42 protein-coding genes (1 of these 42 cut by a window edge) are annotated in these 45,222 nt (G+C 54.2%); 29 read left to right on the top strand and 13 right to left on the bottom strand.

Annotated elements, in window-relative coordinates:
• On the top strand, nt 1–3,353 hold the 3' portion of the coding sequence (locus IXC47_RS11545; protein WP_195875708.1) for a pilus assembly protein. 1,333 nt of this gene lie to the left of the window's left edge; 3,353 of the gene's 4,686 nt are visible here — the last part of the coding sequence; the start codon falls outside the window, past its left edge; it ends in the stop codon at nt 3,351–3,353.
• Nucleotides 3,354–3,400: 47 nt separating this feature from the next.
• Nucleotides 3,401–4,105, top strand: a complete 705-nt coding sequence (locus IXC47_RS11550; protein WP_195875709.1) for a hypothetical protein — start codon at nt 3,401–3,403, stop codon at nt 4,103–4,105.
• An 88-nt stretch (nt 4,106–4,193) separates the two neighbouring features.
• Here the strand turns inward: IXC47_RS11550 and hpf are convergent, their stop codons facing one another.
• The 7 genes from hpf to IXC47_RS11585 form a co-directional block, all read right to left on the bottom strand.
• Nucleotides 4,194–4,547, bottom strand: coding sequence for a ribosome hibernation-promoting factor, HPF/YfiA family (gene hpf / locus IXC47_RS11555; protein ID WP_012081196.1), 354 nt, complete (start codon nt 4,545–4,547; stop codon nt 4,194–4,196).
• Nucleotides 4,548–4,651: 104 nt separating this feature from the next.
• Nucleotides 4,652–6,121 carry an RNA polymerase factor sigma-54 gene (locus IXC47_RS11560; RefSeq protein WP_195875710.1) on the bottom strand — a complete coding sequence of 490 codons (1,470 nt, stop codon included), beginning with the start codon at nt 6,119–6,121 and terminating at the stop codon, nt 4,652–4,654.
• Between the two features lie 18 nt (nt 6,122–6,139).
• Nucleotides 6,140–6,880 carry an LPS export ABC transporter ATP-binding protein gene (gene lptB, locus IXC47_RS11565; protein WP_175624686.1) on the bottom strand — a complete coding sequence of 247 codons (741 nt, stop codon included), beginning with the start codon at nt 6,878–6,880 and terminating at the stop codon, nt 6,140–6,142.
• 1 nt (nt 6,881) lies between these two features.
• A complete protein-coding gene (gene lptA, locus IXC47_RS11570; protein ID WP_175624687.1) occupies nt 6,882–7,436 on the bottom strand; it encodes a lipopolysaccharide transport periplasmic protein LptA in 555 nt (184 codons plus the stop codon).
• 45 nt (nt 7,437–7,481) lie between these two features.
• On the bottom strand, nt 7,482–8,078 hold the full coding sequence (lptC, locus tag IXC47_RS11575; protein WP_195875711.1) for an LPS export ABC transporter periplasmic protein LptC: 597 nt from the start codon (nt 8,076–8,078) through the stop codon (nt 7,482–7,484).
• Nucleotides 8,075–8,614 (bottom strand): KdsC family phosphatase, encoded by a 540-nt coding sequence (locus tag IXC47_RS11580; protein WP_195875712.1) that lies wholly within the window; start codon nt 8,612–8,614, stop codon nt 8,075–8,077. Before IXC47_RS11580 ends, lptC begins: the two co-directional genes overlap by 4 nt.
• Nucleotides 8,614–9,642 carry a KpsF/GutQ family sugar-phosphate isomerase gene (locus tag IXC47_RS11585; protein ID WP_195875713.1) on the bottom strand — a complete coding sequence of 343 codons (1,029 nt, stop codon included), beginning with the start codon at nt 9,640–9,642 and terminating at the stop codon, nt 8,614–8,616. The genes IXC47_RS11580 and IXC47_RS11585 overlap by 1 nt, the downstream gene beginning before the upstream one ends.
• 121 nt (nt 9,643–9,763) lie before the next feature.
• Here IXC47_RS11585 and IXC47_RS11590 point away from each other — a divergent pair, with 121 nt between their 5' ends.
• The 6 genes from IXC47_RS11590 to IXC47_RS11615 all read left to right on the top strand — a co-directional run bounded on the left by IXC47_RS11590 (nt 9,764) and on the right by IXC47_RS11615 (nt 17,300).
• Nucleotides 9,764–11,752, top strand: coding sequence for a monovalent cation:proton antiporter family protein (locus IXC47_RS11590; protein WP_195875714.1), 1,989 nt, complete (start codon nt 9,764–9,766; stop codon nt 11,750–11,752).
• A gap of 154 nt (nt 11,753–11,906) precedes the next feature.
• Nucleotides 11,907–13,418, top strand: coding sequence for a UbiA family prenyltransferase (locus tag IXC47_RS11595; RefSeq protein ID WP_230089517.1), 1,512 nt, complete (start codon nt 11,907–11,909; stop codon nt 13,416–13,418).
• Nucleotides 13,415–13,792 carry a DMT family transporter gene (locus IXC47_RS11600; protein WP_230089518.1) on the top strand — a complete coding sequence of 126 codons (378 nt, stop codon included), beginning with the start codon at nt 13,415–13,417 and terminating at the stop codon, nt 13,790–13,792. The genes IXC47_RS11595 and IXC47_RS11600 overlap by 4 nt, the downstream gene beginning before the upstream one ends.
• 16 nt (nt 13,793–13,808) lie before the next feature.
• The gene (locus IXC47_RS11605) at nt 13,809–15,338 is read left to right on the top strand and encodes an ArnT family glycosyltransferase (protein WP_195875716.1); all 1,530 of its coding nucleotides are present in this window, start codon (nt 13,809–13,811) and stop codon (nt 15,336–15,338) included.
• A gap of 64 nt (nt 15,339–15,402) precedes the next feature.
• Nucleotides 15,403–16,293 carry an alpha/beta hydrolase gene (locus tag IXC47_RS11610; protein WP_195875717.1) on the top strand — a complete coding sequence of 297 codons (891 nt, stop codon included), beginning with the start codon at nt 15,403–15,405 and terminating at the stop codon, nt 16,291–16,293.
• Between the two features lie 86 nt (nt 16,294–16,379).
• Nucleotides 16,380–17,300 carry an AEC family transporter gene (locus IXC47_RS11615; protein ID WP_175624695.1) on the top strand — a complete coding sequence of 307 codons (921 nt, stop codon included), beginning with the start codon at nt 16,380–16,382 and terminating at the stop codon, nt 17,298–17,300.
• Between the two features lie 60 nt (nt 17,301–17,360).
• Here the strand turns inward: IXC47_RS11615 and uvrA are convergent, their stop codons facing one another.
• On the bottom strand, nt 17,361–20,225 hold the full coding sequence (gene uvrA / locus IXC47_RS11620; RefSeq protein ID WP_195875718.1) for an excinuclease ABC subunit UvrA: 2,865 nt from the start codon (nt 20,223–20,225) through the stop codon (nt 17,361–17,363).
• 173 nt (nt 20,226–20,398) lie between these two features.
• On the opposite strand from uvrA, the gene IXC47_RS11625 reads away from it, so the two are divergent.
• The 3 genes from IXC47_RS11625 to IXC47_RS11635 all read left to right on the top strand — a co-directional run bounded on the left by IXC47_RS11625 (nt 20,399) and on the right by IXC47_RS11635 (nt 22,726).
• On the top strand, nt 20,399–21,592 hold the full coding sequence (locus tag IXC47_RS11625; RefSeq protein WP_195875719.1) for an MFS transporter: 1,194 nt from the start codon (nt 20,399–20,401) through the stop codon (nt 21,590–21,592).
• Between the two features lie 14 nt (nt 21,593–21,606).
• Nucleotides 21,607–22,101 (top strand): single-stranded DNA-binding protein, encoded by a 495-nt coding sequence (gene ssb / locus IXC47_RS11630; protein WP_175624698.1) that lies wholly within the window; start codon nt 21,607–21,609, stop codon nt 22,099–22,101.
• 193 nt (nt 22,102–22,294) lie between these two features.
• The gene (locus IXC47_RS11635) at nt 22,295–22,726 is read left to right on the top strand and encodes a carboxymuconolactone decarboxylase family protein (RefSeq protein WP_124574274.1); all 432 of its coding nucleotides are present in this window, start codon (nt 22,295–22,297) and stop codon (nt 22,724–22,726) included.
• A 67-nt stretch (nt 22,727–22,793) separates the two neighbouring features.
• On the opposite strand, the gene IXC47_RS11640 is transcribed toward IXC47_RS11635, so the two are convergent.
• From IXC47_RS11640 to IXC47_RS11660, 5 genes are all read right to left on the bottom strand, one after another.
• Nucleotides 22,794–23,213 (bottom strand): organic hydroperoxide resistance protein, encoded by a 420-nt coding sequence (locus IXC47_RS11640; protein WP_195875720.1) that lies wholly within the window; start codon nt 23,211–23,213, stop codon nt 22,794–22,796.
• A gap of 68 nt (nt 23,214–23,281) precedes the next feature.
• Nucleotides 23,282–24,307, bottom strand: coding sequence for an alpha/beta fold hydrolase (locus IXC47_RS11645; protein ID WP_195875721.1), 1,026 nt, complete (start codon nt 24,305–24,307; stop codon nt 23,282–23,284).
• Between the two features lie 207 nt (nt 24,308–24,514).
• Nucleotides 24,515–25,333 carry an alpha/beta fold hydrolase gene (locus tag IXC47_RS11650; RefSeq protein WP_175624701.1) on the bottom strand — a complete coding sequence of 273 codons (819 nt, stop codon included), beginning with the start codon at nt 25,331–25,333 and terminating at the stop codon, nt 24,515–24,517.
• A gap of 38 nt (nt 25,334–25,371) precedes the next feature.
• Nucleotides 25,372–25,890 carry a thioredoxin family protein gene (locus IXC47_RS11655; protein ID WP_195875722.1) on the bottom strand — a complete coding sequence of 173 codons (519 nt, stop codon included), beginning with the start codon at nt 25,888–25,890 and terminating at the stop codon, nt 25,372–25,374.
• 2 nt (nt 25,891–25,892) lie between these two features.
• Nucleotides 25,893–26,600: a cytochrome c biogenesis CcdA family protein gene (locus IXC47_RS11660; protein WP_195875723.1), complete on the bottom strand. Its 708-nt coding sequence runs from the start codon at nt 26,598–26,600 to the stop codon at nt 25,893–25,895.
• Nucleotides 26,601–26,775: 175 nt separating this feature from the next.
• Between IXC47_RS11660 and IXC47_RS11665 the strand changes: the two genes are divergently transcribed.
• From IXC47_RS11665 to IXC47_RS11750, 18 genes are all read left to right on the top strand, one after another.
• Nucleotides 26,776–27,147, top strand: coding sequence for a GFA family protein (locus IXC47_RS11665; RefSeq protein WP_195875724.1), 372 nt, complete (start codon nt 26,776–26,778; stop codon nt 27,145–27,147).
• A complete protein-coding gene (locus tag IXC47_RS11670) occupies nt 27,144–27,296 on the top strand; it encodes a hypothetical protein (protein WP_195875725.1) in 153 nt (50 codons plus the stop codon). The genes IXC47_RS11665 and IXC47_RS11670 overlap by 4 nt, the downstream gene beginning before the upstream one ends.
• A complete protein-coding gene (locus tag IXC47_RS11675) occupies nt 27,286–28,026 on the top strand; it encodes a response regulator (RefSeq protein ID WP_195875726.1) in 741 nt (246 codons plus the stop codon). Before IXC47_RS11670 ends, IXC47_RS11675 begins: the two co-directional genes overlap by 11 nt.
• Nucleotides 28,023–29,327 (top strand): sensor histidine kinase, encoded by a 1,305-nt coding sequence (locus IXC47_RS11680; RefSeq protein WP_195875727.1) that lies wholly within the window; start codon nt 28,023–28,025, stop codon nt 29,325–29,327. Before IXC47_RS11675 ends, IXC47_RS11680 begins: the two co-directional genes overlap by 4 nt.
• Nucleotides 29,328–29,568: 241 nt before the next feature.
• Nucleotides 29,569–30,768 carry a multidrug effflux MFS transporter gene (locus tag IXC47_RS11685; protein WP_175624707.1) on the top strand — a complete coding sequence of 400 codons (1,200 nt, stop codon included), beginning with the start codon at nt 29,569–29,571 and terminating at the stop codon, nt 30,766–30,768.
• 67 nt (nt 30,769–30,835) lie between these two features.
• Nucleotides 30,836–32,245, top strand: a complete 1,410-nt coding sequence (locus IXC47_RS11690; protein ID WP_195875728.1) for a MipA/OmpV family protein — start codon at nt 30,836–30,838, stop codon at nt 32,243–32,245.
• A 506-nt stretch (nt 32,246–32,751) separates the two neighbouring features.
• The gene (locus tag IXC47_RS11695) at nt 32,752–34,350 is read left to right on the top strand and encodes a collagen-like triple helix repeat-containing protein (protein ID WP_195875729.1); all 1,599 of its coding nucleotides are present in this window, start codon (nt 32,752–32,754) and stop codon (nt 34,348–34,350) included.
• Between the two features lie 573 nt (nt 34,351–34,923).
• Nucleotides 34,924–36,612, top strand: coding sequence for a ShlB/FhaC/HecB family hemolysin secretion/activation protein (locus tag IXC47_RS11700; protein WP_195875730.1), 1,689 nt, complete (start codon nt 34,924–34,926; stop codon nt 36,610–36,612).
• A gap of 208 nt (nt 36,613–36,820) precedes the next feature.
• Nucleotides 36,821–37,000: a Flp family type IVb pilin gene (locus tag IXC47_RS11705; RefSeq protein WP_195875731.1), complete on the top strand. Its 180-nt coding sequence runs from the start codon at nt 36,821–36,823 to the stop codon at nt 36,998–37,000.
• A 69-nt stretch (nt 37,001–37,069) separates the two neighbouring features.
• A complete protein-coding gene (locus IXC47_RS11710) occupies nt 37,070–37,585 on the top strand; it encodes an A24 family peptidase (protein ID WP_195875732.1) in 516 nt (171 codons plus the stop codon).
• Nucleotides 37,573–38,088 (top strand): TadE/TadG family type IV pilus assembly protein, encoded by a 516-nt coding sequence (locus IXC47_RS11715; RefSeq protein ID WP_230089519.1) that lies wholly within the window; start codon nt 37,573–37,575, stop codon nt 38,086–38,088. Before IXC47_RS11710 ends, IXC47_RS11715 begins: the two co-directional genes overlap by 13 nt.
• 27 nt (nt 38,089–38,115) lie before the next feature.
• Nucleotides 38,116–39,069 carry a Flp pilus assembly protein CpaB gene (gene cpaB, locus IXC47_RS11720; protein ID WP_195875733.1) on the top strand — a complete coding sequence of 318 codons (954 nt, stop codon included), beginning with the start codon at nt 38,116–38,118 and terminating at the stop codon, nt 39,067–39,069.
• A 42-nt stretch (nt 39,070–39,111) separates the two neighbouring features.
• On the top strand, nt 39,112–40,401 hold the full coding sequence (locus tag IXC47_RS11725; protein WP_195875734.1) for a type II and III secretion system protein family protein: 1,290 nt from the start codon (nt 39,112–39,114) through the stop codon (nt 40,399–40,401).
• A gap of 30 nt (nt 40,402–40,431) precedes the next feature.
• Nucleotides 40,432–41,679 carry a pilus assembly protein CpaE gene (locus IXC47_RS11730; protein ID WP_195875735.1) on the top strand — a complete coding sequence of 416 codons (1,248 nt, stop codon included), beginning with the start codon at nt 40,432–40,434 and terminating at the stop codon, nt 41,677–41,679.
• A 45-nt stretch (nt 41,680–41,724) separates the two neighbouring features.
• The gene (locus IXC47_RS11735) at nt 41,725–43,041 is read left to right on the top strand and encodes a CpaF family protein (protein WP_195875736.1); all 1,317 of its coding nucleotides are present in this window, start codon (nt 41,725–41,727) and stop codon (nt 43,039–43,041) included.
• 2 nt (nt 43,042–43,043) lie between these two features.
• The gene (locus IXC47_RS11740; RefSeq protein WP_195875737.1) at nt 43,044–43,979 is read left to right on the top strand and encodes a type II secretion system F family protein; all 936 of its coding nucleotides are present in this window, start codon (nt 43,044–43,046) and stop codon (nt 43,977–43,979) included.
• Nucleotides 43,942–44,940, top strand: a complete 999-nt coding sequence (locus IXC47_RS11745; RefSeq protein ID WP_326838398.1) for a type II secretion system F family protein — start codon at nt 43,942–43,944, stop codon at nt 44,938–44,940. The genes IXC47_RS11740 and IXC47_RS11745 overlap by 38 nt, the downstream gene beginning before the upstream one ends.
• A complete protein-coding gene (locus IXC47_RS11750; protein ID WP_195875738.1) occupies nt 44,937–45,113 on the top strand; it encodes a hypothetical protein in 177 nt (58 codons plus the stop codon). The genes IXC47_RS11745 and IXC47_RS11750 overlap by 4 nt, the downstream gene beginning before the upstream one ends.
• The last annotated feature ends 109 nt before the right edge of the window (nt 45,114–45,222 follow it).

Below are 45,222 nucleotides of genomic sequence, written 5' to 3' on the forward strand. Positions count from 1 at the left end.
ATTATCTGAACCTGGGTGAGTTTGCAGGTACGCAGAAATATAACTGGTATAACAAATTGATCAGCGCAAATCCAAACAGTGGTACTGCCTTGCGTTCGACGCTGGCGACTGCCGGTCGCTTGTACGCGGGTAAGTTAAACGACACTAGTTATCGTGGAAGCACGGTAACGGATCCGATGCAATATTCCTGTCAGCAAAACTATACGATCTTATCGACGGATGGTTTCTGGAACGGAGGAGCTGGATATAAACTGGATGGCTCTACGGCAGTGGGGAATCAGGACGTAGGATTGGGTGCGCCATATAGTGATGGCGGTACACCGCAGCTCCAGGCACAAACCAGTACCTTGCAACAACGCACAGGCGCTTTGCAACTCAAGTCGGGCAAAGGAAATTGGACCAATGCCACCACATGTCAAGCCAATAGTAATACACAATGTCGTTACAACTGGTCTGCCTGGACCAATGCATCAAGCTGTACTGTTAGTTACAGTACTGGGAGTGGAAGTTGGAGCATCAGTAACGGAACTGATTGTCAGTATGTAGATGGTTCATGGGCAACCGCGACCACGTGTACTCCGATTACCAAGTCAGTTGCGCCTACATATACGGTGGGGACGGCAAGAGCCTGCCGCACGGTATCCAGTAGTGGGGGAACGTCGGATACCCTGGCCGACGTCGCCGCGTATTACTACAACACGGATTTGCGTAACTCCGATGCTACCGGTGCCGACGCAACGGGCACTTGCACCGGCCCGATCATTGCTCCAAGTACCACGGCAAACAATCTGTGTGATAACAATGTCCCTGCGAATGGTCGGGATGTTGCGACCGCGCAGCACATGACTACTTTCACACTGGGCCTGGGTGCACAAGGACAGATGGTGTACGCGCCGAATGATGGCAAGGATTACTGGAACGATACCAGTGGCGATTTCTACGACGTTAAAAACGGTACCACTGCGAATCCTACTAACGGCGTCTGTTCATGGCAAAGCAGCGGTGCATGTACCTGGCCTATCCCGGCATCGAATTCGAACGCGAATATTGATGATTTGTGGCATGCAGCGATTAACGGGCATGGTGCATACTTCAGTGCTTCCGACCCGGCTTCCTTGTCGAGTAGCCTGATCAGTGCGCTGACTACGATCGTCAACACGCCTCGCCCTGGTACCGCGGCAGCTGCCGCGAGCAGTAACCCTAACGTCAGTGCTGCTGACAACTATGTTTTCAGTTCTTCATACAAATCAGTGGAGTGGTACGGCGAACTGATACGTCAGCAAATTACGCCTGAAGGTTCGTTGACGGCGCAGAACTGGTCGGCCATGCGCTTGCTCGACTGTGCGACCACTGTGTGGACAGCATCTACCAGCTATGTATTGGGTAGTGCTTTCCGCCAGGGCAATCGATGCTATACGGTGAATACTGCCTATGTCTCAGGCGCTACCTTCAATGCGTCGGGAATAGACGATGCCCATACCTCAGTCGTCAATGCTGATGAAACTGCTGCAACGAGACAACCAGTAGTTCCTTTGACCAGCAGAACCATCTACACCAAAGGTTCCAGCGGGTTGATTTCATTTGAATGGGCTAATTTGTCCAACGCGCAGAAAGCATTTTTTACCGCACCAGCGATCACCTATTCATCCGCGACTTCCGGCTTGTCGCAATTCTGTTCGCCAGCCGGTGGTGCTTGCTTAAGCACTACATTGCAAACGAATAATACGATAGCGACCGGTGGTGCGGCAGGTGAAGCATTGGTTAATTTCTTGCGTGGCGACCGAAGCTATGAAGGCAGTTATTTCCGTCAACGTACGCACATACTGGGCGATATCGTCTCTTCCGAGGCGCGCTATGTGCAAACACCTTTGTATAACTATCTGGATGCGAACTACACTGCGTTTAAAACAGATAAATCCACCCGCGCCGGTGCGGTTTACGTAGGTGCCAATGACGGTATGTTGCATGCGTTTGATGCGACGACAGGTCAGGAACTGTGGTCATATATCCCGAGCATGGTATTGCCGAACCTGTACAAACTGGCCGATAAGAATTATCCGACGGATTCGACTAAGCACCAGTTCTATGTCGATAACTCACCAGAAACGGGCGACATCTGCCCGACTGCTCCTACCACTGCATGTACGTCGGGGCAGTGGAAGACGATACTGGTAGGGGGCTTGAATCGTGGTGGCAAAGGGTACTTCGCACTCGATATCACCAATCCTAGTTCTCCATCATTGTTGTGGGAATTTACAGATCAAAACCTGGGTTACACCTATGGCAATCCAAGCATAGCCAAATTGAAGGATGGTACCTGGGTTGTTTTGCTCCCTTCCGGCTATAACAATACCGACGGAACTGTCAGTGCGGATGTCGGCAAAGGTCGTTTGTATGTATTGAATGCAGGTACGGGTGAGCTCATCAGAAGTATTGCGACGAGTGCTGGTAGTGCAACGACACCGAGTGGATTGTCACGTGTTACCGCGCATGTACTGCAATCATCAACCGACAGTACTGCTATCGCCGCATACGGTGGTGATGTGTTGGGTAATGTGTGGCGCTTCGATATAAATAATGACATCGGTGCGGTGGGGTATGACGCGCAGTTATTGGTCAGCCTGACAGATTCGACTGGTAGGGCGCAACCGCTGACGGCGAAGCCAGCAATAGCGACCTTGAGTGGTAAGCCAGTAGTCTATGTTGGTACGGGACGTTATTTGGGTACCACTGATGTCACTGATAGCAGCACACAATCTTTTTACGCAATCAAAGATAATCTTGATACGGTGACGCTCGGCAATCCTCGCACAGGCAGCAGCAATTTTGTGGCACAGACATTGACTAGTGGCGTTTGTCCTGAGGGTACGTCGTCCACGGTTTGTATTGCCCAGCAGGAGGTGCGTACCAGCACCAATAACGCGGTCGACTGGACGACTAAAAACGGCTGGTACCTGGACTTCCTGAGTGGCGGCGAGCGCTCAAGTACTGATCCTTCGCTGGCTTTGGGTACGCTATTGTTCACGACGATTACACCTCAAGCCTCGACGGTCAGTGCTTGCGGACCTACTACCGGTACTGCGGCCAGCTTTGTTTATGCGTTGAGTTATCTGACAGGTGGCCCTATTAGCACTGCAAATGGTGTGAGCGGGATCAGTCTGGGGTCCGGCCTGGTGACGCGTCCGGTCATGATCATGCAGGCAGATGGTACGGTCCGCGCCTTAATACGGACGTCGAGTGGTGCTTCGAGCGGTACTGATCTTGGGGGAACCAAAGTTACGGCGCCACCGATAGATCCATCCCCGACAAGCGGTACGCGTCGTGTTTCCTGGCGTGTCCTGAACGCACAGTGAGATGTGCGGGATGATGGCACTAACCATCATCCCGTCAAGATTCTTGTATGAAAATGCCCGTCTTTATCCGACAAAAAACCGCTACCGAGCGATTAGCGATGTTGTTGTCGCTCTTCGTCCATGGTGGTCTGGCAGTGGGTTTCGTTTACGCAGTACATGGTAGTGTAGGCGGAGCGACCTATGCGTCAGAATCGTCAGCGATGATAGTAGACTTGCTTAGCGTACAGAAGGAAACAAGGTCAGCAGGCAAATCCATGCAGACAGATGTCAATGTCGATAAAACTGACATTGCTAACCATCGTATTAGCACAGCCGATGTCGTGGAGAAATCCGTGGCCTCAAAGGATCAGGCCGATCTTTTGCCGCAAGCACGCGGGTCAGCGGATGCGGCTGCTTCCTCTCTTTTTAATCTCATCGCATTACCCAAGCCATATTATTTTCAGCCCACTGAGCTGACTGAGCAGCCTGCAGTGGTGGTCGATATCTCTCCCGACTTGGACGCACTCTTTGCAAGTGGATTGGCGCAGATGGCAGTGTTGGATTTGTTTATCAATGAGATTGGTGATATTGACGATGTGCTCATCGAAAACTCTTCTTTGTCCGAGTCTGCGCAGCAACTGATCAAAGACGCTTTCTCTAAAACCAAATTCAATCCCGGCAAAGTGGCGGGGATGCCGGTGAAAAGCCAACTCAAAATTGAAGTCGTGCTGGAAGGTCGCTCAGTCGAAAACATTGCGAAGAAAGCTGAATAAGTGAGGGGCCGTGAATATTACAAAACAAAAAAGGGCGCAATCTGCGCCCTTCATTTCATCCGGCCGATTTGTTCGGCCTGCCTTTAGCTTAAGGCGTTACAGCATCTGACGCATCCGGCAATCGTTTGATCGCATCGTGTTGATGGTCTTGCTGTTTGGTTTTGTATTTGATCACTTGTCGATCGAGCTTGTCGATCAGTGTATCAATGGCAGCGTATAAATTATCTGCAATGCTTTCTGCATGCAGGTCCTTGCCTCTCACACGCAAGTTAATTTCTGCCCTTTGGCGTTTTTCCTTCTCGGGGAGATTGTCTACAGTCAGGATGACTGCAATATCGATAACGTGATCAAAATGTCGTTTGATGCGCTCCAATTTACCTTGTACATATTCGCGGATGGCGGGGGTCAATTCGAGGTGATGTCCACTGATTGTGAGATTCATACAGTGCTCCTATGAAGGTCACTGGAGGTTATGCGCGGTCTTGTGAAGTGACTACGCCGAACACAGCAACGTATAACTACAACAAAAACTACAAAGGACGATATCTACAACGACTTGCGCAGATTGACCGGTGGGATTTTCAGGGCTTCGCGATATTTTGCTACGGTCCGTCTCGCTACCACCATGCCTTGTTCTGCCAGCATGTCGGCAATCTTGCTATCAGAGAATGGAATTTTCGGGTCTTCAGCTCCTATCAATTGTTTGATCAGTGCCCGTATCGCTGTCGATGATGCTTCACCACCGGCTTCTGTTGCGACATGGCTGCCGAAAAAGTATTTCAATTCGAACATCCCGTGGGGAGTCAGCATGTACTTCTGGGTGGTTACACGTGAAATAGTGCTCTCGTGTAGTCCCAGTGTATCAGCTATTTCACGTAAAACAAGCGGTCTCATTGCGACTGCGCCGTGCGAAAAGAAGTTCCTCTGACGTTCGACAATTGCCTCGGCGACACGCAGTATGGTGTCAAAGCGTTGGCGCATATTTTTGATCAGCCATTTCGCTTCTTGCAACTGGGAACCAAGCGATGCCTCGCCCTTGCTTTGCTTCAAGATGTTGGCATACATGCTATTAACGCGCAGCCGTGGCATCACGTCGTGGTTCAGCATGACTTGCCAGCCGCTGCGGGTACGCTTGACGATGACGTCAGGTACTACATAGTCGGAAGCATCAGTTGCAAAAATGGAACCAGGATGTGGATTGCATTGCTTGATGATGGCTTGTGCTTCGCGCAAGTCTTCGTCGTCGCAATCCAGTGCCTTGCGTAATTTATTGAAATCGCGCTGCGCAAACAGCGGCAGATGGTTTTCCACGATGGCCAGTGCCATGCGGCGGGTCACCATTGCGACCTTGGGCATACGCCTGATTTGCAGTGCCAGGCACTCGGCAGCGTCACGCGCACCTACACCCGGTGGATCGAAGCTCTGCAGCATCTTGAGAGAGATCTGCAACTCTTCCAGTTCGATTTCCAGTTCTTCCGGCAAGCGTGCATGGATTTCTTCCAGCTCTTCTTCCAGATAGCCGTTGTCATTCAGTGCATCGATGATGAGTTCGAGCAGGGCGCGGTCGCGGTGTTCGCGTACGGTGACGCGCATTTGTTCCAGCAGATGTTCGCGTAGCGTGGTTTCATGCGCTTCCAGTTGCGGTCGGCCATCATCGTCTTCCGGCGCCTTGGAGGTGCGTGCGACGTCGTCGAAACTCCAATCGCTGTCGCCACTCGAGGCTTCCGGTAAATCGGGGCCTTCTGAGCCGCCTTCACTATCCGGCGTCTGGGCATTCGCTTCGACGCTGGCGCCCTCCGGTGCAGTACCGCTGGCACCCATCGCACCATCTGCCAGCAGGCGTACCGCGTGATCCAGCGGATCATCGGTACGTTCCAGCATCGGATTGTCGGCGAGTATTTGTTCCAGTTCCTGGTGCAATTCAAGAGTCGATAACTGCAGCAAACGGATGGACTGCTGCAGTTGTGGCGTAAGCGCCAGATGTTGGGAGACTCGTAGTTGCAGGGATTGCTTCATAGATGTTTTTTCTTCCGCTTACATGCGGAAGTGTTCACCTAAGTAGACGCGGCGTACCGATTCGTTGGCGATGATGTCATCCGGTCGTCCGCTGGCCAGGACCGCACCCTGGTTGATGATGTAAGCGCGATCACAGATGCCGAGTGTTTCGCGCACATTGTGATCGGTGATCAGGACGCCGATGCCGCGCTCTTTCAGGAAGCGCACAATGCGCTGGATTTCAATCACCGCGATAGGATCGACACCTGCAAATGGTTCGTCCAGCAGCACGAAGCGCGGATTGGTGGCCAGTGCACGGGCGATTTCCACACGGCGGCGTTCGCCACCGGACAAGGACATGGCTTGGTTCTCGCGCAGTTTTTCGATTTGCAGGTCGGCCAGCAGCGTATCCAGGCGCTGTTCGAGTAGCGCACCATTGAGTGGCTTGCCATCGACGCGCTGCAGTTCAAGGACGGCGCGGATATTGTCTTCTACACTCAGTTTGCGGAAGACCGATGCTTCCTGCGGCAGGTAAGACAAGCCCAGTTGTGCCCGCTTGTGGATAGGCTGGCGTGAGATGTCGACGCCATCCAGTTCGATGCGTCCGGCGTCGGACGGTACCAGACCCACGATCATGTAGAAGGAGGTCGTTTTGCCCGCGCCGTTAGGGCCGAGCAAACCGATGACTTCGCCGCTTTCGACTTGCAGCGCAACATCGCGTACTACCTGGCGCGCGCCGTAGCTTTTTTGTAATCCGTTGACGATCAACTTGCTGGACATCTTATTTTGCCTTTGTATCTGCGGCACGCGGTTGGATCACGGCCTTGATGCGGCCGCCGCCTTGTTTGCTGTCGCCGCTTGAGGTGTTGTGTACGGTAAAGAATTCAGCGCGTGTATCGTAGGAGATGAATTCACCTTCAACTTCATCGGTAGGCTTGCCGTTTTCCAGGCGACGCATGCGTGCCTTGGTGTACAACTTCATGATTTCAGCCTTGTCATCGTATTCAATGCGTTCGGCCTGACCTTCTATCCATTGGTCGGGGCCGCCATCACGTTTTTGCTTGAAGTTCGCCAGTGCATCGGACGAGCCGTACAGAGTGATGAACTGATAGCCTGCAGGATCCTGCTTGACCACCATTTTGTTGGCTTTCATCAGGATGGTGCCACGTGTTAACACGACATTGCCGGTGAAGGTGTTGATCTGCTTGAGGTCGTCGTATTCCATTTTATTGGCTTCGACATTGGTGGGCTTGGTCGCGTCCGCTTTTTCGGCGTAGGAGACCAAGGCAGTGCCCAGGCCGCAGAGAACCAGAAGTACGGAGAAGAAACGTTTCATGAAAGTTCTCTAAATGATTGCGTCAGATAAAAATCGTCTATGCGCTTAGCGCGGATGTGCTGCCTGGTACACCGCATGGACGTTGCTGGATAAATTGAATTCGCCGGTTGCATTGTTGGCGAACATACCGCTGCCGTTCAGTGTCGACAGGCCTACCTTGATGTCGACGTGTTTCGGCGTTTTCATGATCTCATCATCCGGCAATATCAGCAGGTATGAAGTCTTGAGTTGGAAGTGCTGTGAGCCCGCTGCAGGTGGTCGGTCTATCACGACGTTGTCATACATATGCACTTCGGTATTGTTGTTTTCAACCAGTGCGCGTTCGGAGCGACTCACCATAGGTTCACGGCCCTTGCTGAAGCTGTACATCACCGGCTTCTGGATTTGATAGGAATTATCCAGCGGGTAGTGCTTCATCTCGGTACCGGTCAGGTTGTAGCGTGGAACGCCATCCTTGCCCATGCGTACGAAATTGAATTTTTCTGCATAGAAGTCCGGATCGCTGCGCTGCTTGGTCGGCAAGGTTTCATCGGTCTGGCGGCGCATGACTTCGACCAGCCAGAAGCTGCCCAGTGCCAGCGCTGCGCTGAAGGCGATCAGCAAAACGATGCGGATCGTATTGGCAGGGCGCAGGGCTTTCATGCGAGATACGGCGCGAGCGCCGCCTCATAGTTGCCTTGCGCGCGCAAGATGAAATCACATAACTCACGCGCCGCACCACGGCCGCCGCTGGCTTGGGTGACGTAGTGCACACGCGTACGTACTTCCGGGTGGGCATTCGGTACGCTGGCGGCGAAGCCGACGCGCAATAAAATTGGTAAATCGATGACGTCATCGCCGACAAAGCCACAGGTATCGGCGGTGGTATTGGTTTGTGCCAGCAGTTGTTCAAACGCGCTGCGCTTGTCATGTATGCCCTGGAATACATGGTGTATGCCGAGGTCGGTGGCGCGACGTAATACGATAGGTGACTGACGCGCGCTGATGATGGCCGTCGAGACGCCGGATTGCTGCAATAACTTGATGCCGTGGCCGTCGAGTACATTGAAGGTTTTGCTGACTTCGCCTTCCGGGCCGAAGTGCAGGCTGCCGTCGGTCAGCACGCCGTCGACGTCAAAAATCATCAGTCGCACACGGGATGCGCGCTCGATGGCGACGGTATCGTTGGCTGCGCTCATCAGATTACTTTCGCGCGGGTCAGGTCGTGGATGTGCAATGCGCCGACCAGCTTGCCGTTGCTATCAGTAACCAGCAATTGGTTGATGCGGAAGGTTTCCATCATGTCGACCGCATCGACTGCCAGTTGATCCGGGTGCACGCTGCGTGGATGCGCATGCATGACTTCGGCGATCGACAATTTGGAGAAATCCTGTTGGGTTTCGATCAGGCGACGCAAGTCGCCATCGGTAAAGACGCCGATGGCATGACCGTTGGCATCGACCACAGCTGTCATGGCCATGCCTTTTTTGCTGCTTTCCAGTAGTGCCGCATATAGTGTTGCGTCTTTCGCTACAGTCGGTATCGCATCGCCGGTACGCATGACGTCGCGTACATGTGTCAACAAGCGACGACCCAAGGCGCCGCCCGGATGCGAGCGTGCAAAATCTTCTTCACCAAAGCCACGTGCGTCCAGCAGCGCGACCGCAAGCGCATCGCCGAGGGCGAGGGTAGCGGTGGTGCTGGCGGTCGGGGCCAGGTTAAGCGGACAGGCCTCCTTGTCGATATGGACGTTCAGATGAACGTCAGCCTGTACCGCCAGGTTGGACGCATCGTTGCCGGTGATGGTGATCAGGCGTGCGCCCATGCGCTTGATGGTGGGGATGATGCCCAGCAACTCGCCGGCTTCACCCGAATACGAAATGGCGATCAGGACATCGTCAGCCGTGATCATGCCGAGGTCGCCATGCGAGGCTTCGGCCGCGTGCACGAAAAAGGCGGGTGTGCCGGTCGAGGCCAGCGTCGACGCGATCTTGCGTGCGATATGGCCGGATTTGCCGATGCCGGAAACCACTACCCGGCCTTTGCAGTTCAGCAGTAGTGTGACTGCCTGGATGAACTGTCCGCTGGTCTCGTGGGTGATGCGTTCTTTCAGTGCGAGGATGGCGTCGGCTTCGATTTGCAGGGTGTCGCAAGCAAATTGCAAGGCGCGCGCAGTGCTTTGGGCATCAAAAGTTGCCGGTGGGTTGGGGGCATGGGATACACTCATGCTCGAAAGTATAAACGAATTCCTAAAGCAAAAAACCTGCCAGACGTAACAAAAATGTGGTTTGATAGTTCTGTTCCTATCAGTTACCAAACCAGCACCTTACTTCAGTCGCGGCCCCACTATGCTTTCCCCATTAGAACTCACGCTCCTCCTGCTAGCGGCTGCGGTATTGGGCGTGGTCGCCTTCCGCATGATGCATTTGCCGCCTATGCTGGGTTACCTGGTGGTTGGCATATTAATAGGGCCGCATACCCTGGGTTGGGCTGAGGACAACGCCACCACGCATGCGCTGGGCGAGTTTGGCGTGGTCTTCCTGATGTTTTCGATAGGGCTGGAGTTTTCCCTTTCCAGATTGCTTGCCATGCGGCGTACCGTATTCGGCCTCGGTATGGCGCAGGTGATGCTGACCATGGGCGCGACCATGGTGTTTGGCTGGCTGGTCGCACACCTGTCAACACGGCTGAGTGCGATCAGCTGGCAGGCAGCGCTGGCGATAGGTGGCGCGCTGGCGATGTCGTCTACCGCGATAGTTTCCAAGCTGTTGACAGAGCGGGTCGAGCTGGAAAGCCAGCATGGACGCCGCATTATCGGCATTTTGCTGTTCCAGGATCTGGCGGTCGTGCCTTTGCTGATCCTGATCCCGGCACTGGCTAATCCACGCGGCGACCTCGGCACTACGCTGTTGTGGGCGATGCTGAAAGCGGTCATCGTCCTGTTCCTCTTGTTGTTTATTGGCCATAAGCTCATCCGTAGCTGGTTCCGCATCGTCGTCAAACGGCGTTCGCAGGAATTGTTCATGCTGAATCTCTTGCTGATTACGCTGGGTGCGGCCTGGATTACCGAAATGGCGGGTTTGTCGCTGGCTTTGGGCGCCTTTGTCGCCGGTATGCTGATTTCCGAGACTGAATACAAGCATCAGGTGGAAGAAGACATTAAATCCTTCCGTGATGTGCTGCTGGGCTTGTTCTTTATCACCATAGGCATGTTGCTGAATGTGCGCCTGGTGATTGAGCACTGGTGGCTGGTCTTGCTGCTGCTAAGCGGCGTGGTGTTGCTGAAGTTTGGTTTGATTGCGCTTCTGGCAAGATTTTTCGGTGCGCCGGTAGGCGTGGCCTTGCGTACCGGTCTGGCGCTGGCGCAGGCCGGCGAGTTTGGTTTTGTCTTGCTGAATCAGGTCGGTGGCCTGAACCTGGTGGAGCCCCTGATCCTGCAACTGATACTGGCGTCCATGGTGCTGTCCATGCTGGCCGCGCCGCTCATCATCGCGAATGCCGATGCCATCGTGCTGAAATTGTCCGCCAATGAATGGATGGTGCAATCGCTGGCCTTGACGCAAATCGCTACGCGTACGATGGCGACTCAGCAACACGTGATTATCGCGGGCTTCGGGCGCAGCGGCCAAAGCCTGGCCAAGTTGCTGGAAGCCGAAGGCATTACTTATCAGGCGCTGGATCTGGATCCGGATCGGGTGAACGAGGCGCAGGCGGCGGGGGCGTTGGTGTCCTACGGTGATGCCGGGCGACGCGAAAGTCTGGTCGCGGTCGGTATCAATCGGGCGGCGGCGCTGGTGATTACGTATGCGAGTACGCCATCGGCTTTGAAGGTTTTGCATCATATGCATGATCTGGCGCCGAATTTGCCGGTCATTGTGCGCAGCCATGACGATAGCGACCTCGATAAATTACGCGCGGCCGGGGCGACGGAAGTGGTGCCGGAAGCGATGGAGGGCAGCCTGATGCTGGCTTCGCATGCGATGCTGACGCTGGGCGTGCCTTTGCGCCGCGTTGTGCATAGGGTGCAGGCAGCGCGCAGCGAGCGCTATGCGACCTTGCGTGGCTTCTTCCATGGCAGCAGCGACGTATCGGATGCTTCTGATAGTGTGCAGGTGCGTTTGCATTCGGTGCCCTTGGGTGAAAGCTGCAAAGCTGTGGGCAAAACGCTGGCGGAGGCAGGGCTTGAGGAGCTGGGCGTGGAAGTCACAGTAGTGAGGCGTGGCAAGGAGCGCCTGACGGTAACGCCAGAGATGACGCTGATGGCGGGCGATACTATCGTCTTGCGCGGTGGCCCTGAGGAACTTGCACGTGCCGAAACCCGTCTTCTGAAATCCTGATGCATGGCGTTTGTGGTTGACGGTATCCATACGAAGACGGAAAATTGCCAACCCGCAAGGAGTAAAGCCTGTAAGGCTGCTGCGGGCAGGTCTGTAGCCTCTTGCGACCGGTTTCCCTCAAAATTAAGTACTTTTCTTGTCTCCAGGTGGTGATTTGAGCATTTCCCCCGGCAGTTACACTGATGCGTCCCATGAATTGCCCGCGAGCGCGGGCGGTTCTGCCGCTGTTGCTTCTGCCACGTTATCGCCTTTGTATGTCGACCTCGACGGGACGCTGACTTATACCGATCTCTTGTTTGAGTCGGTCCTGCTGTTGATCAAGCGTAATCCTTTATATCTCTTCCTGTGTGTGCTGTGGCTGATGCAGGGGCGTGGCTACCTGAAAGCACAAATCGCCCGACGCATACGGCTGGATGTCGCACTGCTGCCGTACAACGAGGAACTCCTGGCTTATCTGCGCCAGCAGCATGTGGCTGGCCGTCGCCTGATTCTGGCGAGTGCATCCGATCGTCATCTGGTGCAGATGGTCGCCGATCACCTGGGTATCTTTTCTGCCGTCATGGGCAGCGATGTCGCCACCAATCTGAAGTCGGCAGCGAAACTGGCAGCGATAGAAAATGACGCCGGTGCTGCTGGCTTTGCTTATGCCGGTAACAGTTCGGCCGATATTGCCGTGTGGTCGCGTGCCGCTGAAGTGATCGTCGTCAATGCGGCACCTTCCATCGTGAAGCAAGCGCAACAGCTGAAAACGCCGACGCTCATCATTCCGCCGCGCCCGTTCAGGTTGCGTCTGGTGCTCAAGGCCTTGCGCCTGCACCAGTGGGCCAAGAACGCTTTGTTGTTTGTCCCTTTGCTGGCGGCGCATGAGTTGACCGCAGCACCCTGGTTGTCGACCTTGCTGGCTTTTGTTGCCTTCGGCATGTGTGCTTCAGCTACGTATGTCGTGAACGATCTGTTTGACCTCGCGTCGGATCGGGCGCATCCGCGCAAGCGGGCGCGTCCTTTTGCTGCGGCGACATTGACCATCCCGTTTGGGATTGCACTGATAGCGGTATTGCTACCGCTATCGCTGTGGCTGGCTGCAGTGATTTCACCGGTCTACCTCGGCCTGATGCTGTTGTATATCGTGGTGACCTTGCTGTATTCGGCGCGTCTGAAACAAGTTGCGATCGTCGATGTGCTGGTATTGGCTTCTTTATATACACACCGGATTCTGGCGGGCGGCGTGGTTAGCGACGTATTGATTTCCAACTGGTTGCTGGCGGTATCGCTTTTCATGTTCCTGAGTCTGGCGCTGGTCAAACGCTGCGCCGAACTCGAATTCATGAGTGGTGACGGTAACGTCGCATTGGCCGGGCGCGGTTATCGCACCAGCGATTTGTCGTATTTGATTTCGATGGGCATTGCCAGTGGTTTTGTCGCGGTGATGTTGCTGGCGCTGTATATAGACAGCCAGGTGGGCGGCGAGATGTATCCGCATGCAGAGTGGCTGTGGTTGATACTGCCGGTTGTACTATTCTGGATCATGCGTTTGTGGCTGAAGATTTCTCGCATGGAAATTCATGACGACCCACTCCTGTTTGCGATCACGGATCGCACCAGCTGGGTGGTGGCGATAGTAATTGGTGGCATTGCGGTAGCCGCTTCCTGGCCGGGGGCAGCATGAGTCAGGTAGCGGCTTTGGGCCTGGCTTTTTTTTGTGTCTGCCTGACGGCGCTGGCGCAGGTTTTGTTGAAGATGGGCATGTCTGCTCCTGCGATCCAGCAAGCGATGGCTGCCGATATGCGTTCCGTCTTTTGGCTGGCATTGAGCAGCCCCCTGATCTGGGGCGGCATGTTTTGTTTCGGTGCAAGTGCCGGTTTGTGGTTGCTGGTGCTGGGCAAGCTGGAAGTCAGCATGGCTTATCCATTGATCTCGCTGGGCGTGGTGCTGACCACCATGGCCGGGATTTTCATCCTGGGTGAGTCCGTCAGTATTTATAAGGTGCTGGGTGTGGCCTTGATCATTACAGGTGTCGTTATCCTGTCGGTAAAGAGTTAAGAATTAAGGAAGAGTAATGAATTTGAATTCGACGCGTTCGCTGTACGCTGGCGCAGACCCGGTACGCGCGCGACAGGTTTTCAAGTGGACGTTTGGTATTACGCTGCTGATCAAGTTGTGGCTGGCAGCGTATTTCCCTATGACCGGCGACGAAGCCTTCTTTTACCAATGGGGTGTATTCCCGGATTGGGGTTACTCCGATCATCCGCCTATGGTCGGCTGGTTGTTGTTTATCCTGAATAGTTTCTCCAGTCATCCGTTGTCGCTGCGTTTCTTTACCGTGCTGCTGTGGAGCATGATCGCGCTTGGCCTGGTTGACTTGTTGCGCCGTATTTCACCGTTCCAGGAAGGGGTTGCCTACTGGCTGGGAACCTTGTTCCTGGTACTGCCGTTTTCGCTGTTGCTGAATCTGGTGACGACCGATACGCCACTGATTTTCTTTATCTTCCTGTCGGGCTACTGCTTCATACGCGGCACTATGTCGGAGAAGATTCTGTGGTACGTCGGTGCTGGTATCTTCCTCGGCTGCGCACTGCTGTCGAAATACTTTGCCGGTTTGCTCGCCATCGCTTATTTCGTTTACCTGTGCCGCTCACGTCGTGGCTGGCTGAACCTGATCGTCATCGCTTTGTGCTCGGCACCGCTGTTCGCCATCACCATCGCTTTCAATGCAAATCATTGCTGGTCGAATGTGATGTTCAATATGATCAACCGTAATGAGAACACATCATTGTCGCTGTACACGGTTGGTGAATATGTGTTGATGATGATTTACCTGATCACACCATGGGTCTTCATCAAGCTGCTGCGTTCCGCCAATATGATGGCGCAGCGTGGCGCTATCGTCGTCCTGTTCCTGGTGCCGTTTGCCTTGTTCCTCTTGCTGTCGATGGAAAAGACCATCGGTTTGCACTGGGTGCTGGGCTTTATGCCTTTCCTGTTCTTGTTCATCGGAACCAGCAGCAGTGCTGAAGATTTGCGTAAGTACACCAAATGGACTGCCTGGTTCGCGGTGCCGCATTTCCTGTTCCTGGCGGCACTCATCCTGTTGCCGAGCACGATGTGGAAAGATTACGCATTGCATGACGACATCGTTTTCCACAAGGAAGCGAAGACCATAGTCGCCAATTTACGCAAGGATTTGCCACAAGGTGCAGCCATCATGGCGCGTGCTTATACGCCTGCAGCCTTGTTGTCTTACCACGCAGATGAATATTTGCCGACCTTCGGACAGGGTAAATTCCATGCGCGTCAGGATGATTTGCTGGTCGATTTCAAAACATACGCAGGCAAGACCATACGTATCTTTGATCGCCGCGCGATTAATCCGGCTGAGCTGGAACCTTACTTCGCGACAGTCACTGTGCATACCATGCAGGTCGATGGTATGACCTTCTGGTATGCAGACGGTACAGATTTCAAATACGATGTTTATCGTGAACGTATCCTGAAGACTGTGGCCGATATGTATTACCGGATTCCGTCATTCCTGCCGGTGTATGGTTGCGGCTTCCTGGAACGTTACGATATACCGCGGCCACATTAAAGTCTGAGCGGTGCCCGTAGTTGCTGAAGCAGTTTTCATTGGATACAAGGAAAGGCTGGCGACTATGAAGAAAAAGACCCTCGCTCTGCTGACCGCCACCGCATTACTGGGTGGCTTGATCGGATGTGCACCGCTGACGGTGATTAATGCGCTGACCAGCTCGCGCAGCTATGTCAAGACGGCTGATATTGCTTTTGGTACGGATGCGCGGCAACGACTCGATGTCTATGTGCCGCGTGACCTGCAGGGCTCGGCTGCAGTTGTCGTGTTTTTCTATGGTGGCAGCTGGAATAGCGGTAATCGCGCCGATTATGCGTTTGTCGGTGAAGCCCTGGCTGCACGCGGCATCATCGCGGTGGTGGCGGATTACCGTCTGTATCCGCAAGTACGTTATCCCGATTTCGTTGATGATGCAGCGCTGGCACTGGCCTGGACAGTGAAGGATATCCAGCGCTTTGGCGGTGATCCCAAGCGCCTGTTCGTGATGGGGCATAGTGCCGGTGCCTATAACGCGGCGATGGTGGCACTGGACCCGCGCTGGCTGGGCAAGCAGGGACTGACGCCGGCGATATTGCGCGGCTGGATAGGATTGGCCGGGCCGTACGACTTTATCCCGATCGAGAATCCGGATGTGAAGCCGGTTTTCTTCTTTCCCGATACGCCGCCGGAATCGCAGCCTATCAATCATGTTACGCGGGCCGCACCGCCCGCCCTGCTGATTGCCTCGCATGACGATAAAATCGTGAATCCGCTACGCAATACCGCTGGCCTGGCGAAGCAACTGCGCAGTTCCGGGGTGGAGGTGACGGAGCTGTATTTTGATCGTACCAGCCATGCCAGCCTGATCGCGACCATGTCATGGCCGCTGCGCGGTTTGGCGCCGGTACTGGATAATGTGGAGCGTTTCGTGAAGTCTGACGCTGCACGTGAAAATTATGCAAGTCAGCAAAAATAGAATTTGCAGTAAGCTAGGCATTATCTTGCCGGAATGGGCGTCATCCATTCCGGCATTTTTCATGTCGCTCAAGACGGTTGGTAAAAATGGAAATATTTGAACGCATACTCGGCATTATCCTGCCGGTCTTTATCATCATCGCACTCGGCTATGGCTATGCCCGGCTACGCGGTGAGTCCGTGCGTTCTGATATGACAGCAGTTAACCGGGTCAGCATGGACGTGCTGTGTCCGTTACTGGTGTTTACTGCACTCGCGGCCAAGGATTTCGACCTCGCGCACAATGGCACGCTGATCCTGGCGGGTGCGTTGATTTCACTGGGCTCGGGTTTGCTGGCATGGCCGGTGGCGCGTATGTTTGGTTACGATGTGCGCAGCTTCGTGCCGCCTATGATGTACAACAACTGCGGCAATATGGGTTTGCCGCTGGCGATGCTGGCCTTTGGTGCGTCGGCACTCGGTTCAGCGGTTGCCTTGTTCATGGCTTGCAACCTGGTCTATTTTTCCGTCGGTATCAAGATCATAGAAAGTGGCCGCAAGGGCCATGACGGTGTGCACGTCTCACCGTGGAAATTCCTCGCCAATCCGATGATGATTTCGATGATTATCGGGATGGCTTTCGCGATTGTGCACGTACCTTTGCCAGCACCGCTGTTCATGGCGATGAAGATGCTGGGTGATGCCTGTATTCCTTTGATGTTGTTTGCATTGGGTGTGCGCATGATGGATGTCAGCCTCAAGAGCTGGCATATCGGCCTGGTTGGTGCCGCAGTGTGTCCGATAGCGGGTCTGATCATTGCGTGGTTGCTGGATCATGTCTTCAGCCTTAATCCTGAACAACGTGGCCAGATGTTCCTGTTCGCTTCCTTGCCGCCGGCAGTGTTTTGCTTCATGGTGGCTGAGCAGTACAAACAGGAGCCGGACAAGGTGGCTTCCATCGTCCTGCTAGGTAATGTGGCGGCGCTGGTATTTGTACCTATAGGCTTGTGGATGGGCTTACCCAACTAAACTGGTGAGACGTAAAAAAGGGCGAACCGTGGTTCGCCCTTTTTGTTTGCAGCTGCTTGCTTAGGCGGCTGATTTCTTTTGCTTGAGCAGCGGCACCAGATACTTGCCGGTGAAGCTGGCCGGATTCTTGGCGAGGTCTTCCGGTGTACCCGTACCGATGACCTGGCCGCCGCCAGCGCCACCTTCCGGACCCATGTCGATCAGCCAGTCGGCGGTTTTGATCACATCCAGATTGTGTTCGATGATGACGACAGTATTGCCCTGGTCACGCAAGCGGTGGATTACCTTCAGCAGCAAATCGATATCGTGGAAGTGCAGACCTGTGGTCGGCTCATCCAGGATGTACAGCGTGCGACCGGTATCACGTTTCGACAATTCCAATGACAGTTTGACGCGTTGCGCTTCACCGCCGGAGAGAGTGGTCGCGCTTTGTCCCAGGCGGATGTAGCCGAGGCCGACATCCAGCAAGGTTTGCAGTTTGCGTGCAATGACTGGCACCGCTTTAAAGAAGTCATAGGCTTCTTCCACTGTCATGCCCAGCACTTCAGTGATGTTCTTGCCTTTGTACTGGATCTCCAGCGTTTCGCGGTTGTAGCGATTGCCGTGGCAGACGTCACAAGGAACGTAGACGTCCGGCAGGAAGTGCATTTCAACCTTGATGACGCCGTCGCCCTGGCAGGCTTCGCAGCGTCCGCCTTTGACGTTGAACGAGAAGCGTCCGGCCGAGTAGCCGCGTTCTTTCGAGGTCGGCACCGTGGCAAACAAATCGCGTATCGGTGTGAACAAGCCGGTGTAGGTTGCCGGATTGGAGCGCGGCGTGCGGCCGATCGGTGCCTGGTCGACCGAGATGACTTTGTCGAAATGCTCAAAGCCGCTGATCGAATCATGCGGAGCCGGTTCTGCCTGCGAGCCATACAAGTGGCGTGATGCCGCGTGGTACAGCGTGTCGTTGACCAGTGTCGACTTGCCCGAGCCGGACACTCCGGTGACGCAAGTCAGCAAGCCGACCGGCAATTCCAGCGTGACGTTTTTCAGGTTGTTGCCGGTGGCACCTGTAATCACGAATTGCTTCTTCGGATTCGGTGGCGTGCGTTTCTTCGGTACGGCAATCCCGAGCGTGCCGTTCAGATATTGCGCGGTCAGCGACTTCTTGTTCTTCAGGATTTCCTTCAGCGTACCTTCGGCGATCACTTCGCCGCCGTGTACGCCTGCACCTATGCCCATGTCGACCACATAGTCGGCGCAGCGGATCGCATCTTCATCATGCTCGACCACCAGCACACTATTGCCGATGTCGCGCAAGTGTTTGAGGGTTTCGATCAGTCTATCGTTGTCGCGCTGATGCAGGCCGATCGATGGTTCATCCAGTACATACATGACGCCGGTCAGGCCGGAGCCGATTTGCGACGCCAGTCGTATGCGCTGTGCTTCGCCACCGGACAAGGTATCCGCGCTGCGTTCCAGCGACAGGTAGTCGAGACCGACGTTGTTGAGGAATTGCAGGCGCGAGACGATTTCCTTGATGATGCGATCGGCGATTTCTTTCTTCGCACCAGTCAGCACCAGGCTTTCAAAGAATTCCAGCGTCTGGCGCAACGGGGTCGCAGCTACTTCAAAGATGGCGCGCTTTTGCTTGCCACTGCCAACCATGACGTTGCGTGCCTCGACGCGCAGACGTGCGCCTTCGCAGCTAGGGCATTGTTTTTCATTGATGAACTTGGCCAGTTCTTCCTTCACCGCCATCGAATCGGTTTCGCGATAACGACGTTGCAGGTTGTTCACTACGCCTTCAAACGTGTGTTCACGGATGACGGTACGGCCCTTTTCATTCACATAGGTGAATGGGATGTTTTGTTTGCCCGAGCCGAACAGCACCGCTTGCTGCGCGGCTTCCGGCAGCTTCTCGAATGGCACGTCGATGTCGAAGTCGTAGAACTCCGCCAGGTTGGACAGCATCTGGAAGTAAAACTGGTTGCGACGGTCCCAGCCCTTTACTGCGCCGCTGGCGAGTGAAAGGTTAGGGAAGGCGACGATACGTTTCGGATCAAAGAATTCGATATGACCGAGGCCGTCGCATTCCGGGCACGCACCCATAGGATTGTTGAACGAGAACAGGCGTGGCTCCAGTTCCTGCAACGAGTAGCCGCAGACCGGGCAGGCGAATTTATTCGAATACAGGTGTTCGATACCGGTATCCATTTCCAGCACCAGTGCGCGACCTTCGGCCAGGCGCAGTGCTGTTTCAAAGCTTTCAGCCAGGCGCTGCTTGATGTCGGCCTTGACCTTGATACGGTCGATTACGACATCGATGGTGTGCTTTTCCGCTTTCTTCAGTTTGGGCAAAGCGTCGACATCATAGATGTGCGCATTGTTGGTGCCGCTCTGTACGCGGAAGCGCACGAAGCCTTGCGCCTGCATTTGTTCAAACAGGTCTGCGTGTTCGCCTTTGCGATTGGCGACGACTGGCGCCATGATCATCAGCTTGGTATCTTCCGGCATCGCCAGTACGGCATCGACCATTTGCGACACCGATTGCGCGGCCAGCGGATTTTCCGGGTGGTCGGGGCAGTATGGCGTGCCGACGCGGGCATACAGCAGGCGCAGGTAATCGTGGATCTCGGTGACGGTGCCGACGGTGGAGCGCGGATTGTGCGAGGTCGCTTTTTGCTCGATCGAGATCGCAGGCGACAAACCTTCGATCAGGTCGACGTCCGGCTTTTCCATCAATTGCAAAAACTGGCGCGCGTAGGCCGACAGTGATTCGACGTAACGGCGCTGGCCTTCCGCATACAGCGTATCGAAGGCGAGCGACGACTTGCCGGAGCCGGACAGGCCGGTGATCACGATCAGCTTATTGCGCGGTAAATCCAGATTGATGTTCTTGAGGTTGTGCGTACGCGCACCTCGGATACGAATCTCGTCCATTCACTCTTTCAGCTAGGCTTTTCCGATGTTCGCGCGCCTTTTTGAGGTTCGCGAGCGGGTTAAAACGGGTCAACCTGCTACTATAGCGGGTTTTAAAGCTGCCCGTAAAACCTGTTCTTCCCTATTTCCAGTAATACATGTCCCTAGCATCTTCAAACCAGCCCGATACAGGCATGACCCGCACCGAAATCCGCGCCAGCACGTCGCTTGCGTCGATTTTTGCACTGCGTATGCTGGGCCTGTTCCTGATTCTGCCGGTGTTTGCAGTTCATGCAAAAACCTTGCCGGGCGGCGAAAGTGCTACTCTGGTCGGTTTGGCAATGGGGATATATGGTTTGACGCAATCTTTCGGCCAAATCCCGTTTGGTATTGCTTCAGACAAATATGGCCGCAAGCGCATTATCGTGATCGGACTGATCTTATTTGCGCTGGGTTCGTTTATCGCTGCCGCCGCCGACAATATTATCTGGGTGATCATAGGGCGCGCAGTGCAGGGCGCCGGCGCGATCTCCGCTGCAGTCACCGCATTTATTGCCGATTCGACCAGGGAAGAGCATCGCACCAAGGCAATGGCGATGGTGGGGGCTTCGATAGGGCTGACTTTCGCGGCCTCCCTGGTGTTGTCCCCGTTGCTATATAAATGGGTCGGGATGGGCGGTATTTTTGCGCTGACCGGGATTTTGTCGGTATTGGCAATCCTGGTCGTTATATATGTGGTGCCTGCCGCGCCTAGCCTGCCGCCAGCGCAGGTGTCGATAAGAGAGATATTGGCGCACGGTGAGCTGATGCGTCTGAATTTCGGCGTATTTGCATTGCATTTGACGCAAATGGCGATGTTTGTCGTGGTACCGTCAGCCTTGATCCGCTTTGTGCAATTGCCGCTGGCCGAGCACTGGAAGATTTACTTGCCAGTGGTCATTGCTTCTTTTGTACTCATGTTGCCGCCTATCTTCATTGGTGAAAAACGTGGCAAGTCGAAACAGGTATTTGTCGCTGCCATTGCTTTATTATTACTGGTCCAGGTCGGGATGTGGCTGGCCTTGTCGCAAACACAGTTGCATGCGGTCTGGCTGATAGCTTTGTTGCTGGCATTCTTTGTTGCTTTCAACATACTCGAAGCCAGCCAGCCGTCACTGGTGTCGCGTATCGCGCCACCGGGTAGCAAGGGTGCGGCGCTGGGCGTGTATAACACCTTGCAGGCATTGGGTCTGTTCTGTGGTGGTGCGCTGGGCGGATGGCTAACGCAGCATGTCGGTGGTGCATCTGTCTTTGTTCTGGGTTCTGCTTTGTGTGTCGTGTGGCTTATAATTGCCGCCAATATGAAAAACTTACCGCGTCGTAGCCAAGTTCAGGCTGCAGTCGTTTAATCGGAGAAATAGCAATGGCATCAGTTAATAAAGTCATCATCGTCGGCAACCTGGGACGCGATCCTGAAACACGTTACATGCCAAATGGCGAAGCCGTGACCAATGTTGCCGTCGCAACCACAGAAAGCTGGAAAGACAAAAACAGCGGTGACAAAAAAGAAATCACCGAATGGCACCGCATCACCTTCTATCGCAAGCTGGCTGAAATCGCTGGTCAATACCTGAAAAAAGGTTCGTCGGTATATATCGAAGGTCGTTTGCAAACACGCAAATGGACAGACAAGGATGGCGTAGAGCGTTACACCACCGAAATCATTGCAGACACCATGCAAATGCTGGGCGGTCGTCCAGGTGCAGGCGGTGGCAGCAGCGCTGGTATGGATGACGACTATGGCAGCAGCGCACCAGCGCCACGCCCAAGCTCGGGTGGTGGCGGCAACGCACGTCCGGCAGCGCGTCCAGCGGCAGCGTCGAACTTCAATGACATGGATGACGACATCCCGTTCTAAAAAGTAGTTTTGCGAGACGCATCTGAAAGGCCTAAAACCTCTGGTTTTAGGCCTTTATTTTTGCGCTGCTAATGTCCTATACATTTCTTCAAATCTTGCACCTATGCCATAGGTCATTCTTCTCCTAAAGTACGGACAGAAGCGTCACGCAAGTGAGCGCATTGTTATCCTTCTTACTTACTGGAGATTAGTCATGAGTGCCCTGCGTTTGTCATACTGGACCCTTTCCCCTGAAGCCTATCAAGGCTTTGCCGCGACCAAAAAGGCGGTGGAAAAAAGCAGCATAGGCAAGCAATTGATAGAGCTGGCCTGGTTGCGCATGTCGCAAATCAACGGCTGTGCTTTTTGCCTGGAAATGCATGCGAAGGCCTTGCGTGCCAGCGGTGTGCCGGATGCCAAGATCGATAGCCTGGCCGGATGGCGCGTCAGCGAACATTTCACTGCGCGCGAGTGCGCTGCACTGGCGTGGACCGAAGCGCTGACGCACGTCGACAAAACCCATGCGCCGGATGAGGACTTCGAACCGCTCAAGGAACACTTCAGTGATGTTGAGATAGCCGATCTGAGCTTTGCGATTGCCTTGATGAGCGCTTTCAATCGCCTGGCAATAGGTATGCGCCAGTAATTGCACCAAACAAAAAGCCCGGACATTAGCCGTCCGGGCTTTTTTAATTCAGATCAGCGCTGATGACTTAGACCAGATTGATGACGACATCGATATTGCCGCGCGTCGCTTTGGAATAAGGGCAGGTTTGATGTGCCGCTTCGACCAGCGTTTGCACGACTTCAGGTTCCAGTCCCGGTACGCTGACGTTGAGTCTGGCTTGCAGGAAGTAAGCACCGTCCGCGTTGCACAGATCGACTTCGGCATCGACTGCCAGATCGGCAGGCAGTTTGATTTTCATCTTGCCTGCCGCCAGACCCATGGCGCCGATAAAGCAGGCGGACCAGCCTGCAGCAAACAGTTGCTCCGGATTGGTGCCGGTGCCAGCGGAGCCGGGCGACGAGAGTTTGATGTCGAGACGGCCGTCATCGCTATGCGCTGCGCCGTCGCGGCCGCCGGAAGAAGTGTGGGTTTTGCCTGTGTACAGTACTTTGGTGATGCCGGTCATGGTAGTTCTCCTGTTTAAAGTGAGTAGTTTGCTGCTGTAAATTCAGTCGCGTATTTCAGTTACGTCGATTAACCTGCGTTGCTGAGCAGTGTCATCACTGCTGCTGAAAATTCCTGTGGTGCTTCCTGTGGCAAGTTGTGACCTGCACCCTTGATGATGCGATGCGTGCGCGGGCCGCTGAACTTGCTGGCATAAGCCTTGCCGTCGGTTGCTGGTACTACGCCATCCGAGTCGCCATCCATGGTGATGGTCGGCACCGCAATCACAGGTTGTGTGGCGAGACGTTTTTCCAGCTCGTCGTATTGTGGATCGCCTGCTGCCAGCGACAGCCGCCAGCGGTAGTTGTGGATCACGATGGCGACGTAGTCCGGATTGTCGAACGACGCAGCGGCACGATCGAAGGTGGCATCATCGAAGTGCCAGGTCGGCGAATTGGTTTTCCAGATGATGCGGGCGATGTCCTTGCGGTTGGCGGTCAAACCTGCGACACCGCGCTCGGTCGCGAAGTAGTACTGGTACCACCAGCCGACTTCAGCCTGCGCCGGTAGAGGCAGGGCATTGCGTGCGATGTTTTGTATCAGGTAGCCATTCACCGAGAGCAGGCCTATGCAACGTTCTGGCCACAGCGCGGCAATGATGCAGGCAGTGCGTGCGCCCCAGTCGTAGCCCGCCATGACGGCGCGATCTATCTTCAATGCGTCCATCAAGGCAATGATGTCCACTGCCACTGCCGACTGTTGCCCGGTGCGCTGGGTTGCGGCGTCGAGGAAGCGGGTGCTGCCGTGGCCGCGCAAATGCGGCACGATCACACGGCACCCTTGCTTTGCAAGTATCTCTGCGACGTCTATGTAGCTGTGGATGTCATATGGGTAGCCATGCAGCAGGAATACCACTGGACCTTGTGCCGGGCCTGTTTCGTAGTACGCGATGTTCAGTACGCCTGCGTCCACGTGCTTGAGTGGTGCCATGCTGGCCTTGCCGGATGCCGACAACGGATTGGCGTAGCTCAGGCCGGGCAGTGTCAGATTGGCTGCGGCGACGCCCAGTAAAGTGCCACCTAACAGTCGACGACGTTTGAGATTGATGTCCGGCATGGTGTAAGTCCTTTGCAAGTTGAGTGGAACGTGGCGCCAAGTGCTGATCGCTTGATGCCGCGCTTGGTATGACTAAACATTAAGCCGCGTGTGTATCTGACATGTGTCTCGAAACCGGGCTTTTGTATCTCTGTGTATCTGCAAAAAAGTGGATACAGATGGATACGAAGAGGTGCCGGGCAAAGTACGTTTGCCCGGCAAGCAGACTTATTGCGCGACGCGGACGGATTGCTGTGCAGCGGTTTCGATCAGTCTGGATACTTCAGCCGGATGGGACGTCATCACGACATGGGAAGCACCAGGGATCGCTATCGTCTTTTGCGAGTGTGCGCGCTGGGCCATATAGGCCAGTGCTGCTGCAGGGATGTTTTTGTCTGCCTTGCCATACACAAACCAGGACGGCAACGTTTTCCATGCCGGTTCACCCGAGGCTTCGGTAATCGCCGCTTCCGTTACCGGGCGTTGTGCCGCAGCCATCAGTCTGGCTTTGGCGGCAGGGACGTCGGCCGCGAATTGCTGGCGGAACTTGGCCTGGTCTATGTACAGATCCTTGCCACCATCCGCGAGAGGTACCGGCTGCGCCAGCGCCGAGCCTAATGTGCTGCCGGGGAATTTTGAGGATAAGCCGATCGCTGTTTCGCCAGCTTCTGGTGCGAAGGCCGCGACGTAGACCAGGCCTTTGACATTGTCATTGCCATTTGCTGCTTCAGAAATCACCGAGCCGCCATAGGAGTGACCGACCAGCAGTACTGGCCCCGGGATATTTTTAACGATGCCGGAAACGTAGTTCGCGTCATTTTTTACGCCACGCAAGGGATTGGCTGCGCCCACTACTTTGTAGCCATCGGCGAGCAAGCGACTGGTGACGCCATCCCAGCTGGACGCGTCAGCAAAAGCACCGTGTACCAGTACGATGGTCGGCTTGGCCGCATCCTGCGCATATGAAAAGGCAGGCAGTGAGACAGCGGCTACGCCCAGCGTCATGACGAAGGTGCTTTTTAGTACGTGTTGATAAATCTTGTTCATATTGTTTTCCTTTCAGTGTGGGTGAGTGCGTCGCTGTTTTAGTTCGGTTCGGCCAGGAGTGCGCGGATTTTGGCTTCGGTTTCCTGGTACTTGCCTTCACCGAAGTGGCTGTAGACGATCTGTCCTTTCTTGTTGATCAGGTAGACCGCAGGCCAGTACTGGTTGTTGTAGGCCGTCCATGTTGCGTAGCGGTTGTCTTGCGCGACCGGATACTTGATGTCGAAGCGCTGGATCGCTTTGCTGACATTCTCAGTCGAGCGCTCAAACGGATATTCCGGCGTATGCACACCGACCACGGTGAGGCCCTGGTCCTTGTACTTGTCGTACCAGTTCTTGACGTAAGGCAGCGTACGTATGCAGTTAATGCAGGTGTAGGTCCAGAAATCGACCAGCACGACTTTGCCGCGCAGCTTTTGCATGCTCAGTGGTTCGGAATTCAGCCATTTCTCTATACCGGTGAATTCCGGTGCCTGGGTTGGCGCACCGTATGGTGCGGCATGGGCGCTGGCGACATACAACGTGCTGGCGATCAAGATGGTTTTCAGTATCGATTTCATTTTTAAAATCCTTTCAGGTTGGGGAAAAGTTCAGCTAGCCACGCGTAGATCACTACGTCGTATTGGAGATAAATGGCGATGGCGGTGAGGATGATCAGCACGCCAAAAATTTTCTGCAGGCGCTCGGCGTACTTTGCTACTGCGCGTACCCGGGTCGTCATGAACTGGCCGCCGTATGCGATCACCAGCATCGGGATGCCTGCGCCGATTGCGTACAGCACCAGCAACGAAGCCGACCAGCCCAGGTTTTGTGCCTGTGTGACCAGGACCAGGATGGAGGCCAGCACCGGACCGGCGCATGGCGTCCAGATCGCGCCCAGCGACATGCCGAGTACAAAGCCGCCCAGGTTGCCGGAGCCGGCATTGCCGCTGCTGGCGCCTATCCGCTGCAGTGGTTCGTTGACGTGTGAAATCAACCAGTCATACGGCGCACGCCACAACATCGCCAGGCCGGCCAGCAGCAACATCACGATGCCGGCCAGGCGCAGGGTTTCATGTGCAACGGCCACGGTTTGCGAGACGCTGGCCAGCAACATGCCGAGTGCCGCGAAGGTGAGGACAAAGCCAGCCACGATGAAGAGCGGACGCAGTTTGCTGGCGCGTTTAATCGAAGTGCCCAGGATGATGGGCAATATCGGCAGCACGCACGGGGAGGCGATGGTGAGTACGCCGGCGAGCAGGGCAAAGGGTGCTTCGAGCAGATTGTTCATGGAACCGTCCTGTTGTTGGTATGACGGTATTTGAACGCCCGAGCGTATCTGGCATGTGTATGAAACTGGCCCGAGTGCAATGTTTTGTATCGCCTACTGTGGCAGATACATTGAGATACAAAAGGTCGGTGGAAGTCAGATATAAAGCAGGCATTGCCACTCAGGAGAAAATCAAATGTCTGCCCAGCACTACACAGGTTCCTGCCACTGCGGAACTGTTAAATTCGAAGTTCGTACAGAACTCACACCTGCTACACGTTGCAATTGCAGCCTGTGTCGCCGTCGCGGTGCGCTGATGTCACCTGCCTTCCATACGAGTGATCTGCGTATTGTTGAGGGAGAAACTGCGCTGTCGCTGTATCAATTCAATAGCCGCGTTGCGCGTCATTTCTTTTGCAAGGTGTGCGGTGTGTATCCGTTCCACCAGACGCGCAAGGATAAGGACGCCTGGCGCGTCAACCTTGGTTGTCTGGATGGCGTGGATAGCTATGCGCTGGAGCATACGCTGGCCGATGGTGCCAGCCTGTCGGTAGTGGAGGATGCATGATGGGCTATGCAAAGCGTTACTTTGCCATCATGGCTTTCCTTTTTGGCGGGCTGAGCGTGGAAGTCGTCAAGCCGATGAATTGTTCGCTGATGGTATCCAGTCAGCCACGTAATAAGCGCCTTAAGATAAGATGCAGCAATGGAAAATAATGACCACATTTTGATCGTCGACGACGATCGCGAAATCCGTGAGCTGCTCGCCACTTACCTGGAAAAAAATGGCATGCGTACCTCGCTGGCGGCGAATGGCCGGCAGATGCGCGCTGTGCTGGAGCAGGGCTCTGTCGACCTGATCGTGCTGGATCTGATGTTGCCGGGCGAAGACGGCCTGACGCTGTGCCGTGAATTGCGTGCCGGTAAATGGCGTACGGTGCCGGTACTGATGCTGACCGCCCGCAATGAAGAAACCGATCGCATCATCGGCCTGGAAATGGGCGCGGATGATTACCTGAGCAAGCCGTTTGCGGTGCGTGAATTGTTCGCGCGCATACGGTCGGTATTGCGTCGTGCGCGTATGCTGCCGACCAATCTGCAGGTGAGTGAGCCGACACAGTTCCTGGTCTTTGGTGACTGGAAGCTGGATACCACCGCACGCCATTTGCTGGACAAGGATGGCACCATGGTTGCCCTGAGTGGTGCCGAGTATCGCTTGCTGCGTGTATTCCTCGATCATCCGCAACGCGTGTTGACACGTGATCAGTTGCTGAACCTGACACAAGGGCGGGACGCCGATCCATTTGACCGTTCCATCGATTTGCTGATCAGTCGTTTGCGCCAGCGCTTGCAGGATGACGCGCGTGAGCCGCGCTATATCAAGACGCTGCGCAGCGAAGGTTATGTCTTCTCTGCTGCCGTGGAGAATCACGAGGGAGCACGATGAGCACAAGCGACAAGAACTGGTGGCCGCGTACCTTGTTTATGCGGCTGACGCTGATTCTGTTCGTCGGCCTGGTCGTCGCACATGCACTGTCGTTCTGGCTGATTATGCGCGAGCGTACCGAAGCGACGACCGGTTTGATGCTGGGTTACCTTCAGCAGGATGTCGCCAGTTCAGTGGCTTTGCTGGATCGCTTGCCGGCGGCAGAGCGCGCTGCGTGGTTGCCACGGCTGGAACGTCGGACCTATAGCTTTTCACTGGAACCGGGCATGGCCGGGCGGGCGCCGGATACCAAGTTGTCCAGCATGATCGCCGCCTCCTTCCTGGATGCGATCGGTAGCCATTACCGAGTGACTGCGCATGTCGTACCGGGGCAGAAGGATAGGGTACAGGCGCAACTTGAATTGAGCGATGGCATGCCTTTGACCATCGATATGCGGCCTGCCGGTTTGCCTATCTCGGGCTGGTTGCCGGTAGTGTTGCTGCTGCAATTGGTTTTGTTGGCAGGTGTTACATGGCTGGGGGTGCGTCTCGCGACGCGGCCGCTGGTACAACTGGCCAATGCGGCGGATACGCTGGGGCCTGATTTACGCGCATCTACCTTGCCCGAGGACGGGCCGCTGGAAGTGGCGCGTGCAGCCAAAGCTTTCAATGCGATGCAAGGGCGCATCAGCCACTATATGGCGGAGCGCATGCAGATCCTGGCAGCGATTTCGCATGACTTGCAGACACCGATCACGCGCATGCGCATGCGGGCAGACATGCTGGACGACAGCGAGCAACGCGAGAAGCTGAATCATGATTTGAAGGAAATGGAAGTGCTGGTCAAGGAAGGTGTTGCCTATGCACGCACCTTGCACGGTACGAGCGAGCCGCCAATTGCGGTTGATCCTGATGCATTGCTGGAGAGTCTGGGTTTCGACTACACCGATGCCGGACAAAAACTGGAATTGCATGGCAAGGTTGGGCATAGCATCGTCACCCGTCCCAACGCCTTGCGGCGCGTATTGATTAACCTGATCGACAATGCGCTGAAATTTTCGACGCAGGTCGATGTGCATGTGAGTGAGGGCAATGACGGACGCATCACCATCCAGGTGCTGGATAACGGGCCGGGCATACCGGAATCTGAACTGGAAGCAGTGTTCCAGCCTTTCTATCGGGTCGAAGCTTCACGCAATCGTGATACGGGCGGTACCGGCCTTGGCCTGGCGATCGCGCGACAACTGGCGCAAGCGATGAATGCCAGTCTGAGTCTGCACAATCGCGCCGATGGCGGCCTAGAGGCGCGCCTGGTGTTGTAATACCGTCTGTTTGGTGTGCCCTGTGTTTTGCGTAGAAGCGTAGAAATTGCCGTGCGCTTGATATATCATCTCTGCTAGATTTACGCAGATTGCTACGGGACCCTGCGGGTTCCGTTTTTCATTGCGACACGCTTGTTGCGGCAGAGCAAATATTTCCCTCGACTCTCCACTCGCTGTACGCCCAATCATCCTGGCTCTGCTCCAGGGTTTGCAATACCTCGTTTCCTGAATAGATTAACCAATGAATACGCCTTTTCTGAAAAATGCGTTGGTGCTGGGCTTGTTGTCTGCCATCGGTCCCTTCGCCATCGATATGTATTTACCGGCCTTGCCGTCTATAGGCCAGACCCTGGGCGTGTCTATGAGCGCCGTGCAGGCCAGCCTGATGGCGTTCTTTATCTCGCTCGGGATAGGGCAGATTATTTATGGCCCGATCTCGGATATGGTGGGACGCAAGCCGCCTTTGTACTTTGGCCTCGCGCTGTTTGCCGTATGCAGCGTTGGTTGTGCGATGGCACCGGATATCGAAACCCTGATCGTGCTGCGCTTCCTGCAAGGCCTGGGTGCCAGTGCCGGGATGGTGATCCCGCGTGCGGTGGTGCGTGACCTGCATACCGGCAATGATGCAGCGCGGCTGATGTCACTGTTAATGCTGGTGTTTAGCGTGTCGCCGATACTTGCGCCGCTGTCCGGTAGCTTGCTGATAGAGATATGGGGCTGGCGCAGTGTGTTCTGGGCGGTGACGGTAGCAGCAGTACTGGCGTTGATATTAATGGCGACCAGCCAGCCGGAAACACGCCCGCGTGAACAACGCGTGGATAGCAGCGTACGTAGCGCGCTGAATGGTTATCTGTTCTTGTTGCGGGATCCGCACTTCCATGGCCTGGTATTTATAGGTGCGTTTGGTATTTCCAGTTTCTTTGCTTACCTTGCGAACTCTTCATTCATCCTGATCGATCACTATGGACTGACGCCGCGCCAATACAGTATCGCTTTCGCGGCAAATGCAGCATCCTTCATCGGTGTCTCCCAATTTACCGGTCGCCTGAGCGCGCGTTTCGGCCTGGTGCCGGTGGTGAAGGTGGCGGTGGCTGCGTACGCATTAGTGATGGCAGGCCTGTTGGCAGTTAATCTGATGGGCATTGAACGTCTGGACGTGATGCTGGTCATGTTATTTATCGGTTTTGGTTTCCTCGGTCTGGTAATACCGACCACGACCGTGCTGGCACTGGAAGAGCACGGAACCATCGCCGGTACGGCTTCTGCCTTGATGGGAACTTTGCAGTTCGTGACCGGGGCAGCAGTGATGGCGGTCACCGGACTCTTTGTTGACGGTACGGCGCGACCTATGGTGGCAGGCATCGCGGTATGTGCATTGCTGGCCTGGTTCATATCGTGGCTGACCTTGCGTTCGGCAAGAATGCGCGGCGTACAAGGATAAATAAGGCGGCGACATGTATATGTATGTCGCCTGGGATAGGTAATAATTTTTGAAGTGAGAAATAGCGATGCATTTATTTTCCTTGCACCGTAATAAAACCCTGCGCAATGTGGCGCTCTCCGTGCTTGGCCTCTCTGCGGCCTGGAGCGTACAGGCGCAGACTGCAGCCAGTCCGTTCAGCGATTTGATTACAGAGCCAGGCGGTGCTGGCCTCGGTTTCGTAACGCGTTTCGAAAGCTCGCCATATGTCGGCGGCGGTACACGGCAGGATTTATTGCCGCTGTATCTGTATGAGGGCGAGCATGTATCGATGCAAGCCAATCGTATAGGCATCAAGTTCACGCCGAGTACCGAACAGCGTTTTGATGTCTACTTCAAACGACGGCTGGAAGGTTTTCCGGAAGCCGGCAAGGTTGCATCGCTGAATGGCATGGAAGTACGTAACACGGGTGTTGATCTGGGTTTCACCTACCGCTATGAGCAGCCGTGGGGGACCTTGTATGCGTCCATCCTGCATGATGTGAGCAATACCTCGAACGGTACCGAGCTGGCACTGGAGTATGCGTATGAGTGGCGCTCTGGCCGTTTGTCTTTGCGCCCCAGCCTGAACGTCTCCCTGCGCGATTCCAAACTCAATAATTACTACTATGGCGTACGTGCGAATGAAGCCGTTGCCGGGCGTCCTGCGTATGCGCCGGGCTCGGGCACGAATGTCTCGCTGAATCTGTACGGCACGTATGACTTGACGGATCGCTGGCGCTTGCTGGCGGGCGCGTCGGTGACTTCCTTCGATGGCTCGATACAGGACAGTCCTATCGTACGTCGCGGCCTGCAACCCTCAATCTTTGTCGGTGCTGCCTACGATTTCGGCAGCTATAAAAAGCTATGGTCGGATGAGCGGACACCAACCTATGTGCGCGTGCTGTATGGCCGAGCTGCGGATGACGGCTGTCATCTGGCGCGCATCCTGACCTTTAAATGTGCAGACCTCGATAAGGTGAACCCGACCAGCATCACTGGCGTACATATAGGTAAACCTTTCATAGAAAAGCTGAATGGCTGGCCGCTCGACTTCGTTGGTTATGCGGGTCTGGTGTATCACAACGATCGCAACCTGCAGGCCAACGGTATCCAGGCTGATTTGTTCATGAAGGCTTATTACTACGGCTTGCCATGGAATCACAAGGTCAAGACCCGACTGGGTTGGGGGCTGGGTGTTTCTTTCGCCAATCGTGTGCCGTACACCGAAGTCAGCAGCCAGGCGGCACGTGACCGGCCGACCTCGCGCTTGCTGAATTATCTCGACCCGACTATCGACGTCAGTCTCGGCGACATCATCGGTTCGCCGGGATTGAAAGAGACTTACATTGGCCTCGGCGTGTCACACCGTTCAGGAATTTTTGGCTCGTCCAGATTGCTGGGTGATGTGAACGGTGGTTCGAACTATATCTATACCTACCTGGAAATGAAGATCTAGGCAGGCGTCTCACACTCTTCCGCATCATCTCCTGAGGCTGCATAAGCAGCTTCAGGATTCTGCTCTTCGTCATGCTCCTCGCGTAGTTCGATACGCTCGCACCCCGCCATAGTTCCCTGCATCTGCTGCAGATTACTCGCCACACATTTTGTGCTTTGGGCGCGTATTGCCATGCTTCGTTGCTTGGCTCCGCCAACAAGTTGGATGACTGCGGCAACCTGGCGGCACACACCGCATTTTTGGCGTTAAAAGCCGGAAAAACAGAACATTTTGTTTCGGACGTTACGTAACAAGTAACACGTAACAATTGAATTTTCATGTCAAAAATGACAATGTCTTATTAATAATTATTCTCCCAAGTAATTGATTATTAAACGATTTTTTTTGAGGTTGAAAAATTGCTGAAAAGCGCAAAAAAACGGGATTTCCATTGGCATGCAATTTGCCACTTGGAAAGTACGGGGGCTCTTCAATTTAATTTTGAATTACAACGAGGGAGAACGAACATGAATACGAATCTGAAACTGAACAAAAGCATTACAAGCCTTGCAGTCTTGTCCGCAGTTCTTTTGATGGCAGGCTGTTCTTCGACTGGCAGCGGTTCTTCCGGTGCCAGCCTCGGCGGTGGTGGTGGCGGTGTGACCGCAACTGCAACGCCAACCGGCCAAATTGCAAACGGCGCAGGTAACATCGTGACGTCGACCGGTAATGCAGTATCTGATACTGGTACCGCAGTCGGCAACCTGAACCTGCCTATCGTACCGCAACAAACCCAATCCGATTTGGGTAACGTCGTTACCCAAGGTGGCGGCATCGTTTCGACACTGGGCAATGGCATCAGCAATGGCCTGGGTCAAATGGGTGTGATCGATAATCCAGTCGGTGTCACTGTCGGCAGCACAGGCGGCGTGGTTAACCAAACCGGTGTCACAGTACAAAGCGCTGGCACACTGGTCAGCAACCTCGGTACCGGTCAACTCGCCGCGTTGGCACCTGTCACCGCTCCAGTCGGCGGCCTGGTCACCAAAGTCGGTGAAACCGTTTCCAATGTTTCGGTTCCTTTGACCCAAGTGCTGACTACCGGACCAGTAGAGCAAGTAACCAAAACACTGAGCCATACCATCGTGCCATTGACCAGCCAAGTGACGACATTGACACAGTCGCTCGGTAAAACAACAGGCTTGGGTCAACCAGTCAGCAATTTGCTGATCGCTGTGGGCGGCACGGTGAGCAAAGTGGGCGGTACCGTGAAAACCAGTGGCTTGCCTGTCGTGAACAACCTGGGTAATCCAGTCATCACCACAGGTAACACTGTATCGATCGCAGGCATCCTGTTGCATGGTACAGGCGGCACATCAGGTGCATTCTCGCTGGGTAGCTTGCTGGGCGGAGTCGGCGGTGAAGGTGGCACGATCAATCTGTTGTCGCCAGTAGTCAGCATCGTTAATCCTATCCTTGGCGGTGGCCTGGGTGGTGTAGGTGGCGGCCTTGGTGGCGGCAATTTGTTAGCACCTGTAGTCAGCATCGTTGATCCTCTGCTGGGCGGTAGCCTTGGTGGCATCGGTGGCGGCGCAGACGTCGGTAATCTATTGGCACCCATCACAAACGTGGTGAACCCACTGCTCGGTGGTATCGGTGGCGGTAGCGGTGCAGGTGGTTTGCTGGCTCCAGTGACCAACATCGTCAATCCATTGCTGGGCGGTCTGGGTGGTGGTAGCGGTGCCGGCGGCTTGCTGGCTCCAGTAACCAACATCGTCAATCCATTGCTCGGCGGTGTAGCTGGCGGTAGCGGTGCAGGTGGCTTGCTGGCCCCAGTAACCAACATCGTTAATCCACTGCTGGGTGGTGTAGCTGGTGGTGCCGGTACAGGTAACGTATTGGCGCCAGTCACCAACATTGTTAACCCATTGCTCGGTGGTGTGGCTGGCGGTGCAGGTACAACTAACTTGCTGTCACCTGTCACCAATATCGTGAACCCTATCGTTGCCCCATTGGTTGGTGGTGCGGTAGGTGGCGCGACCGGTACAACAGGTACTACTAATGTGCTGGCACCAGTGACCAATACCGTGGCCACACTCGTGAATGGCTTGCTCGGTAAAAAATAAGAGCCTGCTTCTTCCCTCTGCAAATCCTGATCCTCGTGATCAGGATTTTGCACGTGGAGGCCAGTAAGAACAAAAGCGGTGTTTCAAGGGAATGTGTCTGACGTCGTAAACAGATATACAGCGAAGACGGAGTTGCCGGAATGCTTTAGTGAAGAGGATTTTATGCTTACACAGCGTGGCCTGCCCATACGGTATTGACGAGCGTAAATAATGTTTGTGCAAGTTGTGAGATGTTTTCCTTAAAGTATTGATTCGTAGAAATATTTTTTGTCGCTTTTTTCCAAAAATACCGCATTTATGGGATGTTCAGAGTAGCCGGACACGCTCATTCTTTAAAGCAACTTCAATTGGTTAACAATTGCAAATTCTGTGCGCACATTTTTATGTGTGGTGCTTGCCTAAAGTGTCAGACCGTCAGTAAGCACTTACAAGAATACACAGTTGTAAACCTTGGGTTTGACTCTTGCCATTTGGCAACTAAGCTGAATCAGGCGGTAGCTTAAGACGTAGTGATATCGAGATGTGTAGTACTGAAAGGACGCATGTGTCACGGCATGCTGACAAAGGGACTGTATGCAAAGATTCATCGAGAGATTGGTTGCGGTCTGTCTGACAAGCGCACTGGGTCAATTGGCCTTGATGCCGCATGCCAGCGCAGACACACGCAGCGCCGGCCAGGGCAATCCTCTCGATAACCTGCCCAAGCTCGAACCTAGTCCTGCGCCCGCCGTCACCGTAGACATCCAGCCACAAGCGCTGGATCCTGCCATGCAGCGTTTGCTGGCTAGTCGCATCGTACCTTCACGCTTCAAAATTTCCGGTGTCGAAAGCATACCGTTTGAACTCGTCGCTGCTGAATTCGCCCCACTGAGCAATCGCGAAGTGACCGTCGCCCAGCTGCTGCAAGCAGCAAACAAAGTGACGCAGATCTACCAGGCCAAAGGCTATCCGCTCTCTTTTGCCTTCGTGCCCGCGCAAACCTTCCAGGACAATATCGTCGAGATCAATGTGGTCGAGGGTTATGTCAGCACGGTCAAGATAGAAGGCAACCCAGGTGCGTCGGAAGAGCGCTTGCGGAACATTGCAGAGCAACTGAAAGAAGACCGCCCGCTGAGCCGCGATACCTTTGACCGTATCACGACCATCTTGAGTTTGCAGCCCGGCATGCGCATCAAGGCTACCGTGAAGCCGCCAGAGAATACCGATGGTGCGTCCGAGATGACGCTGGACGTCAGCCGTAAACCTGTGACTACCTCATTTGCATTGGATACCGCAACGTCGTCGCTGCGCGGCATCTTCAGCGTAACTGAGAACGGCCTGACGCCGCTTGGAGAACAAGTGACAGTGAGTGCGATTGCGCCACGCGGACCTTCGCGTGAAGAGTATGTCGGTGTGAACTACATACAGCCTATCCGCTATCAAGGGATGTTGTTGCAGGTCACGCTCTCTGACTACAAAGGTGAACCGGAAAATCAATCGCTGCCTGCGCAGCAACTGCAGTCACGTTATCAAACGAAAACACAGCGTGTCAGCGCGAGCCTGAGCTATCCATTGATATTGAAACCGACGCGTGCACTGACCTTGTCCGGCGGTATCTACGCCGTCAAAAATTCTTCGCGCTATTCGCTGAATGTGCCTGCGCCTGCACCGAGTATCGAATTCAGTTCGGACATCCGCGCGCTGAGCCTGGAACTGACATCGACCGAAGTCTCGGATCGCAGCAGCATGCAATGGTCACTGGGTGTCTACCAGGGGCTGGATAGCCTGGGTGCACGCCAGATCAACGGCAACATCGACCTAGACTTTTTGCGTGTCAAAGGCAGCTTCACGCGTACCAATACATTTGATGGCGGCTATGGCATCACAGTCAGCGGCATGGGCCAATACAGCAGCAACATCCTGCCCTTGTCGGAACAGGTCAGTTTTGGCGCCAAGCAATATGGCCTGGCTTATCCGGTCGGTGAAATCGCAGGTGACAAAGGCTGGGGCGTCTCGCTCGAATTCAATCGCGCTTTCCCATACGACGGTAACTACGTGAAACGCATCCAGCCGTATGTAATGGCAGATGCAGCCAAGGTCTACGTCAATGCAGGACGCTTGTCGCATAGCGAGATTGCATCGGTCGGCACCGGCGTGCGCTTTACCGACCAGCGCCACTATTCGCTCGATCTGTCGATCGCACAACCGGTAGGTGAGGTCCCGATTAACGCGAGCAAACGTGCACCGCGCTTGAACCTTGGATATTCGTATCAGCTGGACTAGAACAGGATAAGACTAAGGCCATCGTGCAGGAAAAGAGATGGCCAGATGGGGAGAACGGCGTTTCCTATTGATTGTAAGAGCTGTGTTAGAGAAAGGAGTCTGACATCGAAAACGAACAGAAGGCATCAGAAAAAATGGGCGACGGTTCGGTTGAACGCGTCGTTTAAAACGAAGTGACATCTATTTGATAGAGATACAGGAGCAGGAAATGAAAAGCCAAATTATCCGTTTTATGAAAGATGAAGAAGGTGCGACCGCGATTGAGTATGGACTGATCGCTGGTTTGATTGCTGTCGTCATCATCGCAGCCATTACTTCAATAGGTACAAATCTGGATGGCATCTTTGATGTGATCGTAACCAAACTGACAGCCGTTCCTAGGACCTGATAGCGCTTAATGTTGTTAGCGCTGTTGATAAAGAGCATGAGTCGATACCCCTAGCGCCATGTTGAATTGATGACTGTATTCACCGTTTTATTGTGTATTGCAGTTATTGCTTACGACTTCATGTTTCGTCGTGTGCCGAACGGCTTGCTCTTGCTGTTCTTGCTGGCACACATAGCGAGCGTGATAGTGAATGGGCATGGCATAGGCGGTATTGATGTATGGAATTCTGTCATCGGTGCCGTACTTGGATTGATGGTCTTTGTTCCCTTGTATGTATGGCGAGTAATGGGGGCAGGAGATGTCAAATTCCTGGTAGTCATCGGTGTGTTGCTGGGGTTTAAAGGATTGTTTGTTGTATGGCTGATAGGTAGTGTTTTGGCTGGAATGCATGCGCTCGTATTTCATCTTTATGGTGCATTGACAGGCCTCATCCCTTTAAGACTGAATCGCTTCATGCAGCAGGTGGCAGATGGCGAAATGTATAAACGGATGATGAATGCGCGCCAGGGAAGAAAGGGCATTCCCTACGCCGCCTATCTGGCTATTGCGTTTATTTACTCCGTGGGTAAGGCATGGGGGGGATGATGAAAAACGTAACTCCAGATCATGCAAAAGCAGGGCACCCATCTATACGCTTTGCTCATGACGTTGATAAGCAGCGTGGCGCTGCCGTCATTGAGTTTGCGTTTGTCTTCCCTATCTTTTTCGTCATCTTTTACGCCGTCATTACCTATGGTCTGATTTTTGTGGCGCAGCAGTCGATTACGCTGGCGGCTGCAGAAGGTGCGCGAGCAGCATTGCGCTATGCAAGTTCGGATACGGTACGCGAGACCAATGCGACGAATGCGGCAATTGGTACAGGGAGCTCGGCTTACTGGCTGACGCCACGCTTAACCGTAACGAATGCGCTTTCCACTTGTCCATACAGTAGCGCCGCAAACAACAACGCCGGAGTGCGTTGTTATCGCGTGACGGTTACATACGCAAACTACCGACAAAATCCGCTTGCTCCCATATTGCTCGGATCATTGCTGAAGGTATCCGTTCCGGAGAAGCTTGAAAGCACCGCGATTATTCAACTCGATTAATAAACCACCATAAAGAATTATGCGCTCATGAACAAACTAACAAAAATCATCGCTGTAGTTCTTGTCTTGCTGGCGCTGTGCCTGGCCGCACTTGCATGGTGGATGGGGCGACAACCACCTCCCCAGCCTATGGAAGTTAAGACGGTAGCTGCGCCTAAAGCGGCCGAGTATCCCGTGGTTGTCGCGGCCGAGAAACTGGAAAAAGGGAAGCAGATAACGGCAAGCAATGTGAAGCTGGTGGCGTTTCCCGTCACTGCAAACGGCACATACGCAAACGCGGCGGATGTCATAGGCAAGGTGCCTGCTGTTGATATCGCTGCTGACACCCTGGTGACGGAAGAACAACTGGTTCGTGGACTGGCCTTAAAACTGGCGGAAGGTGAGCGTGCGGTGGCGATACCAGTAGATGAAGTGGTTGGAGTGGGGAATCGTATCGCTGCGGGTGACTATGTGGATGTCTTCTTCACCCTGAAGAAAGGAAGTGACGCTGAATTCGGGCAATCTCGTTTAGTGGCGTCGCGCCGACTGGTATTGACCTACGGCGCTGCGACCGTCGGCGAAGCGCAGGCTAGTCCAAATGCGCTGGCAAACAGCCAGACCGCACAAACAGTACAAGCACGCACGGCCGTGCTGGCCACACCCATCGATCAGGTTAATCAGCTGTTGCTGGCAGCACAGAACGGTAAGTTGACCTTGGTACTCCGACACCCTGGCGATAACGGTATCGCGGATATGAATCTGTTTCCTGAGCCTAAGAATGTATTGAAGGAAAAGATTGGTTTATCGCAGGCAGACAAAGAGGAATTGAAAACGGGCGATAACCAGGCTTATGCTGGTATCGATTTCTCGAGTTGGGCGGGGACTGGAAATGTAACTCGTCCACATGCCGCAAACAGCGGCTCCGCGCCCAGGACACAAAGCAGATCGTCGAGCACTCTAGAGGTCATTAAAGGAACGCAGCGGGAAAACGTTAGCTTCTGAGCCGTAAAAAACTATCGATAATCTGACGCGGATGGCTGATAAATGAGAATACTTAATGCCTTAGTGATTGTTGCCGGATTACTGTCTTCTTCCGTATTGGCAGAGGACATGAATGTAACGGTGAGGGTACGCGAGCAGCTGCAGCTAAAGACGCCCGCGGATCTGGAGCGTATTGCTGTAGCCGATCCGGAGGTCGCTGATGTCCTGATCATCAAAGGATCAGGAAAGCGGCCGGGCAGCATCATGCTGCTGGGTAAAAAGCCGGGCAGTACCAGCGTAACTGCATGGCAGCGCAATGGTCCGACTAAAGTATGGCAAGTGCAGGTTCAGAGTGCCCTGCAAAGCACTTTGCCGGAAGAGGGAATGGATCTGCAGATTAGTGGCGACACCGCCAGCCTGCGTGGCCAGGCACCTTCCTTGTTGTCACATGCGAACGTAGCAACAGCCGGTGCGCAGGTGGTAGGTAGGGAAAAATTGCTGGATAGCTCTACGGTTGCCACCAGTGGCATGGTGCAGATAGATGTACAGATCGTTGAATTCAGTCGCAACGTGCTGAAGGAAGCAGGTTTTGACTTCCTGTTCAACCAGAATCGCGGCGCGACGTTTAGCTTCGGTCTGAATAATTTTTCTACCATCTTGTCTTCTACAGTGCAGACGCCGGTGTCCCAGGCATTCAACCTATTGGGAAGTTCGAGTGTAAATGCCCGTGTAAAGCTGATAGAGCAAAATGGTTTGGCGCGTGTACTTGCGCGACCTTCATTGACCGCTCTTTCTGGGCAGAGCGCCAGTTTTCTGGCCGGTGGTGAGTTGCCGGTTCCACAGTCAGGCGGACTCGGAACTACAACCGTTATCTATAAGTCATTCGGTATCGGTTTGACCGTCACACCTACCGTTTTGTCTGCAAATCGTATTGCGTTGAAAGTGGCTCCTGAGGCCAGCGATCTCGATTATGCGAATGCGATCGTGACCAACAATATGCTGATTCCCGCAATATCCACGCGTCGTACAGAAACGACGCTGGAGCTTGGTGACGGTGAAAGCTTTGTTATTGGCGGTCTGGTCTCACGTACGACTAAATCAAGTGTGAACAAGGTTCCGTTCCTTGGCGATCTACCGATACTTGGTCCCTTCTTTCGCAGCATGCAATACAGCCAGGATGAAAAGGAGCTGGTCATTATTGCGACACCGCATCTGGTGAAACCAATAGCGAAAGGCACACAGCTTCCGCTGCCTGGCGATGACAAGGAAAGACGAGATACTCCGGCGAATGCCTGGGGTAGTTATGTGATGGGCGTCGCAGGGCGCGACGATCTACCAGGATTTTCAAAGTAAATAGTGGAGAAGAAATCTTTGGAAAAGCTCATGGAACATAGTCAGCAGCGTGAAACGCAGCTGAATGACAGCAATCGCTTCGTCTTTTGCTCGTCTAACGGCGCGCACTTGCGCTGGCTGGCCCATGCTTTGAAAGAGTGGCATGTGGTGCAACAGGAACTGGCGCCGATAGCGTTGCTGACCGCACGCGTGGCTGAATGTAAGCCACGTCTGGTATTGCTCGATTTTTCGGGTAACTGCGGAGACAGCACGGCCAACTGCACGGCAGACATGATCGCATTGGCGCAAATGATGAAGACCAAATTACCGGACGTTCCGGTGGTCGCAGTTGGCACCATGGACTACCCGGAAGGTGCGGTCGCGGCCTTGCGTGCGGGTGTGCATCACTTTATAGATATGACGGCTCCGGTAGAGGAGGCGCACGATGTCATCTACAAACTGGTTGCTGCAGTTGCTGCTCCTGCTGTTGCAATTCAGGGAACATTGATCAGTTTGGTCGGAGCAAGACCTGGTGTAGGCACTACGACTTTGTCAGTACATCTGGCCGATCTGCTGCAACTGCGTAAGTCCGTTCAGCACAAGGATTACCAGATAGGTTTGCTGGATCTTGGTTTGCCCGCTGGGGATGGGCAGTTGTATCTGAATGTGGCGGGGACCTACAGTTTTATGGATACCTTGCGCAATCGCCATCGCCTGGACCGGACATTAATTCAGACTGCCCTGACCAATAGTCATAACGGAATCAAAGTCATTTCCCTGCCACGCGTACTCAAGGAGATGGCCGGAGTATCGCATGATGATGTGCTGTCATTGTTGACGCAATTGCGACTTTATTTTGATGTCCTAGTGTTGGACCTGGGCGGCCTCGCTGATACGGAACTGGTGGAGTGCATCGCGAACGCTTCGGATCAGGTGCTGTTTGTGACAGATCAAAGTGCCGGGGCTCTGGTTTCGCTCTCCGGCATGCTCAAGGAATTCAATAAACACGGCGGTGATGCAAGTCGCCGACAACTGGTCGTCAATCGCTATGACATTCGTTATGGCATGAGTGCGCAGCAGATTGCCGAACGTTTCACTCTACCGTTGGCAGCCGCGCTGCCGGAATGCACATTGCGCTTGATGAGTAGTGCCAATCAGGGAAAGTTACTACATGAAGTCGCCAAGCACGATCCATACGTGCGAGCGATACAGGATCTGGCAGAAAAATTATTAAATCCGCATGCCGAGAAACATGGCGGGAAGTTATCGAGTTGGGTACCAGGTTTTCTCAAGCCATAAATACAACGCATACAACGGCAGCGGCCGGGATAGAGGCAGAGTGAGATGAACGATCAAGTGGGATTGGCCAATGAGGACAGCGCCTTTGTAAATACGCAAAGGTTCCAGGACATCAAAACCGCCGCGTACGACAATTTGCTGACGCGGATAGAAGAGCTCGGTGCCGAGTTCGGACGCTGGTCGCGTGCAGCGATACAGCAATTCGTCAATCTGGACGTAGACGGTTTTGTGCGCTTGCGTCGGATCCCCTTGAATGAAAACGAAGTGCGGCTGATTGCCGATGCACTGACCAAGGAACTGGCGGGGCTAGGTCCGCTGGAAGATTTGCTGGCGGACCCTGACGTTGAAGATATCTTGATCAACGGCTACAACGATGTCTTTGTCTCACGGCATGGTGTGTTGCAACGAGAAACCTTGCGCTTCACCGACAACAATCATTTGCTGCGCATCGTACGGCGTATCCTGGCTCCGCTAGGACGGCGACTAGATGAGTCGAATCCTATGGTAGACGCACGTCTGCCTGACGGTGGACGTCTGAATGTTGTGATTGAACCGCTGGCGGTAGACGGACCTATGGTCTCGATACGGAAATTCCGTCGTGATCCCTTGAAGCCATCTGATCTGCGTCAACTCGGCACATTGAATGACGAATTATTTGTCCTGCTGGAAAACGCGGTAAAAGCTCGCTGCAACATCCTGATCTCCGGCGGCACCAGTTCGGGGAAAACCTCGCTGCTCAATGCACTTGCCTTCTTTTTGCCAGAGAACGAACGCGTGGTGACAGTTGAAGACACCGCCGAGCTATCACTTAACCATCCCCATGTTGTACGCCTGGAATCGCGCATAGGTAGCTTTGAAGGTACCGGTGTCGTGACCATACGCGACCTGATCCGGAACAGCTTGCGCATGCGGCCGGACCGCATCATCGTCGGCGAAGTTCGTGGCGCAGAAGTGCTGGAAATGTTGCAAGCGATGAATACCGGCCATGACGGCTCGATGGCGACCATCCATGCGAACACACCGCGCGAATGCTTGCATCGTATAGAGATGCTGGCCGGGTTTGCCGGATTCCAGGGTAGCGAATCCAGTTTGCGTCGTCAGATCGCTGGCGCGATTGACTTCATCGTGCAGATAGGGCGCTTGTCTAGTGGTCGCCGCCGCATCGTATCCATTACTGAAATTACCGGCGTGGGCGACAACATCATCACCACGCAGGAACTGTATCGCCACGAAAGCTTTAGTGGTCCCGACGGCGAAGAAAAAGATCGCTGGGTTTCGCTGGGTATACAGCCGCATTCACCAAAACTGAAAAAAATGCGGCCTATGACATCTAACGGCGACCATACACAAAAGAGAATCTGACCATGTCTGCGCTGACTTTATGGATGGTTGCTGCGGCGATTCTGTTACTCGCCGGCGGTATCCTGCTATGGCAAAACGCACAGCTGCATCAACAGCAAGACGCGACGTCGGCCTTTGTTGATCATCAGATACGCAATATGGAACAAATGCAGTCGGTTACGTTTGAAGAGGCCGACACAGAAGCAGTGCTCCAGCCCCGGGTGGAGTCGAATGCATGGCGGAAATTCTTGTTGCGCGCTGGCATAGTCGCTACTCCTCTTTTCTATGTGATTTTGATCGCGCCAGGAATTGCGCTGGTAGTGCTGGCGGCCTTGTTTGGCGGTGTCTTGTCGGCGCTAGGTACTGCATTTCTGTATGTGACTTTGTCTTACTTCCGTTTATGGTTAAAGGCGACACGCCGTCATCAAAAAATGGTGCGGCAATTACCGGCGTTTCTCGACACGATGGTCCGCTTGACCATCGTCGGTAATAGCCTGGAGTCGGCGTTCCAGGCGACAGTGCTCACTACGGATGCCCCTTTGCGTGAATTACTAGATCGTAGTAATCGCCTGGTGCAGGCAGGTATGGATCTGGAGCATGCGCTGCTGCAAAAGGCACGCGTCTTTCAAGTGAAGGAGCTCGAACTGATCGCTGCCGTCATCGGCGTGGCCTTACGTTTTGGCGGGCGCGCGGATACCGTTCTGGAGCGTATGGCTGCTTTTATGCGCGACCGGGAATATGCGCAGAACGAATTGGTAGCGTTATCGGCTGAGGTCAGATTGTCGGCGTGGATATTAGGCCTGTTGCCGATAGGGATGGGTGTCTTTATGGTGATCTTTAATAACCGGATGTTTGTCACCATGCTGGAAGATCCAATCGGAAAGAATCTTTTGATCTTTGCGGTCGTACTGGAAATGATCGGTGCCTATTGGTTGTATCGCCTGGCCAAGTCGGTGTGAGGAAAAAATGAGCCCACATGTCCTCAACGTCTTATCAATATCGTTGTTCGCCGCTGCGGCGCTGCTGGTAGGCGGCGTGTTGCTACGTCAAATATGGCAGTTTGTGCGTAGCGAAAAAATGCTGGATCAGCGTATTGATATTCAGGAACATCCAGGCCAGGAGAAGCAGACGGAAGGTCCCGTCCTGCGTCGCTGGATCGATGGCTTTCTGAAATATGCCGCGCACTGGGTTGATACCCCATTGGGCAAGCAACTGGTCGCAGAAGAGGATAGGACTTTGCTGGACCAGTGCGGCGTGAATGATAGCCGCGGCAAAACACTTTTCTTTGCGACGCGCGTCGTCCTTGGTGTCGGCCTTCCTGTGTTGGCGTGGGTGCTCTTTTCAGACAACGCAAAGACTACGTTGTTGATTGCGGTGTTTGCCGGTTTTGCGCTGGGCTACATGGGGCCAAAGTGGATTATGCAAATCAGGGCGCGGGAACGGCGGCAAAAAGCTGCCGAAGAATTGCCGCTGTTAATTGATCTCCTGCGTTTGTTGCAAGGCGTTGGCATGTCTATAGATCAAAGCCTGCATGTGGTGGAAAACGAATTTTCCAGTTCTTTGCCCATACTGGGAAAAGAATTGCAAATTGCGGCGCAACAGTATCTGAACGGACGTACTCGCGAGCAATCCTTACGCCGTTTCTCAAGCGTGTTTGAAAACGAAGACATGAGCGCAGTAGCACGTCTGATCGTTCAGGTCGATCGTTATGGCGGAGCAGTCCAGCAGCCCTTGCAGCAGTTCAGTGACCGCTTGCGTGAGCAACGCAAGCTGGATATGAAAGAAAAAGTCGGCAAGCTGACAGTCAAGATGACCGGCGTCATGGTTCTGGCACTACTACCTGCTTTACTAATTATTACGGGTGGCGCAGGTTTTCTGGCGATCATTCGCGCTTTGTCACAAATGGGAGGTGCCTCATGAAGAGTCTGAGATACGGTGGCACGATGGCCGCCTTGCTGCTTGTGCTGGTAGCGGGAGGTTGTTCCAGTTTCAACGCTTCTTCCAATGAATATGCGATGCGCAATGAGGAAGCCATGCAGCGTCAGCAACTGGAACTTGATAAACCTGCTTTGGACGGCGGTTTCAACCGGTGAATGCAACACACTAAAGGCTATGCAGATAGCGGGAGTGTGTCATGGTTCGCCGAACAAGGATCATCTATACCGATAGCCAAAAGGCTTTGATGTGGGATCGCTGGAAGAA

Origin of the sequence: Herminiimonas contaminans, from assembly GCF_015645465.1 — a bacterium.
GTDB classification, from domain to species: Bacteria; Pseudomonadota; Gammaproteobacteria; order Burkholderiales; family Burkholderiaceae_D; genus Oxalicibacterium; species Oxalicibacterium contaminans.

What these genes read in the sequence shown, in the direction of transcription:
- IXC47_RS11550 (WP_195875709.1), top strand. Translation starts at nt 3,401, where the DNA reads ATGAAAATGCCCGTCTTTATCCGACAAAAAACCGCTACCGAGCGATTA.
- hpf (WP_012081196.1), bottom strand. Translation starts at nt 4,547, where the DNA reads ATGAATCTCACAATCAGTGGACATCACCTCGAATTGACCCCCGCCATC.
- IXC47_RS11560 (WP_195875710.1), bottom strand. Translation starts at nt 6,121, where the DNA reads ATGAAGCAATCCCTGCAACTACGAGTCTCCCAACATCTGGCGCTTACG.
- lptB (WP_175624686.1), bottom strand. Translation starts at nt 6,880, where the DNA reads ATGTCCAGCAAGTTGATCGTCAACGGATTACAAAAAAGCTACGGCGCG.
- lptA (WP_175624687.1), bottom strand. Translation starts at nt 7,436, where the DNA reads ATGAAACGTTTCTTCTCCGTACTTCTGGTTCTCTGCGGCCTGGGCACT.
- lptC (WP_195875711.1), bottom strand. Translation starts at nt 8,078, where the DNA reads ATGAAAGCCCTGCGCCCTGCCAATACGATCCGCATCGTTTTGCTGATC.
- IXC47_RS11580 (WP_195875712.1), bottom strand. Translation starts at nt 8,614, where the DNA reads ATGAGCGCAGCCAACGATACCGTCGCCATCGAGCGCGCATCCCGTGTG.
- IXC47_RS11585 (WP_195875713.1), bottom strand. Translation starts at nt 9,642, where the DNA reads ATGAGTGTATCCCATGCCCCCAACCCACCGGCAACTTTTGATGCCCAA.
- IXC47_RS11590 (WP_195875714.1), top strand. Translation starts at nt 9,764, where the DNA reads ATGCTTTCCCCATTAGAACTCACGCTCCTCCTGCTAGCGGCTGCGGTA.
- IXC47_RS11600 (WP_230089518.1), top strand. Translation starts at nt 13,415, where the DNA reads ATGAGTCAGGTAGCGGCTTTGGGCCTGGCTTTTTTTTGTGTCTGCCTG.
- IXC47_RS11605 (WP_195875716.1), top strand. Translation starts at nt 13,809, where the DNA reads ATGAATTTGAATTCGACGCGTTCGCTGTACGCTGGCGCAGACCCGGTA.
- IXC47_RS11610 (WP_195875717.1), top strand. Translation starts at nt 15,403, where the DNA reads ATGAAGAAAAAGACCCTCGCTCTGCTGACCGCCACCGCATTACTGGGT.
- IXC47_RS11615 (WP_175624695.1), top strand. Translation starts at nt 16,380, where the DNA reads ATGGAAATATTTGAACGCATACTCGGCATTATCCTGCCGGTCTTTATC.
- uvrA (WP_195875718.1), bottom strand. Translation starts at nt 20,225, where the DNA reads ATGGACGAGATTCGTATCCGAGGTGCGCGTACGCACAACCTCAAGAAC.
- IXC47_RS11625 (WP_195875719.1), top strand. Translation starts at nt 20,399, where the DNA reads ATGACCCGCACCGAAATCCGCGCCAGCACGTCGCTTGCGTCGATTTTT.
- ssb (WP_175624698.1), top strand. Translation starts at nt 21,607, where the DNA reads ATGGCATCAGTTAATAAAGTCATCATCGTCGGCAACCTGGGACGCGAT.
- IXC47_RS11635 (WP_124574274.1), top strand. Translation starts at nt 22,295, where the DNA reads ATGAGTGCCCTGCGTTTGTCATACTGGACCCTTTCCCCTGAAGCCTAT.
- IXC47_RS11640 (WP_195875720.1), bottom strand. Translation starts at nt 23,213, where the DNA reads ATGACCGGCATCACCAAAGTACTGTACACAGGCAAAACCCACACTTCT.
- IXC47_RS11645 (WP_195875721.1), bottom strand. Translation starts at nt 24,307, where the DNA reads ATGCCGGACATCAATCTCAAACGTCGTCGACTGTTAGGTGGCACTTTA.
- IXC47_RS11650 (WP_175624701.1), bottom strand. Translation starts at nt 25,333, where the DNA reads ATGAACAAGATTTATCAACACGTACTAAAAAGCACCTTCGTCATGACG.
- IXC47_RS11655 (WP_195875722.1), bottom strand. Translation starts at nt 25,890, where the DNA reads ATGAAATCGATACTGAAAACCATCTTGATCGCCAGCACGTTGTATGTC.
- IXC47_RS11660 (WP_195875723.1), bottom strand. Translation starts at nt 26,600, where the DNA reads ATGAACAATCTGCTCGAAGCACCCTTTGCCCTGCTCGCCGGCGTACTC.
- IXC47_RS11665 (WP_195875724.1), top strand. Translation starts at nt 26,776, where the DNA reads ATGTCTGCCCAGCACTACACAGGTTCCTGCCACTGCGGAACTGTTAAA.
- IXC47_RS11670 (WP_195875725.1), top strand. Translation starts at nt 27,144, where the DNA reads ATGATGGGCTATGCAAAGCGTTACTTTGCCATCATGGCTTTCCTTTTT.
- IXC47_RS11675 (WP_195875726.1), top strand. Translation starts at nt 27,286, where the DNA reads ATGGAAAATAATGACCACATTTTGATCGTCGACGACGATCGCGAAATC.
- IXC47_RS11680 (WP_195875727.1), top strand. Translation starts at nt 28,023, where the DNA reads ATGAGCACAAGCGACAAGAACTGGTGGCCGCGTACCTTGTTTATGCGG.
- IXC47_RS11685 (WP_175624707.1), top strand. Translation starts at nt 29,569, where the DNA reads ATGAATACGCCTTTTCTGAAAAATGCGTTGGTGCTGGGCTTGTTGTCT.
- IXC47_RS11690 (WP_195875728.1), top strand. Translation starts at nt 30,836, where the DNA reads ATGCATTTATTTTCCTTGCACCGTAATAAAACCCTGCGCAATGTGGCG.
- IXC47_RS11695 (WP_195875729.1), top strand. Translation starts at nt 32,752, where the DNA reads ATGAATACGAATCTGAAACTGAACAAAAGCATTACAAGCCTTGCAGTC.
- IXC47_RS11700 (WP_195875730.1), top strand. Translation starts at nt 34,924, where the DNA reads ATGCAAAGATTCATCGAGAGATTGGTTGCGGTCTGTCTGACAAGCGCA.
- IXC47_RS11705 (WP_195875731.1), top strand. Translation starts at nt 36,821, where the DNA reads ATGAAAAGCCAAATTATCCGTTTTATGAAAGATGAAGAAGGTGCGACC.
- IXC47_RS11710 (WP_195875732.1), top strand. Translation starts at nt 37,070, where the DNA reads ATGACTGTATTCACCGTTTTATTGTGTATTGCAGTTATTGCTTACGAC.
- IXC47_RS11715 (WP_230089519.1), top strand. Translation starts at nt 37,573, where the DNA reads ATGGGGGGGATGATGAAAAACGTAACTCCAGATCATGCAAAAGCAGGG.
- cpaB (WP_195875733.1), top strand. Translation starts at nt 38,116, where the DNA reads ATGAACAAACTAACAAAAATCATCGCTGTAGTTCTTGTCTTGCTGGCG.
- IXC47_RS11725 (WP_195875734.1), top strand. Translation starts at nt 39,112, where the DNA reads ATGAGAATACTTAATGCCTTAGTGATTGTTGCCGGATTACTGTCTTCT.
- IXC47_RS11730 (WP_195875735.1), top strand. Translation starts at nt 40,432, where the DNA reads ATGGAACATAGTCAGCAGCGTGAAACGCAGCTGAATGACAGCAATCGC.
- IXC47_RS11735 (WP_195875736.1), top strand. Translation starts at nt 41,725, where the DNA reads ATGAACGATCAAGTGGGATTGGCCAATGAGGACAGCGCCTTTGTAAAT.
- IXC47_RS11740 (WP_195875737.1), top strand. Translation starts at nt 43,044, where the DNA reads ATGTCTGCGCTGACTTTATGGATGGTTGCTGCGGCGATTCTGTTACTC.
- IXC47_RS11750 (WP_195875738.1), top strand. Translation starts at nt 44,937, where the DNA reads ATGAAGAGTCTGAGATACGGTGGCACGATGGCCGCCTTGCTGCTTGTG.